This is a genomic window from Flavobacterium sp. UM26 (assembly GCF_057922445.1).
Genome location: NZ_JBVHCY010000004.1, coordinates 56,817 through 114,487, shown reverse-complemented (window position 1 = coordinate 114,487; position 57,671 = coordinate 56,817). Strand labels below are relative to the sequence as shown.

Annotated in this window: 51 protein-coding genes and 2 tRNA genes (2 of these 53 cut by a window edge); 31 read left to right on the top strand and 22 right to left on the bottom strand. The window is 35.4% G+C overall.

What is annotated here, in order from left to right:
• The 7 genes from mvaD to ACZ1AQ_RS06675 all read left to right on the top strand — a co-directional run.
• Window positions 1–163, top strand: partial view of a diphosphomevalonate decarboxylase gene (gene mvaD, locus ACZ1AQ_RS06705; protein ID WP_489632159.1) — the 3' end only. The gene continues 935 nt to the left of window position 1, outside the view; 163 of the gene's 1,098 nt are visible here — the last part of the coding sequence; the start codon falls outside the window, past its left edge; it ends in the stop codon at window positions 161–163.
• A 40-nt stretch (window positions 164–203) separates the two neighbouring features.
• On the top strand, window positions 204–1,142 hold the full coding sequence (locus tag ACZ1AQ_RS06700; RefSeq protein WP_489632158.1) for a mevalonate kinase family protein: 939 nt from the start codon (window positions 204–206) through the stop codon (window positions 1,140–1,142).
• Between the two features lie 23 nt (window positions 1,143–1,165).
• Window positions 1,166–2,119 carry a geranylgeranylglycerol-phosphate geranylgeranyltransferase gene (locus ACZ1AQ_RS06695; RefSeq protein ID WP_489632157.1) on the top strand — a complete coding sequence of 318 codons (954 nt, stop codon included), beginning with the start codon at window positions 1,166–1,168 and terminating at the stop codon, window positions 2,117–2,119.
• 241 nt (window positions 2,120–2,360) lie between these two features.
• Window positions 2,361–3,263 carry a pseudouridine synthase gene (locus tag ACZ1AQ_RS06690; RefSeq protein ID WP_489632156.1) on the top strand — a complete coding sequence of 301 codons (903 nt, stop codon included), beginning with the start codon at window positions 2,361–2,363 and terminating at the stop codon, window positions 3,261–3,263.
• Window positions 3,264–3,330: 67 nt separating this feature from the next.
• Window positions 3,331–3,693, top strand: coding sequence for a nuclear transport factor 2 family protein (locus ACZ1AQ_RS06685; RefSeq protein ID WP_489632155.1), 363 nt, complete (start codon window positions 3,331–3,333; stop codon window positions 3,691–3,693).
• Between the two features lie 49 nt (window positions 3,694–3,742).
• Window positions 3,743–5,503, top strand: a complete 1,761-nt coding sequence (locus ACZ1AQ_RS06680) for a DUF885 domain-containing protein (protein WP_489632154.1) — start codon at window positions 3,743–3,745, stop codon at window positions 5,501–5,503.
• A gap of 7 nt (window positions 5,504–5,510) precedes the next feature.
• Window positions 5,511–6,200, top strand: a complete 690-nt coding sequence (locus ACZ1AQ_RS06675; protein ID WP_489632153.1) for a hypothetical protein — start codon at window positions 5,511–5,513, stop codon at window positions 6,198–6,200.
• Between the two features lie 102 nt (window positions 6,201–6,302).
• Here ACZ1AQ_RS06675 and ACZ1AQ_RS06670 read toward each other — a convergent pair whose 3' ends face one another.
• Window positions 6,303–6,821 carry a hypothetical protein gene (locus ACZ1AQ_RS06670; protein WP_489632152.1) on the bottom strand — a complete coding sequence of 173 codons (519 nt, stop codon included), beginning with the start codon at window positions 6,819–6,821 and terminating at the stop codon, window positions 6,303–6,305.
• A 248-nt stretch (window positions 6,822–7,069) separates the two neighbouring features.
• Here ACZ1AQ_RS06670 and ACZ1AQ_RS06665 point away from each other — a divergent pair, with 248 nt between their 5' ends.
• Window positions 7,070–7,771 carry a hypothetical protein gene (locus ACZ1AQ_RS06665; protein ID WP_489632151.1) on the top strand — a complete coding sequence of 234 codons (702 nt, stop codon included), beginning with the start codon at window positions 7,070–7,072 and terminating at the stop codon, window positions 7,769–7,771.
• Window positions 7,772–7,810: 39 nt separating this feature from the next.
• Here the strand turns inward: ACZ1AQ_RS06665 and ACZ1AQ_RS06660 are convergent.
• A tRNA-Leu gene (locus ACZ1AQ_RS06660) sits at window positions 7,811–7,892 on the bottom strand.
• A 108-nt stretch (window positions 7,893–8,000) separates the two neighbouring features.
• Between ACZ1AQ_RS06660 and ACZ1AQ_RS06655 the strand changes: the two genes are divergently transcribed.
• The 5 genes from ACZ1AQ_RS06655 (at window position 8,001) to ACZ1AQ_RS06635 (ending at window position 13,002) form a co-directional block, all read left to right on the top strand.
• Window positions 8,001–9,389 (top strand): dipeptidase, encoded by a 1,389-nt coding sequence (locus ACZ1AQ_RS06655; protein WP_489632150.1) that lies wholly within the window; start codon window positions 8,001–8,003, stop codon window positions 9,387–9,389.
• A 263-nt stretch (window positions 9,390–9,652) separates the two neighbouring features.
• A complete protein-coding gene (locus ACZ1AQ_RS06650) occupies window positions 9,653–10,084 on the top strand; it encodes a toxin-antitoxin system YwqK family antitoxin (RefSeq protein ID WP_489632149.1) in 432 nt (143 codons plus the stop codon).
• A gap of 3 nt (window positions 10,085–10,087) precedes the next feature.
• The gene (locus ACZ1AQ_RS06645; protein WP_159687985.1) at window positions 10,088–10,462 is read left to right on the top strand and encodes a BlaI/MecI/CopY family transcriptional regulator; all 375 of its coding nucleotides are present in this window, start codon (window positions 10,088–10,090) and stop codon (window positions 10,460–10,462) included.
• Window positions 10,459–12,261 carry a M56 family metallopeptidase gene (locus ACZ1AQ_RS06640; protein ID WP_489632148.1) on the top strand — a complete coding sequence of 601 codons (1,803 nt, stop codon included), beginning with the start codon at window positions 10,459–10,461 and terminating at the stop codon, window positions 12,259–12,261. The genes ACZ1AQ_RS06645 and ACZ1AQ_RS06640 overlap by 4 nt, the downstream gene beginning before the upstream one ends.
• Window positions 12,262–12,294: 33 nt before the next feature.
• Entirely contained in the window at window positions 12,295–13,002 is a 708-nt protein-coding gene (locus tag ACZ1AQ_RS06635) for an energy transducer TonB (protein ID WP_489632147.1), read from the top strand.
• Between the two features lie 88 nt (window positions 13,003–13,090).
• Here the strand turns inward: ACZ1AQ_RS06635 and ACZ1AQ_RS06630 are convergent, their stop codons facing one another.
• Window positions 13,091–14,461 carry a saccharopine dehydrogenase family protein gene (locus tag ACZ1AQ_RS06630; protein ID WP_489632146.1) on the bottom strand — a complete coding sequence of 457 codons (1,371 nt, stop codon included), beginning with the start codon at window positions 14,459–14,461 and terminating at the stop codon, window positions 13,091–13,093.
• 153 nt (window positions 14,462–14,614) lie between these two features.
• Here ACZ1AQ_RS06630 and ACZ1AQ_RS06625 point away from each other — a divergent pair, with 153 nt between their 5' ends.
• A complete protein-coding gene (locus tag ACZ1AQ_RS06625) occupies window positions 14,615–15,010 on the top strand; it encodes a DUF423 domain-containing protein (protein ID WP_489632145.1) in 396 nt (131 codons plus the stop codon).
• Between the two features lie 70 nt (window positions 15,011–15,080).
• The gene (gene pckA / locus ACZ1AQ_RS06620; protein ID WP_489632144.1) at window positions 15,081–16,682 is read left to right on the top strand and encodes a phosphoenolpyruvate carboxykinase (ATP); all 1,602 of its coding nucleotides are present in this window, start codon (window positions 15,081–15,083) and stop codon (window positions 16,680–16,682) included.
• A 91-nt stretch (window positions 16,683–16,773) separates the two neighbouring features.
• Here the strand turns inward: pckA and ACZ1AQ_RS06615 are convergent, their stop codons facing one another.
• From ACZ1AQ_RS06615 to ACZ1AQ_RS06605, 3 genes are all read right to left on the bottom strand, one after another.
• A complete protein-coding gene (locus ACZ1AQ_RS06615) occupies window positions 16,774–17,826 on the bottom strand; it encodes a phytase (protein ID WP_489632143.1) in 1,053 nt (350 codons plus the stop codon).
• Window positions 17,827–17,829: 3 nt separating this feature from the next.
• Complete coding sequence (locus tag ACZ1AQ_RS06610) at window positions 17,830–18,813, bottom strand: metallophosphoesterase (protein WP_489632142.1); 984 nt, start codon at window positions 18,811–18,813, stop codon at window positions 17,830–17,832.
• A 70-nt stretch (window positions 18,814–18,883) separates the two neighbouring features.
• The gene (locus ACZ1AQ_RS06605; RefSeq protein WP_489632141.1) at window positions 18,884–21,700 is read right to left on the bottom strand and encodes a TonB-dependent receptor; all 2,817 of its coding nucleotides are present in this window, start codon (window positions 21,698–21,700) and stop codon (window positions 18,884–18,886) included.
• A gap of 267 nt (window positions 21,701–21,967) precedes the next feature.
• On the opposite strand from ACZ1AQ_RS06605, the gene ACZ1AQ_RS06600 reads away from it, so the two are divergent.
• Window positions 21,968–23,068, top strand: coding sequence for a DUF4407 domain-containing protein (locus tag ACZ1AQ_RS06600; protein ID WP_489632140.1), 1,101 nt, complete (start codon window positions 21,968–21,970; stop codon window positions 23,066–23,068).
• A 63-nt stretch (window positions 23,069–23,131) separates the two neighbouring features.
• Here ACZ1AQ_RS06600 and ACZ1AQ_RS06595 read toward each other — a convergent pair whose 3' ends face one another.
• Both ACZ1AQ_RS06595 and ACZ1AQ_RS06590 read right to left on the bottom strand, forming a co-directional pair.
• Window positions 23,132–24,334: an NAD(P)/FAD-dependent oxidoreductase gene (locus ACZ1AQ_RS06595; protein ID WP_489632139.1), complete on the bottom strand. Its 1,203-nt coding sequence runs from the start codon at window positions 24,332–24,334 to the stop codon at window positions 23,132–23,134.
• 141 nt (window positions 24,335–24,475) lie between these two features.
• Window positions 24,476–25,150: a PH domain-containing protein gene (locus ACZ1AQ_RS06590; RefSeq protein WP_489632138.1), complete on the bottom strand. Its 675-nt coding sequence runs from the start codon at window positions 25,148–25,150 to the stop codon at window positions 24,476–24,478.
• Window positions 25,151–25,413: 263 nt separating this feature from the next.
• Between ACZ1AQ_RS06590 and ACZ1AQ_RS06585 the strand changes: the two genes are divergently transcribed.
• The 9 genes from ACZ1AQ_RS06585 to ACZ1AQ_RS06545 all read left to right on the top strand — a co-directional run bounded on the left by ACZ1AQ_RS06585 (window position 25,414) and on the right by ACZ1AQ_RS06545 (window position 38,683).
• On the top strand, window positions 25,414–26,763 hold the full coding sequence (locus ACZ1AQ_RS06585) for a sigma-54-dependent transcriptional regulator (protein WP_489632137.1): 1,350 nt from the start codon (window positions 25,414–25,416) through the stop codon (window positions 26,761–26,763).
• Between the two features lie 5 nt (window positions 26,764–26,768).
• Window positions 26,769–27,908: an FIST signal transduction protein gene (locus tag ACZ1AQ_RS06580; protein ID WP_489632136.1), complete on the top strand. Its 1,140-nt coding sequence runs from the start codon at window positions 26,769–26,771 to the stop codon at window positions 27,906–27,908.
• Window positions 27,909–27,911: 3 nt separating this feature from the next.
• The gene (locus tag ACZ1AQ_RS06575; RefSeq protein ID WP_489632135.1) at window positions 27,912–31,730 is read left to right on the top strand and encodes a PAS domain-containing hybrid sensor histidine kinase/response regulator; all 3,819 of its coding nucleotides are present in this window, start codon (window positions 27,912–27,914) and stop codon (window positions 31,728–31,730) included.
• A gap of 126 nt (window positions 31,731–31,856) precedes the next feature.
• Window positions 31,857–32,291: a response regulator gene (locus tag ACZ1AQ_RS06570; RefSeq protein WP_489632134.1), complete on the top strand. Its 435-nt coding sequence runs from the start codon at window positions 31,857–31,859 to the stop codon at window positions 32,289–32,291.
• 18 nt (window positions 32,292–32,309) lie between these two features.
• Window positions 32,310–32,579: a hypothetical protein gene (locus ACZ1AQ_RS06565; RefSeq protein ID WP_489632133.1), complete on the top strand. Its 270-nt coding sequence runs from the start codon at window positions 32,310–32,312 to the stop codon at window positions 32,577–32,579.
• Window positions 32,580–33,084: 505 nt separating this feature from the next.
• Window positions 33,085–34,950: a hypothetical protein gene (locus ACZ1AQ_RS06560; protein ID WP_489632132.1), complete on the top strand. Its 1,866-nt coding sequence runs from the start codon at window positions 33,085–33,087 to the stop codon at window positions 34,948–34,950.
• A gap of 137 nt (window positions 34,951–35,087) precedes the next feature.
• Window positions 35,088–36,317 carry a glycosyltransferase family 4 protein gene (locus ACZ1AQ_RS06555; protein WP_489632131.1) on the top strand — a complete coding sequence of 410 codons (1,230 nt, stop codon included), beginning with the start codon at window positions 35,088–35,090 and terminating at the stop codon, window positions 36,315–36,317.
• A gap of 336 nt (window positions 36,318–36,653) precedes the next feature.
• Window positions 36,654–37,724 (top strand): glycosyltransferase family 4 protein, encoded by a 1,071-nt coding sequence (locus ACZ1AQ_RS06550; RefSeq protein WP_489632130.1) that lies wholly within the window; start codon window positions 36,654–36,656, stop codon window positions 37,722–37,724.
• Between the two features lie 380 nt (window positions 37,725–38,104).
• Window positions 38,105–38,683 carry an NUMOD4 domain-containing protein gene (locus ACZ1AQ_RS06545; RefSeq protein WP_489632129.1) on the top strand — a complete coding sequence of 193 codons (579 nt, stop codon included), beginning with the start codon at window positions 38,105–38,107 and terminating at the stop codon, window positions 38,681–38,683.
• Here ACZ1AQ_RS06545 and ACZ1AQ_RS06540 read toward each other — a convergent pair.
• The 7 genes from ACZ1AQ_RS06540 to ruvC all read right to left on the bottom strand — a co-directional run bounded on the left by ACZ1AQ_RS06540 (window position 38,680) and on the right by ruvC (window position 43,281).
• On the bottom strand, window positions 38,680–39,054 hold the full coding sequence (locus ACZ1AQ_RS06540; protein WP_489632128.1) for an MmcQ/YjbR family DNA-binding protein: 375 nt from the start codon (window positions 39,052–39,054) through the stop codon (window positions 38,680–38,682). The genes ACZ1AQ_RS06545 and ACZ1AQ_RS06540 overlap by 4 nt on opposite strands.
• Complete coding sequence (locus ACZ1AQ_RS06535; protein WP_489632127.1) at window positions 39,051–39,452, bottom strand: GNAT family N-acetyltransferase; 402 nt, start codon at window positions 39,450–39,452, stop codon at window positions 39,051–39,053. The genes ACZ1AQ_RS06540 and ACZ1AQ_RS06535 overlap by 4 nt, the downstream gene beginning before the upstream one ends.
• A complete protein-coding gene (locus tag ACZ1AQ_RS06530; RefSeq protein ID WP_489632126.1) occupies window positions 39,449–40,219 on the bottom strand; it encodes a cyclase family protein in 771 nt (256 codons plus the stop codon). Before ACZ1AQ_RS06530 ends, ACZ1AQ_RS06535 begins: the two co-directional genes overlap by 4 nt.
• 57 nt (window positions 40,220–40,276) lie before the next feature.
• The gene (locus ACZ1AQ_RS06525; protein WP_489632125.1) at window positions 40,277–40,654 is read right to left on the bottom strand and encodes a GxxExxY protein; all 378 of its coding nucleotides are present in this window, start codon (window positions 40,652–40,654) and stop codon (window positions 40,277–40,279) included.
• 238 nt (window positions 40,655–40,892) lie between these two features.
• Entirely contained in the window at window positions 40,893–42,062 is a 1,170-nt protein-coding gene (gene hemW, locus ACZ1AQ_RS06520) for a radical SAM family heme chaperone HemW (protein WP_489632124.1), read from the bottom strand.
• Window positions 42,063–42,207: 145 nt separating this feature from the next.
• Window positions 42,208–42,579 carry a four helix bundle protein gene (locus ACZ1AQ_RS06515; RefSeq protein ID WP_489632123.1) on the bottom strand — a complete coding sequence of 124 codons (372 nt, stop codon included), beginning with the start codon at window positions 42,577–42,579 and terminating at the stop codon, window positions 42,208–42,210.
• Between the two features lie 147 nt (window positions 42,580–42,726).
• A complete protein-coding gene (gene ruvC / locus ACZ1AQ_RS06510; RefSeq protein ID WP_489632122.1) occupies window positions 42,727–43,281 on the bottom strand; it encodes a crossover junction endodeoxyribonuclease RuvC in 555 nt (184 codons plus the stop codon).
• A gap of 101 nt (window positions 43,282–43,382) precedes the next feature.
• Between ruvC and ACZ1AQ_RS06505 the strand changes: the two genes are divergently transcribed.
• On the top strand, window positions 43,383–44,360 hold the full coding sequence (locus ACZ1AQ_RS06505) for a hypothetical protein (RefSeq protein ID WP_489632121.1): 978 nt from the start codon (window positions 43,383–43,385) through the stop codon (window positions 44,358–44,360).
• Entirely contained in the window at window positions 44,357–45,460 is a 1,104-nt protein-coding gene (locus tag ACZ1AQ_RS06500; RefSeq protein WP_489632120.1) for a glycosyltransferase family 2 protein, read from the top strand. Before ACZ1AQ_RS06505 ends, ACZ1AQ_RS06500 begins: the two co-directional genes overlap by 4 nt.
• A gap of 107 nt (window positions 45,461–45,567) precedes the next feature.
• On the opposite strand, the gene ACZ1AQ_RS06495 is transcribed toward ACZ1AQ_RS06500, so the two are convergent.
• Together ACZ1AQ_RS06495 and ACZ1AQ_RS06490 are read right to left on the bottom strand one after the other, a co-directional pair.
• The gene (locus ACZ1AQ_RS06495; protein WP_489632280.1) at window positions 45,568–46,011 is read right to left on the bottom strand and encodes a hypothetical protein; all 444 of its coding nucleotides are present in this window, start codon (window positions 46,009–46,011) and stop codon (window positions 45,568–45,570) included.
• 78 nt (window positions 46,012–46,089) lie between these two features.
• On the bottom strand, window positions 46,090–46,473 hold the full coding sequence (locus ACZ1AQ_RS06490) for a hypothetical protein (RefSeq protein ID WP_489632119.1): 384 nt from the start codon (window positions 46,471–46,473) through the stop codon (window positions 46,090–46,092).
• Between the two features lie 56 nt (window positions 46,474–46,529).
• Here ACZ1AQ_RS06490 and ACZ1AQ_RS06485 point away from each other — a divergent pair, with 56 nt between their 5' ends.
• Entirely contained in the window at window positions 46,530–47,030 is a 501-nt protein-coding gene (locus tag ACZ1AQ_RS06485; protein ID WP_489632118.1) for a DUF456 domain-containing protein, read from the top strand.
• Between the two features lie 225 nt (window positions 47,031–47,255).
• Here the strand turns inward: ACZ1AQ_RS06485 and ACZ1AQ_RS06480 are convergent.
• From ACZ1AQ_RS06480 to dnaE, 5 genes are all read right to left on the bottom strand, one after another.
• Window positions 47,256–47,329, bottom strand: a tRNA-Asp gene (locus tag ACZ1AQ_RS06480).
• 86 nt (window positions 47,330–47,415) lie between these two features.
• A complete protein-coding gene (locus ACZ1AQ_RS06475; RefSeq protein ID WP_489632117.1) occupies window positions 47,416–48,354 on the bottom strand; it encodes a DUF58 domain-containing protein in 939 nt (312 codons plus the stop codon).
• A 245-nt stretch (window positions 48,355–48,599) separates the two neighbouring features.
• A complete protein-coding gene (gene trxA / locus ACZ1AQ_RS06470) occupies window positions 48,600–48,917 on the bottom strand; it encodes a thioredoxin (RefSeq protein ID WP_489632116.1) in 318 nt (105 codons plus the stop codon).
• 208 nt (window positions 48,918–49,125) lie between these two features.
• Window positions 49,126–50,046, bottom strand: a complete 921-nt coding sequence (locus tag ACZ1AQ_RS06465; protein WP_489632115.1) for an outer membrane beta-barrel protein — start codon at window positions 50,044–50,046, stop codon at window positions 49,126–49,128.
• Window positions 50,047–50,221: 175 nt separating this feature from the next.
• A complete protein-coding gene (gene dnaE / locus ACZ1AQ_RS06460) occupies window positions 50,222–54,763 on the bottom strand; it encodes a DNA polymerase III subunit alpha (protein WP_489632114.1) in 4,542 nt (1,513 codons plus the stop codon).
• A 699-nt stretch (window positions 54,764–55,462) separates the two neighbouring features.
• Here dnaE and leuC point away from each other — a divergent pair.
• The 3 genes from leuC to leuD form a co-directional block, all read left to right on the top strand.
• A complete protein-coding gene (gene leuC, locus ACZ1AQ_RS06455) occupies window positions 55,463–56,857 on the top strand; it encodes a 3-isopropylmalate dehydratase large subunit (RefSeq protein WP_489632113.1) in 1,395 nt (464 codons plus the stop codon).
• Between the two features lie 37 nt (window positions 56,858–56,894).
• Complete coding sequence (locus ACZ1AQ_RS06450) at window positions 56,895–57,281, top strand: GxxExxY protein (protein WP_024980003.1); 387 nt, start codon at window positions 56,895–56,897, stop codon at window positions 57,279–57,281.
• A 189-nt stretch (window positions 57,282–57,470) separates the two neighbouring features.
• Window positions 57,471–57,671 carry the start of a 3-isopropylmalate dehydratase small subunit gene (gene leuD / locus ACZ1AQ_RS06445; RefSeq protein WP_489632112.1) on the top strand. 396 nt of this gene lie beyond the right edge of the window, so the window shows 201 of its 597 coding nt (coding positions 1–201); its start codon is at window positions 57,471–57,473; its stop codon lies beyond the right edge, outside the window.

The window sequence follows — 57,671 nt, the reverse complement described above, 5'->3', positions numbered from 1 at the left end:
TTGTTTTACCTTAGATGCAGGCGCAAATGTGCATGTTTTGTACCCTGAAAACGTAAAAGAATCTGTTTTACATTTTATTCAAAGTGAATTAGTTGGCTATTGTCAAAATGGTCAGTACCTTTGCGATGAAATAGGATTTGGCAGTCAACTAATCAAACAATAATAAAAATCCCTATATTTACCGTTAGGAAAGCAAAAAAGATATGAAAGGACCTTTATTTTACTCAAAAATATTACTTTTCGGAGAGTACGGAATCATTCAAGACTCGAAAGGATTATCAATTCCTTATAACTTTTACAACGGTGCTCTTAAAAAAGAGGAGCATCCTTCACCAGACGCGATAGCGTCAAATGGTCACTTGAAACGATTTGTATCCTATTTGGAGTCCTTACAAACAGAGCAACCGGATTTGGTTCAATTTGATATTGCGACTTTGCAAAAAGACGTAAACGAAGGGATGTTTTTTGATTCTAGCATTCCGCAAGGCTATGGTGTGGGAAGTAGTGGGGCTTTGGTAGCGGCTATTTATGACAAATACGCACAGCATAAAATCACGGTTTTAGAAAACTTAACCCGTGAGAAATTATTGGAATTAAAAACCATTTTTTCTCAAATGGAAAGCTTTTTCCATGGAAAAAGTTCTGGCTTAGACCCTTTGAATAGCTATTTGAGCATTCCGATTTTAATTAATTCTAAAGATAACATTGAAGCAACAGGCATTCCAACTCAAAGTTTTGACGGAAAAGGTGCTGTGTTTTTGCTAGATTCTGGCATTGTAGGAGAAACCGCTCCTATGGTAAACATATTCATGGAAAACTTAAAAGATCAAGGATTCCGAAACATGCTCAAAACACAGTTTGTTAAATATACCGATGCCTGTGTTGAAAATTTCTTGGGGGGCGACATCAAATCCTTATTTACCAATACTAAAAAATTATCTAAAGTAGTGTTGAGCCATTTTAAACCCATGATACCTGAGCAATTTCACGGGGTATGGCAACAAGGAATTGAAACCAACGACTACTACTTAAAACTTTGCGGCTCTGGAGGAGGCGGTTACATTCTTGGTTTTACACAAGATTTGGAGCGTGCTAAAGCAGCTTTAAAAGACTACAAACTTGAAGTAGTGTACCAATTCTAAAAAACTTTCATACGCCATTCAAGATGCAACGAGAGCAAAAGCTATTGTTATTAAAAATCGTTAGTTTGTTCTCTGTTATTCGAGGGTACAACATTCCTATAATTATCATTGCGCAGTATTTGTCGGCTATATTTATTATGGCGCCAGAGCAGCGCGCCTTGAGTATATTATTGGACTTCAACATCTTTATTTTAGTCTTTGCTTCAGCGATTGCGATAGCCTCAGGGTACATTATCAATAATTTTTACGACAGCCAAAAGGACTTAATCAACCGCCCGAACAAATCGATGTTGGACCGATTGGTGAGTCAGAAAACAAAACTTCAGGTGTATTTTACCTTGAACTTTATCGTGGCGTTGATGGCGCTATTCATTTCTTGGAGGGCTTTTTTGTTTTTTTCTTTTTACATTTTTTTGATTTGGCTGTATTCGCACAAGTTAAAGAAAATGGTATTTATCGGAAATGTATCGGCTGCTTTGCTGGCCGTTTGGCCGTTTTTTGCCATTCTTTTATACTATTACAAACCCACTTCGATTGAAGATTTGGAAAGTCACAAAGATCATTTTGCGGTTATCTTTGCTCACGCTTCTTTTTTGTTTTTATTGATTTTGATTCGGGAACTAATCAAAGATTTGGAAAATTTGAAAGGTGATTTGGCTAACAATTACCACACGATTCCTGTATTGTATGGTGAAAATTGGTCCAAAAGAATCAGTACAGGATTAACGGTTTTAACGTTGGTTCCGGTGTACATTTTGATTGAGTTGTATGACGTGGGTTATATGGATATTTACTTTTACAGTTCATTGATTGTCCTGCTGTTTTTTCTGCTTTTATTGAGGCAATCCAACCACAAAACACACTACATAAGATTGCACAACATCTTGAAGTTTTTGATTGTAGCGGGCGTTTTTTGTATTGTTTTAATCAATCCAAGTGTGCTTTGGCATGGTAAAAATTGGTTATTGACACAGTAATTTCTTTGATTCAAAACGTTCTTTTTTGCGGGATTTCCTAGCCCTGATGGGAACGGCATCCTTTACTGCCGGGGTTCGGCAGTAAAGATATAGTGGACAGCAGGAAACAGCTCCTAAAACAAATCTCCTTACTAAAAATACTACTTAACTACTAATATATTAGTTAGTTACCGTTTTCTAATTATCGAAAATCGTTTCACAAGGATATAAATAGTATCTTTGCACCAAATTATAGCATATTATGAATAAGAAGGAAGGCAACAACAAAAGAGGCGGAGCAAGACCTGCAGGTGCAAGACCCAACTCGAATAAGCCAAAACCTGCAATGCCTAAAAGAGCACAAGGCCCTAAAAAAGCTAAGCCAACTGCCAAAATAGAAGAGGCTAACAAAGTGGTTAAAAAACCGAATCAAGCCGCCAAAAGACTTAAAGAAAAAGACGAAATTCGTTTGAATAAATACATTTCGAACTCGGGCGTTTGTTCGAGACGTGATGCAGATATTTACATTCAATCTGGTAATGTAAAGGTAAATGGTGTTCCCGTAACCGAAATGGGATACTTAGTAAAACCAACCGATGTAGTAAATTTTGATGGAAAAGTTTTGACGCCAGAGAAGAAAGTGTACATCTTGTTGAACAAACCTAAAAACTTCACCACGGCGCTTGATGAAGGTCAGGAATACCGCAATGTATTGGAATTGGTAAAAGGTTCTACTACAGCCAAAATTGCACCGATTGGTAGAATGGACAAAAACACTACCGGTTTGTTGTTGTTTACCAATGACACCGATATGATTCGAAAATTCACTTTACCGAATCAGAAATCCTCCAAAATCTACCAAGTTTCTTTAGACAAAAACTTGAAATATGAGGATTTAGAGAAAATCAGCAAAGGTGTCATTCTTGATGGCCACCGCGTTTTTGTAGAAGAGGTGAGTTATATTGAAAATGAACCCAAAAGTGAAGTAGGTTTGAAATTACGCTCGGCGAATGTAAAAGTGGTGCGTTCTATCTTCGAACAATTCAATTATGATGTGTTACGCATCGATCGCGTTTCGTTTGCTGGCTTGACCAAGAAAAATTTGCCAAGAGGGAATTGGCGATTACTCACGGATCAAGAAATCATCAATTTGAAAAACATTTAACACAAAGAAATACTCCACCATCCCATTACAATCCAATTGCAATGGGATTTTTTAATTATAAAAATGTATGACTCCAGAAAAACTAAACGCTATAGCCTACAAATGGTTTGATTGTTTTAACAAGAAAGAATTAGAAAAACTACTTTCATTGTATGACGACGAAGCGGTACACTTTAGTCCAAAACTAAAAATACAACAACCTGAAACCCAAGGTTTGATTTCGGGTAAAGAGGCCTTACGATCTTGGTGGCAAGAAGCTTTTGAGAGACTTCCTAGTTTACACTATAAAGTAACATCACTCACCGCTAATGGCGATCGAGTATTTATGGAGTATATCCGAAAGGTAGAAAACGAGACCGATTTGTTAGTAGCCGAAGTGTTAGAAGTTAAAAATGAAAAAATTATTGCCTCGAGAGTGTATCACGGATAAGAATTTTAAAAAAATGAAGTAGCTTTACGATTGTTCTAAACTAATCAAAATGAAAAAAAACCTATTCCTACTAACTTTTACACTATCCGTACTTTTAATTAGCTGTAAAAAAGAAGCAAACACAACGGACTTCACCGCACTTACCAAAAGTTATTTTGATGATAAAAATGTGCTAAATCCACTGGGAGCTACTCAAAACGGTCAAAACGAATACAACGACCAATTGCAATTTGAAATGACCGATTCGTTCCGAAAAAAACAAGACGCTTTTTATACAAAATACGAAACGGCATTAAGCACGATAGACACACTGTCACTTTCCGAAGAAGAGCGCAACAGTTATGAAATCATGAAATGGGAAATTGCAATGGGCAAAGAAATGTTGCAATATCCTATCAATTTAATGCCTATCAATCAATTTGAAGGCACGCATTTAACCATCGGTCAAATGGCGGGTGGCACAGGAGCACAACCGTTCAAAACGGAAAAAGATTACACCAATTTCCTAAAAAGAATAGAATTGTATAGCCAATGGATAGACTCAGCTATGGTGTACATGAAAAAAGGCATCAAAGAAGGCGTGGTATTACCCAAAGCCTTAACCCTAAAAATGATTCCACAATTCGAAACCATGCCAACCAATAAAGTAGAAGATAATCTATTTTACTCTGCGGTAAAACTCATGCCCGCTTCGTTCTCGGCTAACACCAAAGCGGAAATAGCCAACAAATACAAAACGGTAATTACCACAAAACTGGTTCCACAATATCAAAAAATTACTGCTTTTTTGAAAACCGAATACCTCCCCGCTTCCAGATCTACAAGTGGCATAGGAAGTCTTGCCCTTGGGCAGAAATTGTATAGCAGTTATGCCAAACAATGGACTACTACCAACACCGCTCCAGAAGCCATTCACGAATTAGGACTGAAAGAAGTAGCTCGCATTCGAGGAGAAATGGAAAAAGTAAAAGTACAAGTAGGATTCAAAGGAAGCTTATTGGCCTTTTTTGACGAAGTGAGAAACAAAAAGGAGTTGATGCCTTTTACGCAACCTGAAGAAGTAATTGCTAATTTCAATCGCATTCATAAAATCATTGAACCGAAAGTCAATCAATTCTTTTCCTTACAACCCAAAACCAAATTTGAGGTAAGACGAACCGAAGCCTTTCGAGAAAAAACAGCTAGTGCCGAATACAATCAAGGCACAGCTGATGGTAGCCGTCCGGGAATTTTTTACGTACCTATACCAGACGTTAAAAACTACAATGTATATGGTGACGAAGATTTATTTTTACACGAAGCCATCCCAGGACATCATTTTCAGGTATCGTTACAACAAGAAAATGAAAATTTGCCTGATTTCAGAAAATTCAATTGGTTTGGTGCCTATGGCGAAGGCTGGGCCTTATATACCGAAAGTTTAGGTAAAGAATTAGGATTGTATCAAGATCCTTATCAATACTTCGGTATGCTGGGCAACGAAATGCATCGCGCCATCCGTTTGGTTGTAGATACGGGATTGCACAGCAAAGGCTGGACAAGAGAACAAGCTATTCAATATTCGCTAGAAAACGAAGCTGAGAGCGAAGCGAGTATCATTGCCGAAATAGAACGCTACATGGCCATTCCGGGACAAGCCCTTTCGTATAAAATGGGGCAACTCAAAATAAAAGAGCTTCGGGAAAAAGCCAAAACCAAAATGGGAAGCCAATTTGATATTAAAAAATACCATGAAAAAGTATTAGAATCCGGTTGCTTACCCTTGGCTTTATTAGAAACAAAAATTAATCATTGGATCGATAATAAATAAATTTATTATGAAAAAGAGGATTTTCACTTTTATTGGAATCATAATATCTGTGATTACTAATGCTCAGATTGAAGTACACAAAATTGACTTAACATCATCTGGAGCATTGTTCAGAAACCCAGACTTTAACAAATTAGAATTAAAAAAAATAGAGGGTTCTCCTTACCTAAACAAAGACTTTGTACTAGCTGAAATTTCTGGAGTTCCTCAAAAAATTCTAGTTAGATACAATATCCTAAACGATTTAATAGAAGTCCAATTCGATAATAAACAAAATTATAATTTAACGAAAGAAGAGCCTTATTCAACTATATCACCAATTAACCAATCAAATAAGATAAAACTTCTAAGATATATAAACAAAGAAGGGGAAATTTTTGGTTACCTAACCGAAATTTATGTTTCAGACAAGTTAGTGGTATACAGAAAAGACCAAGTTAAACTTCAAAAAGCAAAAGAAGCAATAAGCACATACCATGAAGCGAGTCCTGCGAAATTCATTAAACTAAACCCTGAGTTTTATTGGAATTTACACAACAACAAAATAACTCTCATACCCAAAAACAAAAAGAGTTTAATTGAATTATTCCCTAACAAAAAAGAGAATATAACAAACTTTATCAAAGAAAATAAAATTGATTTTGATGACGAGAAAGGGATAATAGAATTATCAAAATTTGTTCAAACAATTAAATAAACATTTACATACTTAAAGCTAAAAAAGGGATATTGAATTACTCAATATCCCTTTACTGGTTACTATAATTAACTACAAATCAGAAACCTATATGTCTATTATTTAATTTCTCTTGGAACGCATAAACAGATTACCAAAAAAAGAACGTTCCTTTATAGGAGAAGGGTCTGTTATATAATCTAAATTAGGAATACCCAATACTAGTCTTACACCTCTGGGTATAAAACCATATAAACCCTGAATTTGAGAATCTAAAAGTGGGTATAAATTCTTTGGAGGATTATTTTTAAGATTAAACAAAATCAACAACGCTACTACATTAAATATTGTCCTAGCACTTTCACTTTTGACACAAATTTCATTAGAAATCATTTCGGAAATTCTTTCTTTTTTGGTTGGAAAAAGATGCTCCAAATATGATTGCCCAGAGACAAATAAAGATTCATTTACATAAAAACAATTAAATTGATCTTCAATTGAAACCTCCAATTCTTTTAATGAAAGTAAAATCACCTCGATATTATCACTTCTCTTTATTCCAACTAATATCGTACAAATACAAACTTCAATAGTTTTTTTTAACTGCACATCCCTTTCGTCTAAACAACCTGACAATTTCAAAAACAAATCGTTTGAGATTAAATTTTTAAAATGATGTATCAGATTCGTCATTGACTCTTCAATTAAAAGCAGGGTTAATTGTAAAATTTGTTTAAAATAATCGATAAAGTGTGATATTTTATCGTTGAAGTGCTAAATGTAGTATTTTTTTATTTGAATAAAAAATAAAAAAATATAATTTATTAATCAAAATAATATGTAATATTGAGATACAGATTGAAGATATTAAAAAAACTAAATATGATTCTATGCAACCAAATATTCTATTTTTTTTACTTATAATTAGCAACTTTTCAGTTGCTCAAACTTTGGGTGGAACCGATCAAAACATTGCTCCAATCTACAATAATTTAAGTATAATACAAGCCAACAAAGATTATAGAGCTACCTTCTTTAAGGATATAGAGGGAACTCCCTATATATATAAAGACTTTGTGCCTTCAGAAATAGATGGAGTAAAATCAAAAATGAATTTACGGTATAATGCTTTTGACGATGTAGTCGAAGTAGAGAAAAAACCTAATGAAATATACACCATATCAAAAGAACCTACTTATGGCGTTATATATATGAATTATGATCGGAAAAAACTTAGATTAATTAACATTGAAGACAACAAAAATAATGAAGCTTGGATATATGCTTTTGAATTAATGAACAGTAACAATTTAGCTTTACTACGACGTGATAAAATTGACTTTAAAGAAGGCAAAGTAGCTAAAACCTCTTTTGAATTGAGCAGCAAACCGCACTTTACCTCTATTAGAAGCACCTATCTACTTGAGCTGAAAGACAAAAAAATTATTGAATTTCCTTCGACAAAATCAAAATTACTTGCTTTATATCCATCACATATCAACGAGATTAAATCCTATTTAAATGATAACAAGATTAATCTATCTGATGAGAGTGATATGATTAAAACCACTCATTTTTTGAGCTCACTTTAAAACATAAAAAAAGCTTCTCATTTGAGAAGCTTTTTTGTGTGCGGATAATAGGACTCGAACCTACACGCCTTGCGGCACCAGATCCTAAGTCTGGCACGTCTACCAATTTCGCCATATCCGCGTTGGTGGGTGCAAATATAAGCATAAGTTCCTATTTTCAAAGTAATTTTTACAAAAAATTATTATTCTATTTTTTGTACTTTTGAATTGATAAAAATTAATCATCCAAATGGAAAACAGAACAAGTTACGTTCAAGAAAATAAAGAACGCTTTATCAATGAGTTAATCGAATTATTAAAAATTCCTTCTGTTAGTGCCGATACCGCTTTTTCTCAAGATGTACTCGACACAGCAGATGCAGTAAAAGTAAGTTTAGAAAAAGCAGGCTGCGACAAAGTAGAAATTTGCGAAACGGACGGCTACCCTATTGTATACGGTGAAAAAATCATCGACCCCACTTTGCCAACTGTATTAGTGTATGGACATTATGATGTACAACCTGCTGATCCTGTTGAACTTTGGGATTCTCCGCCATTTGAACCCGTAATCAAACCCACAGCCATTCATCCAGAGGGAGCTATTTTTGCTCGCGGTGCCTGCGATGATAAAGGTCAAATGTACATGCACGTCAAAGCTTTTGAATACATGATTCAAAGCAATACTTTACCTTGTAACGTTAAATTCATGATTGAAGGTGAAGAAGAAGTAGGTAGCGTAAACTTAAAAACATTTGTAGAAAACAATACCGAGAAATTAAAAAATGATGTGATTTTAATTTCAGATACCGGAATGATTTCTAATCAGCAACCCTCCATCACCACAGGATTACGTGGATTAAGTTATGTAGAAGTAGAAGTGACTGGTCCGAACCGCGATTTACACTCAGGTTTGTACGGTGGTGCGGTGGCCAACCCCATCAATATCTTATCCAAAATGATTGCTTCGCTTCACGATGAGAACAATCACATCACCATTCCAGGTTTCTATGATAATGTTGAGGAATTATCTCTGGAAGAAAGAGCCGAAATGGGCAAAGCCCCTTTTAGCTTGGAAAACTACAAAAAAGCGCTTGACATTAACGATGTCTATGGCGAAACTGGCTATACTACGAATGAGCGTAATTCTATCCGTCCAACACTCGATGTGAATGGAATCTGGGGCGGCTACACTGGTGAAGGTGCTAAAACCGTGATTGCCAGCAAAGCCTATGCAAAAATTTCGATGCGTTTAGTACCTAATCAAGATTGGGAAGTGATTACCGATTTGTTCACCAAACATTTCATTAGTATTGCTCCAGCTGGCGTTAACGTAGTGGTTAAACCGCATCATGGTGGTCAAGGTTATGTAACTCCAATCGATAGCATTGGTTACCAAGCCGCCAACAAAGCCTACACCGAAACCTTTGGCGTTCCTGCCATTCCAGTTCGTTCCGGTGGAAGCATTCCTATCGTTGCATTATTCGAAAAAGAATTGAAAAGCAAAACGATTCTGATGGGATTTGGTTTAGACTCCGATGCGATTCATTCACCAAACGAACATTTCGGAATTTTCAATTACCTCAAAGGAATCGAAACCATTCCACTTTTCTATAAATATTTTGTAGAGTTGAGTAAATAAATACTCTTTTCATACCAACATCCGCTCCTTCATACTTGATTGAGCGGATGTTTTTTTTGGGCGTAACCCGCAGAAAAAGCGGGTCGGGTCATCCGCTATATCTTTTTGGGCCCTCGCCGAAAAAGCGAGTCCCAAAAAGGATGCCGCTCCTACCCCTTACGCAAAACCGTTTCTAAACCACTCATTTAAAAAAGTTAATCCTTTTGTTGCACATATTATTTTTTATTCTACATTTGTAGAGCAATATATTATTTTGTAGAGCAATGACAAAGCCAATCTTACTATTTGTACTATTTCTTTTATGTAGTTGCCAAGTACAACAAATCAATCAAAAGAAAGATAAAAAAATGCACGGCAAATGGATTGAAGAATATACTTTGGACACTATTCGATACCAATCTATTGGAAGATACAAAGAAGGAGAACCAGTTAAAAAATGGAAATACTATGCAAATGGCAAAATCATCAAAAAAGAAACCTATAAAAAAGAGTATTGTAAAGTGCGCTTTTACCACCCGAATGGAGCGCTTCAAGCCAAAGGAATTACACAGTTGATTGAAAAAGGGAAAGACATTCATTGGTTTTACTCCGGCCAATGGGAGTATTTCGACACCAAGAAAGATTTAATCATCACCCGTTTATACGATAAAGGAGAACTTATCTCAGAAAAAGAAATAAAAAACACAAAACAATAAACCATGCAACAACTAACCAACGCCGAAGAACAAGTGATGCAGCATTTGTGGCAACTCGAAAAAGCCTTTATGAAAGACCTACTCGAAGCCTACCCAGAACCAAAACCTGCAACAACTACTATTGCTACTTTATTAAAAAGGATGATTGACAAGCAGTTTGTAGCTTACAAAGAATATGGCAACTCTAGAGAGTATTACCCATTGATTGACAAAAACGATTATTTCTCGAAACATGTCAATGGATTAATTAGTAATTTCTTTAATAATTCAGCTTCTCAATTTGCTTCGTTTTTTACCAAAGAAACAAACCTAACAGCCAGAGAACTTGAGGAATTAAAAAAAATCATCGATAACGAAATCCAAAAAAAGAAATCATGATACAGTACTTGCTAACTTCAACTATTACTGCCACTATCCTATTGGTAGTATATCAGCTTTTTCTGGAAAAGGAAAAAATGCACCGTTTCAATCGCTTTTACTTGTTGCTTAGTTTGCTTTTTTCACTTCTAATTCCTTTTATTTCGATTGAGATTATTGAAGAAATCACGACTCCTGCGACTGCTCCAATTCCAATGAGCTTTTCAGGTGGAACTATGGTAATTGCAGAAGAAACTAATTATCTGGAACAAATACTATGGGGTATTTATGTCCTAGTAACTGCAATTCTATCATTTAGATTTATTCGCAATATTGTGACATTTTATCAATTAAGAAAGCATAACGCAACACTTACGTTTCAGAACGCGACTTTAGTATTGCTTCAAGAACCCGTGTTGCCGCATACATTTATGAATTCTATTTTCATCAATGAAGCGGAATACCAAGAACGTAAAATTGAAAAAGAATTGTTTGCACACGAAATGACACATGTCAATCAAAAGCACACCCTAGATGTTCTATTTATAGAATTGATAAAAACTATCTTTTGGTTCAATCCTTTGTTTATTTTGTACAAAAAAGCCATACAACTTAATCATGAATTCCTAGCCGATGAAAAAGTGGTGCAATCGTACCAAAACATTCCATTTTATCAATCGCTATTGTTATCCAAAGCGAGTTGTAACAAGCCTTTGTACCTAGCCAGTAATTTAAATTTTCAAGTCACCAAAAAACGCTTTCTTATGATGGGTCGGAATTCTTCGAAAAAAATAATACTTGGCAAACAGCTAGCACTATTGCCAATTTTTACGGCACTTTTCTGTTATTTCTGTATCGATAGTGTTGCACAAGTACAAGCAACAAAATCTACAAATACAAAATATACTACTGCAACAAGTAACGACAGAGATATTTACTACGCAGGTGTTTTAGTTAATGTTACTGACAAAAAAAGGAATATCAACTTCTCAAAAAAGTATGAAGCACTTACCTTAGAAGAAAAGAATAGATACCTACCTTTTGCTCCTAAAAAATATTCAAAAAAAATTCCGACAAAGGCAGAATTTGAAGATTTCAAAAACAGTAAAAAATATGCCATCTGGATTGACGGTATTCACGCCAACAATAGTCATTTAGAGGTCTACTCACCAGACAAAATCGCCTATTTTACAGGAAGTTTTGTTCATAAAAATGCTAGAAGCAAAAAATTTCCTCAGCCTTTTCAGTATAGTTTCTACACAGAGGCCTATTATGACAAACATTTAAAAAATGCGCATAAAAAGTTTTCTGGTAAAAGCATCGATATTGTTCTTAGTGACTCGAAAAAATTACCCGAAAATTCAAAACCAAATACAAAAGAAGAGTCATTAGTCAGCCCTAATAAAAACCTAGCAAATTTAAATCCCGGTCCAAAAACTGAGACTTTAGTCAATTTGCCACAAGAAAGTACAAAAGAAAGCAATCCACCACTATCGAATGATGTTGTATTTAATGTAGCAGGTATAACTGAAAAACCGGAATTCCCTGGAGGCATGGAGAAGTTTTACAAATTTGTTGGAAATAATTTTCAAGCTCCAACTGAACCTAATTTAAAAGGAAAAGTATATGTTATGTTCATTATCGAAAAAGATGGAAGCATTACTAATGTCAGCGTTTTGAGAGATATTGGACACGGGACCGGTGAAGAAGCCACGCGCGTAATCAAACTTTCTCCAAAATGGATTCCTGCTCAGAAAGACGGTGTACCAGTTCGTGTACAATATAGTTTACCCATCACTATTATGAGTTCTAATTCATAAAAACAATAAATATTTAACCAAAAAAAAGACATCATGAAAACACCACAATTTCAATTAAAAAAGAAACCCACTAGATGGTTTCGCTGCACGATGCTAGTTTTGGCATTAATCATAAATTCTTTTGCAAACGCTCAAGAAAAGCCATATCAAAAGCAAGAGAAGGGTTCGCTATTCGAAAACTATTATAATAACACCGTTTTTAAAATCAAAAATGAAAAAGGAGCCATTGTAGCCGAAAAAAAATACACTCAATTAACCCAAGCAGAAAAAAAGCTGGTGCCGAGTTTTTTAGGAGAAAGTAAGTCGATGCCAACAAAAGAAGAACTCGATGAAATATTTAAAAAAGGAGGACCTGCCGTGATTATCATAGATGCCTTTGACCCAAAAAAACTAAAAACTAAAAAGGGAGAAAATGTAGTATATCAAGTGAATGAAATCACCGAAGACCCCATTTTTCCAAACGGAATGGAAGCCTTCTATCAATATATGGGACAAAACCTCAAACTACCTAAAGAAGTAATCGAGAAAAACATCAAAGGGAGAATTTATCTAAGTTTTATAGTAGAAACTGATGGATCCATCAGCGAAATTACAACTTTAAGAGATGGCGTAGGTTATGGAACGAGCGAAGAAGTCATTAGAGTATTAAAAAATGCACCAAAATGGATTCCTGGAAAAATCAACAGTGAACCTGTTAGAGTCAAATATTCATTGCCTATTACAATAAACCCAAAAGCTTAAATTCATAAAAAAACCGCTTCTCTTCAAGTACAAGTTTAGAGAAGCGGTTAACAAATAAACTCAAAAAAAATTAAAATTAAAAAGAAAACTAATTGAAGACTTTATCTGGATTGTAGCCCATATATGGCATGGCTTGTTCATTAAAAACAACGCCGTATGATTCTAATTCTTTCAGTATGGGTTCGTAAACTTCTTTTTGGATAGGAAGTTGTACCCCTGTAGTTTGTATTTGACCATTAAGTATCAATATAGCCGCCATTGCAACCGGAAGCCCAACTGTTTTTGCCATAGCCGTGTACATTTGGTCATCGCCTATACAAACCATTTTGGAATCGATTTGAGAAGTTATACCATTCAATTCATAACCAAATTTGTGATACATCACTATCATATCTTTATCCTCGGGTTGTAAGGTCCAACTATCAGAAAGGATTTTTTCTAAAATTTGTGCTGGTGTCGCATTTTTTAAACCAACCTTCTTACTACGGCTGAATAAATCCAACTCAACTAGTTTATCCCACATAATATCGTCTTGGTCTATTTTTAGAATGTGTCGCATCTTTAGTTCAACCGAATCGGTAGGGTGATATGGCAAAAATGAATTCACAAACTGTCGATAGGTCATTTCTTCTGAGCCTTCCATTATGTAACTATCATCTGTCATTCCTAACTGCACAAACATATTCCATGCCTTTGAGAATCCTACTCTGCGAATAGTACCTCTATATAAAGTAAGCACATCGTCTAAACCGTAAACTGAACGATATTTTAAAGAATCCCGATTAGAGTAAGCTTCGAATCTGCCATAACCTTCGACTTCTAAAAATTCGGTTCTGCGAAATAAATTACAATACGGTATGTATTTGTAAGCGCCTTCTTGAATGAATTTGGCTGCACCTCCTTGACCTGCTAACACCACATTTCTTGGCGCCCATGTAAATTTGTAATTCCAAATATTGGTGTCTGATTCTGGAGCGACCAATCCACCACAAAAAGACTCGAAAAGAAGCATTTTCCCTCCTTTTTCTTTGATCTCATCGATAACTTTCATCGCACTCATATGATCGATTCCGGGATCTAAACCAATTTCGTTCATAAAAATGAGTCCTTTGGCTTTGGCTTCTGCATCCAAAGCTTGCATAGCTTCACTGATATAAGAAGCCGTAACCATGTGTTTATGAAACAAAATACAATCTTTCGCAACTTCGATGTGCAAATGCGCTGGTAACATAGAGATAACTATACTAGCTTTTTGAATCGCATCTTGTCTTTGTTGCGTATTAAATATATCTAAAGCTATTGGAGTCGCATTAGGGTGATTGTTGGTTTTTTTCTGAGCCAATTCAAGCGATAAATCTCCAATTATGAGATGTAATTGTTCTTTTTCAGACTTTCCCAATAGGTATTGAATCAACGACGAGGCTGATCTACCTGCTCCAATAATGAGTATAGTTCTCATAAAAATATAATTATTTAACACAAACATACTATTTTGTTGTATTCATAACAAATAGATTGTGTTAAAACATGAAAAATTTAAAAATAAAACAGAAATAACCCTTTTTGTTTGAAATGTAATAAATACTTTTGCAGTAGATTCTAATTAGGAACTATGAGCAAAAAAGTAATTTCAACTGCTGCCCTTTTAGGAATGATAGCTATCATTTTAGGAGCTTTTGGGGCACATGCCTTAAAAAAAGTACTTTCAACAGAGCAACTTGTTACCTTCGAAACAGGTGTTCGCTATCAAATGTACCATGCTTTATTCCTTCTATTCATTGGTTTGAATACATCGTTATCTGAAAAATCGCAAAAAATCATTTATTATCTAACTATATCAGGTGTTCTATTATTTTCGGGCTCCATTTATTTTTTAGCTACAAATTCATTAACCCCCTTCGATTTTAAAAAAATAGGATTCATTACTCCCATAGGAGGAGTTCTTCTCATTTCAGCCTGGGCTGTTTTATTATTTGACTTTTTAAAAAACACTAAAAAGAAAATTTAAAACAAAAAAGACTATTTAAAAATTAATTTATACTTTTACATCGAAACAAATAAAAACCAACTTCAATTTTATGGACACTAACACCCTTTTTACGAAATCGATTTCGTTAGAAAAATTAGGAATTGAGAATGCCAAAATTCAGTATCAATTAACTCCAGATGAATTACATGATTTAACCATTGCTTCTGGTCAAGGTATAGAAAACTCGACTGGAGCCTTAGCCATCAACACTGGAACTTTTACAGGTCGATCACCACAAGACCGTTTTATCGTAAAAGACAGTATTACCGAAGATAAAGTATGGTGGGGAAAAGTAAATATCCCTTTCGAGCCAGCTGCTTTCGATGCTTTATACAAAAAAGTGACGGCTCACTTATCTAACAAAGAAGTATTTGTAAGAGATGCTTATGTATGTGCTGATCCAAACTATAAATTGAATGTTCGCGTAGTAACTGAAACTCCTTGGGCAAACTTATTTTGCTACAATATGTTTTTACGACCAACTGAGCAAGAGTTAGAAAACTTTACTCCAGAATGGACTGTGGTTTGTGCGCCAAGTTTTGAGGCCAATCCAGCAGTTGACGGAACACGTCAGAGTAATTTTGCTATTTTAGATTTTACTAAAAAAATTGCACTTATCGGAGGCACAGGGTATACAGGAGAAATGAAAAAAGGAATTTTCTCTGCATTGAACTTTATCTTGCCTGTTTACAAAAATACATTACCAATGCACTGTAGTGCCAATGTGGGTAAAAATGGAGACACTGCAATCTTTTTTGGTCTTTCAGGAACAGGAAAAACAACTTTATCTGCCGATCCAGAAAGAAAACTAATTGGGGATGATGAACACGGTTGGACAAACGAAAATACTGTTTTCAACTTTGAAGGTGGTTGTTATGCCAAAGTCATTAATTTATCAGAAGAAAATGAACCCGATATTTTTAGAGCCATCACTAGAGGGGCTATTTTAGAGAATGTTGTGTTTAAAGCAGGCACTAACGAAGTGGATTTTGATGATGTTTCTATTACACAAAACACTCGAGTAAGTTACCCAATCACACATATTGATAATATTCAACCAGGGTCTATTGGTAAAAATCCAAAGAATATTTTCTTTTTAACGGCTGATTCTTTTGGAATTATTCCACCAATATCAAAACTAACTCCTGGCCAAGCTGCTTATCACTTTATATCTGGTTATACTGCAAAAGTAGCAGGAACAGAAGCAGGAGTAACAGAACCACAACCTAATTTTTCAGCATGTTTTGGTGCACCATTTATGCCATTGCATCCTACAAAATATGCCGAGATGTTAAGCAAAAAAATGAAAGACGCCAATGTTACCGTATGGTTGATCAACACAGGATGGACAGGTGGTGCTTATGGAACAGGAAGCCGAATGAAGTTAAAATACACTCGTGCTATGATTACTGCTGCATTGAATGGTGAATTGGATGCGGTTCCTTTTGTAAATCATGACGTATTTGGAATTGCCATTCCACAAGAATGTCCAAATGTTCCAGCCGAAATCTTAAATCCAAGAAATACTTGGGAAGACAAAGCATTATATGACGTAAAAGCAGTTGAACTAGCTCAAAAATTCAAAGCAAACTTTGAAAAATTTGAAGAATTTGCCAACGAAGAAATTCTAGCTGGTGCTCCAAAAGCATAAAAATTACCAAAACAAAACCAAAATAAACCAACCAAAACGAAAAGAGCTGTTCCGCAAAGAACAGCTCTTTTTTTATTACAAACAAAGACCGTTATTTTTTATGCTTATCGATAGCTTCTTGAATGATTTTCCAATCATAAAAATGAAACGTTTTTCCGTTGCTCATAGCTACAAATAATCCTTTATCGAATGGTTGACCGAGATTAATAGCTGTAACATCGGCACCATCGCATTCTATGGTAGAAGTTGGAATTTCTGCTAATAGTTGATAGTCATTAGGATTGCCATTACTTCCTTCTCTTGGATACACCATAAAGGAATTGGCTTGCTGATTAGAAACCAAAATGTAGCCCGTAGTAGCAGAAGATTTGTATATGGCCATTCCTTCATGATCGGATTTAAAATCTTTCTGTCCAAACAACGCTAATTCTTGATTGTCATTTAATGCAGGATCAGCTTTGTATTTTCTAATTCCAAATTGCTCATCGCAATAATAAACTGCTCCCAATTCGTTATCTACTGCAATGGCTTCGATTTCCTTTTTCCCACTGTAGGCTCCAAATTTACGCACCAAAGTAGCTTCTACTTTTGCATTCGAAGTTCCTTTCAATTCATATTGCCATAAATAAGAACCTGAAGGTCCTGATTTTCTGCCTACAATGGCAAAAACCGCTTTATCTGATGGACGTGTATAAATTGCAATTCCCATTGGGTCTCTTTCCAATTCCCCTTCAAAAACAGGAATACCACCGTTATCCAAAGGCTTCAAGTCGGGCAGGCTAAAAATGCGAATTTTATTCGTTTCACGTTCTGTTGTTACTGCAATATCAGTCACTACACCATCAATTTGTAAACCATAGGCAATATCCACATTATTAGGTCTCTTGATGGTTTCTGATTTTTTTATGATTTTGCCTTGTAAATTAAAAACATACAAACCACCATCAGTGTCTTTATCTGTACCAATAACAAGACTTTCTTGAGGATTTGTTGGATGAATCCAAATGGCTGGATCATCGGTATCATGCAAAACAGTTTCGGTTACTACTGTTGGTTTAAGTCCATCTTTTCGCAAAGGCGCTAATGAACTGGAACAAGATGTTACAAAAGCTGTAACCACTATCAAACTACTATATTTATTCATTTTTTACTTTTTTTTATCAATATTCGTTTTAAAAATCACATTGCCCTCGGCATCGACCACTTGCGCCACTAATTGGTCTTTGGTTACAGAAAAAGTCATAAATCCAGCTTTTTCAGCCCAAAACAAAGTCCCTTCACGAGTTCCAGAAGGTCTTACTTCGCAGGCAGCACCCGACAAAAACTGAGTAGTGTAACGATTTTTGGGTTTAATAATTTGCAAATCGTGTTCGTGTCCACAGAAATAAGCATCTACTTTATAAGTATCAAAAATAGTAGCAAATTTACTTTCAAAACTCTTAGTCTCTGGACTGTCTTTTCTTTTGCCTCCACTATATAAGGGATGATGTCCCACGACTATTTTCCATTTAACCACATCATCTTTCGTTTCCAACTCCCTAATTAGCCATTTTTTTTGTGCTGTGGTATCTTGCGCTATAAGATTATCGTACATATCCGTACCTTTTTTATAATAGCTGTCTATAAATGGCGAAGTATCCATAACCAAAAGTAAGAGTTTATTACCATCTTCTAATTCAATCATCTTCTTGTAATAGGTTGAAGGCAGATGCCAACGTCTACTTACATTGGAATAGTCAATTTGGGCTTTTAAACTGCCTCTGTAATCATGATTCCCTAAAGTAACATACCAATCGTTTTGCAAACTGTAATCCGTGTAAACCGATTCAAAAGAAGCCATCCACGAAAAATCCTGTGTGCTTCGAACACCATTGGGATAAAAATTATCTCCTACTGTAATCACAAATTTAGAATCGAGAGTAGCAGCCGCTTTTCCCATTTGGGAAGCTACTTCCTTTTGGTAAAACTGCCCGTAGCGGCCAAAATCTCCCATCAATAAAAAATTCAAGCTCTTAGCGGATGGTTGCAATTGAGACAAATAACCTCCGGTATAACCCGACAATTCTCTTTGGGCTGGCGTTTGCGCACAAAGCAATTGTGCTACAAACAAACAAAATAGTATTTTCTTCATTCCTCTAAATTAAAAAAAACAAACAGGAAAGACTTCCTGTTTGTTTAACAAAACACCTACTGACAACAAACTACAAGTCAAACTTCAAGCCGAAATTATATCGAGCTTGATAGTACTCGACTTGTTTGGTATTCGCAACCGCACCTTGATAATAACGCAATGGTTGGTTGGTCAAATTATTCGCTTCTGCAAAAATTCGCAATTTTGAAGTTATCTTAAATGAGGCATTAGCATCTAAGAAAAACTGTTTGTCATAATAACTATCATTGTATGCCTCAGAACCCAATTCGTCTAAATAATCTGAGGTGAAATTAGTAGAAATTCTAGCCGAAAAACGTTTGTTTTCCCAAGACAAAGAACCGTTAAACATATGAGGTGCAGTTCCTGGTAAGCTTATATTTTTACGTTCATTTCCATCTTCGTCAGCAATTCCTTTAGCTTCTGAATTGGTGTAAGTATAATTCAAGTAGATACCAAATCCTTTCAAGAAATCACCTGGTAAAAAGTCTAGCTGACGCTGAAAAGCCACTTCAAAACCAAAAACGTTTACTTTGTCTCCATTTTTTGGCTGAATAAATGACCAATTTTCACCTGTTGGAATTGGATTTGCCTGACCTGGAAAATCTTTTGCAAACTTCTCGGTGGTATATTGATTATCACTAAAATTATAAATGAAATCATCTAACTTTTTATAAAAAACTCCTCCTGAAATAATCCCAACAGATTTGAAGTAATTTTCTACCATCAAATCATAATTATTAGAAAATGTTACATCCAGGTTTGGATTTCCAGCAGCGATTTCTCTATCAGCAGCAATATTATTTACATAAGGCGCTAAGGCATAATAATCAGGTCTTGCCAAAGCTGTAGTCGCAGCCGCTCTAATAACTAAATCTTTGTTGGCTTTGTATTGTAAGGTTAAACTAGGCAAAAGATTTGTATACGAATTGGTATTATTGATTTGACCTTCTAAAGTTTCTTCGTCCAATACTCGATTTCCTGTATAATCGATTTTAGTATTTTCTACACGAAATCCTAGAACCATAGAAAGTTTATCATTAAAATCCTGGTCCCATCTTAAGTAAGTTGCATAAATTTTCTCTTTGGCATTGTAATTTACCGTCAAAAACTCGGCAGGATCTTCTTCTTTATCAAACAAAGAAGCATTGTTCAAATCTAATTTTCCTAAGTAAGCTGCCGAAGCAAATGTTCCAGGGATGTATTTGGCACCCGGATTGAATCCTTTTCCATCAAATGTAACCGTACTTACATCGGTCAAAAGTTCCATACCGCTATTCACTGGTTCGTACGCGAAAAAATTATTATCTCTCGATTTTTCTTTAATTCTTACTCTTAAACCCGCTCTAAGTCTTCCTTTTTGAGAAGGAACTACGGTAAACGGTACGCGAATATTAACTTTTGCTCCAAACTCACTTTCGCTAGTATCGTCTGTATTTTCGGTAACCGAATCAAATTTGAATTTAGCGATAGACTCACCTGAAGTAGTCAATAATGGAAATTTACTTTCAGAAAAATCTTGAGTCATATCCACTCCTTTTTGACGATACTCAATATATCGCTCACCTGGACGGTATTCTCTTGCTTTAGAATAGTTAGCAGACCAATCTAAATCTAGAGTGGAATGAATCAAATGCTCTCCCCTCAACGAATAGTTTTGTACTCGTTGATCTTCTAATCTTCGGTTTTCATTTCTACTATTGTCAACTCCACCTTTAGTTTGGCGTCTTACTCTTCCTTCATAACCAATAATTTTTTGGGTATCCACTGCATCATAAACCGCTTCGATATCGTCATAGGTAGTTCTGAATCGGTTTTCTTTATCATCTCTCCAATTGTAGATTGCGTTCGCAAAAATGGAATTATTATCGTCAAATTTATAATCTAAAGCCAAAGAAGAACTTCTCCTAATTCTTTGCACATCATATTTTCTAATTTCTGCAGCTTGAAGAAATTCATTACCGAATTCATCTTTTACCCATTCGTTTTCGATGTTATCCGATCCATAATCTACATTATTGTAAGAAGCACTTAAAACTGCTCCAAGTTTAGCATCAAAAAAACGATTACCATATACCAAACCAGCAGTGTAACTACCTTTTTCACGAATTGGCAAATACCCGCCCGCCAATGTTGCAGAAATACGCTCTTTATTTGGCGTTGCTCTCGTAATTAAATTCACAGAACCACCAATCGCATCAGCATCCATATCAGAAGTAAGGGTTTTGTTTACCTCGATAGTAGAAATCATATCCGATGGAATCAAATCCATTTGTACATTACGATTGTCTCCTTCGGCAGAAGGAATCCTGTCACCATTCAAACTCACTGAATTCAAAGATGGCGCCAAACCTCTAATGATAATGTTTCTAGCTTCACCTTGATCGTATTGCATCGTCACACCCGAAACTCTTTTTAAGGCATCACCTATATTAGCATCTGGAAAACGACCTACTTGGTCTGAGGAAATGATGTTACCAATGTTTTTATTGTTTTTTTGTTGGTTCAATGCCTTCGCTTGTCCTTTTAAGATATCACCAACCACCACTTCATTCAATTCTGTTCCAGCAGCTTTTAGACTAAAATCAATTACAGCATTCTTTCCTTCGCTAACTTGTACTTCATTGGTGATAGAAGTGTACCCCATATATTTAATTTGAAGACTATAATTTCCTGGAGATACATTTAAAAATTCATAACGCCCAGTGTAATCAGTAACCGCATATTTATTCATACCAACTATTTGTACCAAAGCTCCTGGCAAAGGCAACTTATCATCGACATCAACAACTTTTCCAGAAATCACCCCTTTTTGGGCATGAGAAAATAGAAAAGTAAAGAAAAAGAGCAACAGTAATTTTGTTTTCATACAAGTATTTAATGGTTAAAACGCAAAACTAAGCTGAATTATTTAACACAATTTTACGCAGGTTTTAACAATTTGTTACGGTTCAACCAAACTAGCTTACTTTCGTAACACAATCCTAACACAGCTATAACTTAGTTACAACATAGCCGTAACATTTGAAGGAAATACCCAAAAAAAGCATTTGCAACTAAAATACAATCAGTAATTTATCGTTTGAATCATTTTTGGCGTTAAATTTGTACTCATCAATCAAAAAATCAATCAATCATGTTACAATCCTTTTTTATTTTATGTTCAGGAGCTGACAAAAACCTGCTAGAAGGTTGCTCCCAAGGTGAAAAAACCAAATTTGTGGGTATTGGAGCCACCGTGTTTTTTACAGCTGTGATGGCTTTTTTGGCGAGTGCCTATGCCTTATTTACTGTTTTCGATAGTGTATATCCAGCAATCGCTTTTGGGCTAGTTTGGAGTTTACTTATTTTTAACTTGGACCGATTTATTGTATCGACCATTAGAAAAAGAGACAAGCTAAGTGCCGAATTTTTGCAAGCTACTCCCCGTATTTTATTGGCAATCATCATTGCGATTGTGATTTCAAAACCCTTAGAAATTAAAATCTTCGAAAAAGAAATCAACACGGTGCTTTTGAAAGAGAAAAATGCAATGGCTTTGAAGAACAAAAAAGAAGTCGCTGATTATTTCAAAACCGATTTGGATAAAAACAAAGCCGAAGTAGATAAGTTAAAACTAGAGATTTCTACTAAAGAGAAAGAAGTCAATACCCTTTATGAAACCTACATTGCTGAAGCCGAAGGAACGGCTGGCACCAAAAAACTAGGCAAAGGTCCTGTCTTTAAAGAAAAAATTGCCAAACACGATTTGTCTAAAAAAGAATTGGACACCTTACAAAAAAACAATTTAGCTAAAATTGCAGCTTTAGAAAAAGAAAACAAAAAACTGGAAGCCGATTTGGACAAAAAGGTAACGCAAACCCAACCTATTATTGATGGTTTTGACGGACTAATGGCGAGAATCAATGCTTTGAATAGTTTGCCTTGGTTGCCTTCTTTTTTTATTATGCTCCTGTTTTTGGCCATAGAAACTTCGCCAATTATTGCCAAATTATTATCTCCCAAAGGGGAATATGATTATAAACTAGAAGACCTCGAAACTGCGCTAAAAGCTACAATAGAACAAGACAAATACCAACGTACTCTTTTGGTACAAACCAGCGCCGGTATGCACGACAAAGTATATGCGGATATTGCCGAAGACAAAAGATTGTATGAGTTACAACGAAAAAATGCAACAGATTTATTGGAATTACAATCGAATACTTTTGTGGAAAAGCAAAAAAGCACTTTATAATCTTAGATACACACATAAAAAAACGTCCTTTCGGACGTTTTTTTTTATAAAACTAACAACGATTTAGGGTAAAAAGGCACAACCATTTTTGCTTTTCCAAAGAAAATATTTCTCTAAAATCACTTTATTAAAATCGAAAATAATGTTCGGAATCATAATGGCAAAAGTTCGTGGTTTAAACAAAGAAGTTGAAAAAATAATCACTTCTTTTTTTCCTGCATCCATAATACACAAACCAGGAATTCTACCCCATTCTTTTTTAACCAATTGGGTTTGACCTTTGGCAACGCGAACAATATTTTCAGCTACAATTTTTCCCGTTTCATCAGACGGATAACCTGTTTTAGGAGACCCAAAAGGAACGGATTTGGGTGTAAAAGGTAATTTCACATCGACTGCGATTCCTGCTGCCCAAATGTTCTTGTAATCACGATGACGATAATCGTCTCCTACAGGAATATAACCCGCTGGTGTAGCATGCAAATCAGGAGAATTGGTCACCAAATCTACTCCAATAAAAGGCGGCATCAACATAGTAAAATCACTAGGCAGTTCTTCATCGTTCGTTAAGATTACTTTGTTTTTTTGAACTTCTTTTACTCCTACCTCTGTTCTATAATGAATATTGAACATTTTCATAAATCCTTTTAGCATAGATTCGCCCATTGGCATACCATCTATCCCAAAATGTCCCAAATAATCTTCTGGTGTAATCCAGTACAAATCAACTTTTTCACGAATGTTTTCTTCTCTCAACCATTTTTCGATATTGAATAAAAACTCATACGCCGCTCCCATACAACCCGCATTTTGAGTAGCACCAATAACAATTGGTCCAGGATTCTTTTTGAATTCTTGTAGCGCTGTTCTAATTTTCATCGCTCCATTGGGTGTACCCACATAATGCGAAAACTCTTCAACTCCAGGAGCTATGTCATATTTTACTTTTGGCCCAGTGGCTATAACAAGATTATCGTAATGATATTCTCCTTTGTCTGTATATACAACTTGCGCTGTGGCATCAATTTTTGTGGCTTCTTCGTTTACAAAATCGATTCCCTTTTTGGACAATATTCCTTCTTTCTTAAAAGAAATATCCTTGATATCTCTTCTCCCAAAAGGAACCCAAATTAAAGAAGGGATGAATAAAAACAAGGGTGATTTATCTATTAAAATTACTTTGTGTTGGTCTTTCCCTTTTCGTTTTATTTCAAGTGCAGCAGTCATTCCAGCAAAACTTCCACCTATAATTACCGTTGTAGTCATAATGAATTGATTTAATATTACCCTACAAAATTAGTCTTCATGACGTTAGCGAACAGTAACTTATGTTACACAACAAAAAAGTCATAAAAAAACCCTGCTTTGAATAAACAAAACAGGGTGCCTCATTTTAATTCGATAAGATTACATCTGACTTAAGATTTCTTTCTTGAAGGCATCGTACTCGCCTTGCAGAATCAAACCATTGTCTAATAGCTTTTTATAGTTTTGTAATTTGGCAAACAATTCTTCTTGGTTCAAACCGGCACTAGAAACAGGCTCAGATTCGGTTACAAAACTAGCCTCGTGAGTGGTTGTTGCTGGCATAATCTCAGCAAAATTTGTTACTTCCTCAGTTTCTACTTCTTCAATAATTTCAGCTTCGGGAGTAATTACTGCATCGGCGATTGGTGTGGTTGCTCCATTTTTCAAACTATCTAATTGTTCTTTTGCATAAGTGTAAATTTTGCGAGCTTGAATTTTTGGAATGTAATCAATCGTTACTTGCAATTCTGTTTTGGTAGAGAAAGTAAACTCTGAACCTAAAATATTTTCTTTTACAAAAGCGCCATCTACCTCATCCCAAGTATAATCAATAAAATGCATTGAAAGTCCTAAGTTTTTTGGTTGGCAAATGATAATTCTTTTATTGGTCAAAACGATACTATCAGGCAAAACAGTCAAAGCTGGTTTTTTTTGTACGGCAATATAGCCTACCTCTTCGTTTTTCATTAAGATATCATTCAATTTAGCCGTTACTTTCTCGATTGCCTTTGGGTCTTGCTCTTCGTTCAAAAACTTTTTGATTTGTTCTTTCATTATACTACTTATGTTTCTAAAATAATTATTTTTTTGTTTATCAAAACCTTACGTCTGGTCTCACAAAAATATCTTAACAAAAGTAATGCCTAAATTGAATAACTCGTTTTTACAAACCATTACTTCATCAAAATATAATATTTATTAAAAGTAGTCGAAAGATTTTTTTAAAACAATGGTTGATGCGCAAAAAATAATCTTACAAAAAAATATCATAATGTATTAATTTTTACTAACTTAGATAGTAATTAGCCTCAAAAGACATGGAAGAATTAAAAATTTTCATCGTAGAAGACGACCCTTTCTTTGGAGAAACTTTAAAATATCATCTAAAGTTAAATCCTGATTTCAATGTTTTTTTATATGGGACAGGCAAAGAATGCCTAAATAATTTGCATTTAAAGCCAGCTATTATTTGTCTGGATTTTGGTTTACCAGATATAACGGGTGACATATTATTAAAACGAATCAAAGAAATCAACAACAGCATTCCAATAATAATTATTAGTGGACAAGAAGATATTGAGGTAGCTGTTGACTTTTTAAAATCTGGAGCAACAGATTATATTGTGAAAAGTAATCATACCAAAGATTTGCTTTGGAATTCTATTCTAAAAATAAAAGAAAACCAAAGTCTTGTTCAAGAAGTCGAAATTCTAAAAGAAAAGTTAGAACAAAAGTTTAGTTTCGAGAAAACCATTATAGGTCAGAGTAGTGCCATCAAAAATGTGTTCGTTAAGATAAATAAAGCCCTAAACAATAACATCAATGTTTCTATTACAGGCGAAACTGGAACTGGTAAAGAGGTCGTAGCCAACGCTATACACTATAATTCCGATCGAAAAAACAAGCCTTTCATTGCTGTAAACATGGCTGCAATCCCCAGAGAGTTAGTAGAAAGTGAATTTTTTGGCCATGAAAAAGGTGCCTTTACTGGTGCTAATGAAAGAAAGATAGGAAAGTTTGAACAAGCTGATGGGGGCACCATTTTCTTGGATGAAATAGCTGAATTGGATTTGAATCTTCAAAGCAAATTATTGCGTGTTTTACAAGAAAGAGAAGTCGTTCGTCTTGGTGGTACAACCAAAATAAAATTCAATGCACGACTCATCATTGCCACTCACAAAGACTTGGCACAAGAAGTTAAAAAAGGAAACTTCAGAGAAGACCTATACTACAGAATCATAGGATTGCCGATAGAACTTCCTCCCTTAAGAGAACGAGAAAATGACACCTTGCTCCTAGCCAAACATTTCATTGATTTGTTTGTAAAAGAAAACAAAATGCCTCCGATATCTTTAACTAACGATGCGAAAGACAAGCTTTTGAAATATGCTTTCCCCGGCAATATTCGAGAGTTAAAATCGGTAATCGATTTAGCCTGTGTAATGTGTGACGGCAATGAGATTTCGGGTGATGATTTGAGTTTTAATAGCATTAACTCGAGCGACTTGTTCCTCTCTCAAGAAAAAACATTAAAACAATACACCGAAGAAATTATTCTTCATTTTTTGAAAAAAAACAATAACGATGTCCTAAAAACCGCCAAAAAATTAGACATCGGAAAATCTACGATTTACAATTTGTTACAAACGGTAGAACTAAAAAAATAATCAATATGAAAGTAGCTTCTTTTTTATACCAACATCAAGATTTCACCAAAGAAATCAATGAGGAACAGCTATCCATAAAAGATGCCAATTTAGTTATTGGTTTTGGTGCCGGAGTTTTAGTTTCGGATGCATTTCATTACAATGCCATTCGAAAAAAATTTCCAAATGCTGTACTAGCAATAGCCTCATCTGCAGGAGAGATATTTGATAAAGAAGTTTTTGACCATACCATTTCACTAGTTGCCATGCAATTTGAAGACACAAAAATTGCTACGGCAGAGGTAAGTATAGAGGATTTTTCTACTAGTTTCGAAGCAGGCAAAGCTCTAGTAACCCAACTGCCCAAAGCTCAACTTAAACTCATCTTTGTACTCTCGGATGGCGGTAAAGTCAACGGCAGTGAACTTGTAAAAGGAATTAATGAAGCTACTGATAACAAAATTTTGGTCACAGGAGGATTGGCTGGAGACGGTACTAAATTTGAAAAAACTTACGTAGGATTAAACCAGGTTCCTACTTCTGGCAAAATAATAGCCATCGGATTTTATGGCGAAAAACTTCAAGTATCTCATGGTTCAATTGGCGGCTGGGAAAGTTTTGGCTTAGAACGCACCGTGACCAAGTCTGACAAAAACATCCTTTATGAAATTGACCATAAAAACGTATTGGATTTATACAAAACCTACTTAGGAAAATATGCAAATGATTTACCTGGTTCTGCCTTATTATTTCCTCTTTCTATAAAAGTAAATGAAAGCGAAGATGTTATTGTACGCACCATTTTATCTATAGACGAACAAAAACAATCGATGACTTTTGCTGGAGATTTGCCCATAGGTAGCAAGGTTCGTTTTATGAAAGCCAATTTTGACAGGCTTATCGATGCGGCAAGCGATGCAGCGAATCATTGTTTAAAAATGAATACTACATCCCCAAAAGTGGCTTTATTAATAAGTTGTGTGGGAAGAAAAGTAATCCTCAATAATCGAATAGACGAAGAGGTAGAGGCCGTTTCTGATATCTTTAACAATACTACTTTGTTAACTGGCTTTTATTCCTATGGCGAGATATCGCCACTTCACCCATTTTCGGATTGTGAATTGCACAATCAAACCATGACCATCACTTGTTTAAATGAACTCTGATTTATGGCTACTCTTCATAAACTTTTACAAAAGCAAATCAACAAACATCTGCCGTCTGATTGGGTAAATAATCCATCTATGGTGGCTTTTTTGAATGCCGTAAACGACTCCTATGCGGCTTATGAAAGAGACAGGGATTTAATGAATCACTCTTTTAGAGAAAGCGAAAAAGAGTACCATGAGATTCATCATAATCTCAAAAAAGAATACGAACTCAAGCAACAATCTATCTCGAACTTATATGATAGTTTGGAAGCTCTCGAAGACGATTATAAAAACATTAAAGACGATGACGCTGTAGATGATATTTTATTCATCTCAAAATACTTAAACCAACAAATCGAGAAAAGAAAGAATACCGAGAAAAATCTATACCGAAACGTTGAACTTCTAAAAACGCTTTTGGCCAACCTCCGATCAGGTATTTTGGTAGAGGATGAAAACCGAAAAATACTTTTTACTAATCAATTGTTTTGCAAAATGTTTTCAATTCCTGTCACTCCTGACCAAATGGTTGGTATCGACTGTACCAATTCGGCAGAGCAATCAAAACATTTATTTAAAGATCCAGAAGCATTTAGTGCAGGTATTACTAGTATTTTAAGGAACAAAGAGGTAGTTACCAATGAACTTTTAGAAACCGTAGATGGACACTATTATGAAAGAGATTATATTCCAATTTATATAGCCGATGAGTACAAAGGACATCTCTGGAAATACACGGATGTAACCCAACGCATCCAAAGTCAAAATCTGCTAGAACAAAGTGAAGAGCGTAGCCGAATTGTAATGAACTCTTCACTAAATGCCATCATAACTGTAGATGACAAAGGCAGAATCACTTTTTGGAATGAACAAGCACAAATTACATTTGGTTATACTCCCCAAGAAGTTATGGGGAAAATATTTACTGAATTCTTAATTCCTGAACGAAACAAGGCACTTTGGGAACATTCTATTTACCAATACTTAACTCAAGGTTTCAATGAATTTCTAAATAGAAATGTTGAACTTATAGGGGTTAAAAAATCTGGCAACGAATTCTTAGCTGAAATTTCAATTATACCAATTACTCAAAATGGAGAAACCTTTTTCTGTGCCTTCCTTCAGGACATATCCAAAAGAAAAGAAGCAGAGCACCAACTTTCAGAAAATTTAGTTTTGCTAAAAACACTCTTGGCCAACCTCCAATCAGGCATTATGGTTGAAGATATGGATCGCAAAATTGTATTCACCAATCAAATGTTTTGCGACATGCGCCACATTACCCTTTCACCCAATGAAATGATTGGAAAAGACTGCAGAGAGTTAATCAGTACAACCAAACTTCTTTTTAAAAATGAAGAACAATTTGTCAATCGAGTAAATGAAATTATTACAGCAAAAAAAATTGTGATTCGTGAATTGATTGAAACGAAAGACAATCTTTTTTACGAAAGAGATTACATTCCTATTATCATAGAACAAGAATATAAAGGACATCTCTGGAAATACACCGATGTTACAGAACGTATTCACAACCAAATGCTTTTGGAACAAAGTGAAGAACGAAACAGAAGCATTATGAATGCCTCTTTGAATGCCATTATCAATATTGACCATAAAGGAAGAATTACATTTTGGAACAACCAAGCCGAGGTTATTTTTGGATGGAAAAAAGAAGAAGTAATGGGCAAAACCCTCACCGAAACTATTATTCCTAAACAACACCATAAAGGGCATAACGAAGGCATGAAACATTATTTGGCAACAGGAGAGGGTCCCGTTTTAAATAAAAATATTGAGCTCCCCGCCATTAACCGACAAGGAGAAGAATTCCCAGTAGAGATAGCCATAATTCCTTTGAAACTAAACGGTGAATCCTTTTTTTGCTCTTTCATTCAAGATATATCCGAAAGAAAAAAAGCAGAAAACAAACTCAAATACCAAGAAGAAAAATACCGCAACATTATTTCTAATATGAACTTGGGTCTCATTGAGGTGGACAATGACGAAATTATACAATTTGCCAATCAGAGTTTTGCTTTGATGTCTGGCTATGAGATTGAAGATTTGCTAGGAAAAAATCCGTCGGAAATTTTTGTCTTTGGAGACAACTACGACACCATACAACACAAAAAGGAATTGCGTACCCAAGGCATTTCAGATGTGTATCAAATCCCTATAAAAGACAAAGAAGGCGATCTCAAATGGTGGGCTATCAGTGGTGCACCTAATTATGATGACGAAGGAAATCTAGTAGGTTCTGTGGGAATTCATCTCGATATCACCGAGCAAAAACAACTTGAAATAGAACTAAGCCAACAAAAACAAAAAGCTGAAGAAGCTTCTAAAGCCAAAGAAGTGTTCTTAGCCAATATGAGTCATGAAATCCGAACACCGCTCAATGCCATAATAGGATTCTTGAGGGAACTAGGTAAACAAGAACTCACCGATTTACAAAAAAAATATATAGACAACAGTACGATTGCTTCCCGCCATTTACTAGCTATACTCAACAACATTTTGGATATCTCAAAGATAGAAGCTGGCGAAATGGAACTCGAAAATGAAGATTTCTTTTTCGAAGAATCAATCGATAAAGTTATCAAAGTTTTACATCCATTGGCCAAACAAAAAGGATTAAGACTTTCAGCAAGTATTGATACAAAAGTCCATCCCGTATTGAAAGCCGACTCGTTAAGAATTGAACAAATTCTATTTAACTTAATTGGCAACTCCATAAAATTTACACACAAAGGTAGAATTGATTTGAAATGCGAAGTCATAGCAGACCAAGCCAATTTTCAAAGTATTCAAATCAAGGTTACAGATACTGGAATTGGAATGGACCAAAACTACATCGAAACCATTTTTAAAAAGTTTTCCCAAGAAGACAAGGCTGTTACAAGAAAATTTGGAGGAACTGGTTTAGGAATGGCCATAACCAAAGAATTAATTTCCTTAATGCATGGCGACATAAAAATAGAAAGTGAAAAAGGCATAGGCACCACTTTTCTTATTACACTCGCTTTAGAAAAAGGCAATCCCGACAAGGTAAAAGAACAACACAAAGAAGTCAATGTAAATATCGCTGGACTTTCTATTTTACTAGTAGAAGACAACAAAATGAATCGTATGGTAATTCAAAATTCTATGCATTATTTTAATTGTGCTGTAACCGAAGCCGAAAATGGTATTGAAGCCCTTGAACTATTGAAACGTCAAAGTTTTGATATTATCCTAATGGATATACAAATGCCAGAAATGGACGGAATTGAAGCGACCAAAATCATTCGAAACGAATATAAACTCAATACACCTATTATCGCATTGACCGCAAATGCTTTCAAATCAGAAATTGAAAACTGTAAAAATGCAGGTATGGATGACTATGTAACCAAACCATTTGATGAATTTGTTTTGATAGAAACCATAGCCAAACTCACTGTAAATCGTCCTAAAGACAGTTCCGCATATAAAGCAACAGACCGCGTTCCAATCATTTATAACCTGTCGATGTTAAGAAGTTTAAGCAGAGGAAATGATGAATTTGTTCAAAAAATGATTACCATATTTGTGGAGCAAACCTCTCAAATTTTGATTGACTTAGATAGTGCATTGCAAGAAAACAACCATACAAAAATCAACCGTTTGATACATAAAGTAAAACCAAGCGTTGAAAGTTTAGGGATAAGCAGTGCTTTGACAGATATTGCAACACTAGAAAAAACAATAAAAACAACTTCAAATCTTGAAGAAATAACCGCTTTACTTGAAAATATAAAACAGGTATTAACACTAGCCATTACTCAACTTCAAGAAAACGAATTAAAGACGTAGCACCTTTGGAATTGTTTTCCATTTTTTGGAACAAAAGAATACATTAAAAAGCATCAACCCCTTTATTTATATGGGTTGGTGCTTTTTGGCTTGAATTTGGCATAGCCGTTATAAAATTATTTTATTATGGAAAATCCAACCCAATTCAAATTTTTTATTGTAGACGATGATATCTTTTGTGCCAATATTTATGAACAGTATTTATCAAATCTCAACTATACCGATGTTACTTACTTTAGTAATGGTAAAGAGTGTCTAGACAACCTCGACCAAAATCCAGACATCATTTTTTTAGACTATAACATGGATGATTTGACTGGATTTGAAGTATTGAAAAAAATAAAACGATACAATTCTAACATTTATGTCGTAATGGTTTCTGGACAAGAAAATATCAAAATCGCGGTAGATGCTTTAAAACATGGTGCTTTTGATTATGTAACCAAAAACTCTTTTGTATGTGATAAAATGACACATATCATTCAAAAAATTAGCAAAGTAAAAACTGAAACCAACTATTCAAATCCAAAAATTTTCAAGCGACTTATGAGCTTTTTTTAACCACATTTTATTTACCACATGAAAACACTAATACAACTAGCACTATTACTGCTGTTTTTAAGCAGTTACAAAACAGACAATGCTTTGGAATGCAAAAACCAAAACAAAATAACTGCAACTGAATTCAAAGACAAAAACTCTTTTTCATGGATAGCAAAAACTAAGCAAGAATTTCTTTTAGACCAAAAAATGTATGACAACAACGAGATTTCAATTAAACTATGCGAAAATTTCACAGTAGAAATAGACGGAACAGCGGTAAGTATAAAAGGTCTATATAAAAAGTAAGGACTACAACTACTTCCTAAAAAACAATCTCAGGCTGTTTACAAAAACACTGAAAATCCTTTTACTATAGACAAAATAAAATTACTAGTACAAGTCGATTAGTCCTGTTTTGACTTAAAAAACTAAACTTCTGCTCATTAGATATAGTATTCTAATGAGCATTTTTATTTAGCTGTTTGTTCCTTTTTTACCGAACGTATATATCGTATCGTCCATTAAGCATTGTTATACTCACCAATAGCAAAACATAAATAGTACTATTTCTCATCTTGAAATGCTATGTGAATAATTTAACGTCTGCACTTTCTATTAATAATCTAAAAAATTCTTTGCTAATGACATGTTTCGATACATCGAGCTGTAATAAAATAATTTCCAAAAAGAGACTTTTTTCCAAATTATGGAAAAAAATCAACCCCAACAACACTCAAAAACCCCAGTAAAATCAAGGAATTCTTGTTTTGGCATAGTTTTCCAAATAGCTGTACTACAAAACACTATAAAGATGAAAACTATATTAAAATTAACTGGCTACGATTTCTCTCCAAAAAAATCAACTGGAAATGAACAAAGCATATTATTATCCTATATCGCTAACCCTGATGGTTCGCCAAAATGGATTTGGAACGCTGAAAATACCGAACCACTGTTCTTAAAATTTTACAATGTGGGGAATACAAATTCTTGGCTTTATGCCAAATTGATTCAAATTATTTTTGCTTTACAATTACAACGCTTTTTCTTCAAACAAAAAAAGTGGTTTTATAATGTAACCGAAAATCCACTTTTTGATTGCAAAAGCAATTGGGCCTTATTTACAGGTACAGTAGGTTCAGACCATAAAGCTGTTTTATACGCCAATAAAACTTTTTACAAAATTGCTGGTAACGAAAATGCTATAGAAAGCATAGCAAACGAATACAGAATTTTAAAAAACTTACAACTTTCAACAAGAGGATTTACGACTCCTTTGGTTCGATTGGTCAACGAAAACATCATTCAACTTTCTGACGTTTCTGATAATGGCAAAAGAGTTACCGAAATTACTGATACACATTTAAAAGTGTTGCGCGAAATGGCTTTGATCAAAAAACAAACCCTTGCTGTAGAAAATTGGACTTGGTATCGACAATTAGAATCTGATTTTTTGGATATTCAAGACACTAGAATTCCTCAAAACTTAGTTCGTAAAATAGAATTTCTTTTGAATTCGATTACCAAACAACAACGGGTAACTTTGGGGTTCTCTCAAGGAGATTTTACTCCTTGGAATCAATATGTACAAGGTGAGACTATCGCTTTGTATGATTGGGAATTGGCCAGAACTGACCGACCTTATGCCTTTGATTATTTTCATTTTGTTATTCAACAAGGAGTAATAATGGACAGAAAGAAATGGACTACCATTTATAAAGATCTTAAGGAACAATGTGTAGATAGCAAAGGAAATTGTCTTTTCGACCACGACCTAGATACTTTTAAACATCAACTCAAATGGTATTTATTGACCAATTGTATGCATTCTTTAAAAGTATTTGCTGAACAATCTGCATGGAATACATCAATAGATTGTCTATTGAACATATGGAATGAAGCTTTGGATTTGTTCTTTGAAGAAGAAAAAGCACCCAGAGAATTAGTGATTATGGAAGTTTTTGACAGCATTCAAAACAGCGAATATGGTGCTTTAAAATTCCCAGATTTTGCTCCCGAAAAGCTTAGTGAAACCTCTGATATTGATCTTGTCATCGAAAAAAAAGAAGCCAAAAAAATACTTCAACTCCTTACCAATCATCATTTGGTTAGCGATGTTTCTGTCGAAAAAAAAACGTTTATGTATGCCCTACAAGCGACCCTTATAGATGGTAGTATCTTGACCATAGATTTGTTTTGGCAACTAAAAATTCGAAATCTAGAGATTATGAATACACATGAGGTATATAAAAATAACCCCTTATCTCCCTTCGGAATCAAACAAGCACGAGCAATCGATGCAGCTAGATTTACAACATTATCTTATTTGCTCAATCGTGCCAAAGTACCAAGTCGTTATTTACATTATTTGCCTCTTCTAGAAAAGTCTCAAAATGTTTTGGATTTACAAATCATCTATTGCATCAAAACTAATTATCGCGATCAATCTAAACTATTACAGTTTATCAAAAATAACCCAAAAAATCAATCGCTTTTATATTGTATTAATATGGCATTCTATATTCTAGACTCCATAAAAAGCTTCATCAATACTAGTAGCTATGCCCCTAAACCTATTGAATTAAACCTTGAAAATACTTCAATAGTAAAACACTATTATACTGTTGGTAAAAACTGGAATTACCTTTCAAAAAATTATTTATTAAACAACCTGTAATTAGTCCTCAAGTAAAAAATATTGGTATAAATAAAACACCATTGGCCACACTAGTCGTGACTCATGTAGTGTAGACATACCTCTATTTTTTAAAAAGTAACGGTGAACCAGTCAAAAAAAATTAAAAAATAGAAATCATGTCTAACAAAACAATTTTAGCCACTTGTTATACCGTAAATCCCTATAAAGGTTCAAAAGATGGTATGGGGTGGAATTTTATCCTTGAAATAGCACGCGATCAAAAAGTAATTGCGATAACAAGAATATACAATCAAGCCTCTATAGAAAAGTATCTTAGTGAGCATACGCATCCATCCTTTGATCATATTACTTTCTTATATTTTGATTTACCCAATTGGATGCGATTCTGTGAAAATTGCAAATTGGGTTCTTGGTTCTATTACTACATGTGGCAGCGTGGCGTAGTGTCTTTTGTAAAAAAACAAACCCTCTCTTATGATGTTGTACACAATGTGAATTTTCATATCGATTGGATACCAAGTTTTTTATGGAAATTGAATAAACCGATGGTTTTGGGTCCCATCGGACATTCTCCGCGTATTCCAAAACAATACCTTAAACTTTATTCTCAAAAACAACAACTACTAACGGAACTTTCTTGGTTCACAAAAAAATCATTTTTAAAACATTCTCCTTCTATGAAAAAAGCAATAAAAAAGACATCCCATTTCTGGTGTATGAACCCTAGTGCTCCGGTTCATTTGGGATTAAAAGAAAACAATTTTTCGATATATCCATCAGTAGCTTCAGAAGATTTTTATATCGAAAAACCAAAGAAAAACAACTTGTTTCGGGTTTTAAGTGTTGGTCAATTTGTTCCCGCAAATGGTTTTGACTTAACCTTACATTCTTTTATAGGGTTTATAAAATCTTTACCACAATCAGAACAGAAATTATGCAAACTCACGCTTGTAGGAACAGGACCTGAAAAAGAATTATACCAAAAAATCATTCAAGAAAACCAAGCCCAGGATTTCGTGGAAATGATTGAACGGTTGGATCGTCAATCGTTGATAGAACAATACCAAGAGTCAACCGTATTTCTGTTCCCGTCTCATGAAGATTTTGGTATGGCCATTGCCGAAGCACTTTCGTTTGGTTTACCTATTATCTGCTTAGATAATGACAGTCTTGGGCATTACATTGACGATTCGTTTGGCATCATTGTTCCTGAACAAAGTTATGCAGATACAGTAATAGAATTAAAACAAGCGCTTTTAAAACTGTACAAAATCCCACATCTTACAAAAATAATGAGCCATCGAGCGCGAAAGCATTACGAAAACAATTTCAGTTGGGAAAGTAGAGGAACTCATTTAAAAAATATCTACAATCAAATTGCCTAGCGAGGTACTAAAACATAAGATACTGTAAACGGTTAAAAACGACTTTCAATTATTTACGCTATTGTTCACCATAATGTCATAAAAGCGCCCCATCTTCCTTCGATAGGTTATAGCTTCTTGTTAAAAAAAGGAAACTATTTTTTTCCATTTATGATTCTACAGTCCAAATTTTGGAATTTTTTCTGGCTCAAAAAAGATGAGACTCCCCGTGTTTACTAGACTTTTACATCTCTAGCATAATTCTTGGCATAGATAAAAAAGAAAGAAGGCATAACAAGCCAACACGAATAACTAAGAAAAAAACTATTTAGATAACATTAATAGCAAAATAACATTATGAAAATTATAGCCGTACATCTAGTTAACGATTTTAGCGAAAGTTCAAAGGTTTTGAAACAATTAGTAAAAGGTTGGACCAAAAACAAAATCAATACCGAGCTTTATATGGGCAGAGGTAAAAAAGGTTTTTTATCAAATACCCCTCAATCTACTACACATCAGTATTGGTATTCATCCGTTAAAAACCCTATTTTTAGATTGATATCTATTTTTGCTAGTCAAAGCATTCTGTTTTTTAAGCTTCTTTTTCATTTAAAAAAATCAGATATACTCTATATCAATACTGTATTACCTTTTGGAGCTGCAATTGCTGGAAAAATTAGAGGATGCAAAATCATGTACCACATACACGATACCAGCATGACTCCAAAAATCTTCAAACTTTTCCTTTTTGGGATAGTAAAATGGACAGCAAATGAAGTGGTTTACGTTTCTAATTTCTTAGCCAAACAAGAACCACTAAAAATTAAAAGCAATGTAATTTACAACGTGCTCGAAAAAGATTTTCTAAATCAATGTAAGGGTATTAAAACCACTCAAAAAGAAAACAAAATCATTCTTATGATTTGTTCTTTAAAAGCAAATAAAGGAGTTAGCGAATTTTTGCATCTAGCACATTTAAATAGAAATTATACGTTCAAATTGGTCTTAGATGCTACCCAAAAAGAAATCGATAATTATTTTAGATTAGAATTTCTTCCAGAAAATTTAACTATCTACCCAACTCCAGAAGACACACATGCTTTCTATAGAGAAGCTAGCATTGTACTGAATTTATCTGATGCCCGTTCATCTGTTGAGACTTTTGGCCTTACTATCCTTGAAGCTATGGCTTATGGATTACCAACTATAGTTCCTCCAGTTGGTGGTGTAGTTGAATTAGTAAAAGAAGGTGAAAATGGCTATTTGATTGATAGCAAAAATATTCCATTACTAAGCAAACGATTAAATGAACTTTTGCAAAACAAAACCCTCTATCAAAAAATGAGCGCAACAGCAAAAGAATACAGTCGCTTTTTCTGCGAAGAGTATTTTGAGAGTGAATCAACTAGAATTCTTCTTAATTAAAAATAAAAAAGAAACCTATTCCTAATACTCAAAAATCACCCTTTTGTCCCATTTACAATTGGTAAAATCCATTTCCGAAGCTATTAAATCTTATTGGTTTCATTTGTTGCTCCGAAGTAATTTAACCCTTAAAAAAGTTCACTTTATAAGTATTTGTTTAGGTTTCTTGAGATTGTATTTTGATTTAGTTCTCATTATTCTACAACAACCATATTACCCTTTACCCGTATGTGTTTGTGATGCAAGCTGTTAATTCATTCTTTAAACAATAAAAAACAAGAATACAAATTGATTATAAAAAAAAACAGCTCCTACTTTTTAATTTTTTAAAATCAGATAAATATTTAGCTATATTTGTTTCAAATCAATCTAAGCCACATATGATTCGATTATATCCAAACGAACAAATTAAAGAATTCGACGTACACGAATCCTTGCAATTGCGCTATGCAATTACCAGCCGAGGAAGGCTGATTAGTTTTAAAGACCGAATTGAAGATGGTCGCGAATTAAAAGGAAGCATGATAGATGGCTACCGTATCTTTCGTTACAAAATCAATTCTGGTGAAAAACCAGTCAACCGACATCTCTTTTTTTACAAACTTATTGCGGAGCATTTTATCCCAAAACAGTACGAAGATCAAGTTCACGTACTGCATTTAGATTATGTGCGTGATAACGACTCCCTTCGAAACTTGAAATGGGCGACGCGTGAAGAATTTTTGGAACACAACCGAAAAAGTCCACACGTGATTCAAGCAAGAAAAAATTTGCTGGAACACAACATCAAATCTGATGGTAGAAAATTAACGGTGACCAAAGTGATGCGCATTAAAAAAATGCTACAAAATCCCAACAGAAAAACTAGGATTAAAATGATTGCCAAACAATTTGGTGTCAGCGAAATGCAAATTTTCCGCATTAAATCTGGGGAAAACTGGGGACATATTGTTGTCTAATCAATAGGTAAAGCAGTAATCTCGGCCTGTATCTTTTTCGTAAGACTTTTAAAAACCAAGTCATACGAATGGTCGATTAATGCTTTGAGCATAGCATCTGGAACATCTTGATTAATCGCAACGGTGTTCCAATGTATTTTGCTCATATGATACCCTTCGTTGATGGAGTCGTAATTGGCACGCAATTCTAAAGCGCGCTCGGGATCACACTTAAGATTCACCGAGGGTTCTTGTTTTTCCCATTGTTTTAATGAGGATAAAGCAAACATTTTGCCTCCTACCTTGAATACTAATGTGTCCTCATCAAACGGGAAATGCTCTGTTACTGCTTTTTTTGACAAGCAGTACTCATAAAATGTTTCTAAATTCATAGTATTATTTTTTCCATCATCTTTTCGGGATGAGCTAAGGTTGTAAATCCAAATTTTTCATATAAAAAATGTGCATCTGTCGTGGCCAATCGCCAGATTTTCACTTGTTGTAATTGCGGCTCTTCTGTCATTGCTTGAATCAAAACAGAAGCATATCCATTACCTCGAAACTCCTCAGCGATAAAAACATCCATAACATAGGCAAAAACTACATAGTCAGTAATCACTCTGGCAAACCCAATTTGGGTATCATCCTTATAAATCCCAAAACACACCGAACTATCAATACATATTTGAACCTCTTCGATCGTTCGACCCGCCGCCCAATAAATATCCTTCAAAAAGTTTTGAATAAAAAGGACATCCAACTTTGTTTTATCGGTAGAAACGTGAATCATATTTGGTATAAAATAGGTTTACTCGGACTGGCATCGTTCTCAAAAGAAGCGATTTGCAAATTCAATACATAAGCACCATCTAGCACTTCATCGGGTACGTAAATCAATTCGGTTATGGTGCAATTTAGTCTCGCATCTGCATTAAGTTTATTCACATCTTTTACATTCCAAAACGCTTTGTGTGCTACTAATTTCCCTTCATCTTTCTCTTTGTCTACACTAGGCAAATCGATTAATAAGTGTTGGATACCGTTTTCACGAATAAAATGCGCTGCTTCTTCCGTTAGATACGGCGGATTGGTATTCGAATAGTTTTGGTGTTTTTTTCGTTTGAAATTGGGCAAAGTTCTAATTACTAAGGCTTCAAAAGGAATACCCGATTGTAATGTCACCTCGAGCGCAGTCGAGAGGCTATTCAATGAAATGACTAAATCTTCTCCTTGCATTTCTGGCACCACAGAAATCAATTCGGCTCGGAAGAAAAACTGTTGCAAACATTGATTCACACTGTAAAATTCACGTGTGATATGCCCCAAACATTCGGTATGCGTCCCGTGCCCGTGCGGATTGAAAAAGATGTTATTAAAATTGGTCGAGGAACTTCCTTCGGATACTTTCCCTACCCAATCCCCAAAAACCACGGGTTCAATGACAGGTTTTTCGATATACCAAGCAATAGGATTTTCGTCGGTGTTGGTCAAAGGAATCGAAATATCAATAGGTTTTGATAGGTCGATTGTATATTCGTTGTTGATGGTTGCTTTCATATTTTTAACCGCAAGGTTCGCAAAGTTTTACGCAAAGTTCGCAAAGTAATTATTTATCTAAAGATTATTTGCCACTCTTTTAATTCCGTTTTTGATTAATACAACATTAAAATTTATAAGTAAACCTAATTTGCAATTCGTTAATTTCAAATAAGTTAGTAATTGAGCAAAATGAACTTCATTTAAGGCGTCCACTGATTTTATTTCTAGTATTAATTTATCTTCAACTACTATATCTATGCGATACCCAACATCTAATTTAACTTCTTCATAAATCAAAGGCAATGGTTTCTGTTTTTGAACGGCTAATCCTGATTTTTTTAATTCATAGAACAAACATTCTTCATAAGCACTTTCCAAAAGTCCTGGCCCTAAAGCTTGATGGACATTTAATGCACAATCAAAAACAACTCTTGATAATTCGTTTTCAGTCATAATTTAGTTATTGTGATTTTTTAACCGCAAAGAACGCAAAGGGTTTCGCAAAGGTCGCTAAGCTTTGTCTTTGTTGTTTTTAAAATAAATGCAAGAAAAAATCTTAATCCTTCCGAACCTTGCGTAACCCTTTGCCTCCCTTGTGGTTAAGCTTATTCAAATTTAAATACATCTTCTATAATGTTATTTTACCAAAAAATCCTTGCGAACCTTGCGTAATCCTTTGCGAACCTTGTGGTTAAACCTCCAAATTTATATAAAATAAGTCTGACGCAATTCCATCTGTCAAGAATTTTCCTTTTGCGGTAGGTTTTAGAATGTTGTTTTCAACAGAAAGCAACTCATCCTTTATGAATTTATCAGATTGCTTGATTAAATAATCCAAATAGTCCAGACCAAATTCTCTTTCAATTCTGTCTAATGCAACGCCCCAAATGGTCCGCAATCCGGTCATAATGTATTCGTTATAACGGTCAGCCGTCGATAAAACCTCAACTTCTTTGGGCAATTGGTCTTGTTGCATGGCTTTCAAATACAAAGCATTATTCGCCACATTCCAACTTCTCGAAATCCCATCGTAACTGTGCGCCGATGGACCAATTCCGATGTATTTTTTCCCTAACCAATACGCCGAATTGTTCTTCGAGAAATAATTTTCTTTCCCAAAATTGGACAACTCATAATGAATAAAACCATTTTTCTCGAGGGTTTCGACTAGTATTTGGAAATGCGCTTCGGCTACTTCGTCTTTAGGCGCATCAATTTTACCCTTTTGAATGAGTGTATTCAAAGCGGTTTTTGGCTCTACCGTCAAGGCGTAACTCGAAATATGAGGCACACCAAAACGCAATGCAGTTTCGATATTTTGCTGCCATTGTTCGTTACTCATCCCTGGAATTCCATAAATCAAATCGATTGAAATGTTATCGAAATATTGTGTGGCGAGTTCCAAACATTTTTGAGCTTCTGCTGCATTGTGCGCGCGATTCATCATCGCTAAATCGGCTTCAAAAAACGACTGAATTCCGATGCTTAATCGGTTGATTCCTATTTTTGAAAGTTCGATTAAATACTCTTCCGACAAATCATCAGGATTCGCTTCAAGTGTGATTTCTGGATTTTGAGCAACTTTATAATTCTCATAAATTGTATCTATCTGCAATTTCAAATCTGCAATCTGCAATCTGCTCGGCGTTCCTCCTCCAAAATAAATAGTTTCCACTTCCGAGAATTCAGCATCATTTTTGTCACTTCGAGCGCAGTCGAGAAGCTCACTTTTACGCATTTGCAATTCTTTAGCAATAGCCAAAACCATCTCCTCTTTTTTCTTCATCGAAGTCGAAAAATGAAAATCACAATAGTGACACGCTTGTTTGCAAAAGGGAATGTGGATGTAGATGCCGCTCATAAATTAAGTGTTCAGTGGTCAGTATTTAGTAATCAGTAGTCAAAAAATAGTGGTCAGTATTTAGTAATCAGTGGTCAGAAAAAGTGGTTAGTATCCGGTAAATAATATTCCGTGAATAAACTGAATACTAAAAACTGAACACTGATTACTCTTTTTTTACTCCAAATTTTTCAGGATTTAGTATCATATAATTTATCAATCTTCCAACTTCTTTGGAACTTTCAGTTAAACTATTAAACGACTCTATTGTTATATACTTGCAAGCTAATGCATATTCAAGCCAACCTTGTGTCTCAGAATTTTCGGCATCAGCATCGGTCAATTTGCTATGAAAATACTTAGGATATTCTCTTTTTCTATAGGCTTCAGCAATTGTAATTGTTACGCTTCTCGAACTTCTTCTGATTTGATCTGTTAAAGAATAGGTTTCTTCTTTTGGAAAACTTTTCGATAATTCAAAAACGGCCATAGCAACCTCAAACCCTTTTTTATAACTTAATAAATCTTGAAATTTCATCTGTTTTATCTAACTAATTACCTTAAATGAACACTTAAAAACGAATCACTATTATTTTACATTACACCACCTGAACACTAAAACCTGAACACTGAACACCTTTTTTAGGTTATTAATACCTGATCACTAAAAACTGAACACTGAACACTACTTCTTTATCCTATCTTCATTACTCTTCACAAAAGCATCCCAACCTGAATAGCTTTTTTCACCGATTGTTTTTCCAGAATTGAAGAAATGACAAACCGCAGCCGCCAAACCATCAGTAGAGTCGAGGTTTTTGGGTAATTCTTTTAGTCCCAAAAGTTGTTGCAGCATTTTGGCTACTTGTTCTTTGCTGGCGTTTCCGTTGCCGGTGATGGCCATTTTTATTTTTTTGGGTTCGTATTCGGTTATGGGAATATCTCTGGAAAGTCCAGCAGCCATCGCCACACCTTGCGCGCGCCCTAACTTCAACATAGATTGTACGTTTTTACCAAAGAAAGGCGCTTCAATCGCGATTTCGTCGGGATGATGCGTTTCGATTAGCTCAATAGTGCGCTCGAAAATGACTTTCAATTTTTGGTAATGGTTGTCGTATTTGGATAAAATCAATTCATTGAGCTGAATAAATTCCATTTTCTTATTGATAACCCGAATCAATCCAAACCCCATAATGGTAGTTCCAGGATCGATGCCTAATATGATGCGTTCGTTTGACAATTTTTTAGTTTTAAGTTTACCCTTTCCAATACAAAGATTGTTGTTTCTTTGCAAAATAATATTACTCACAATAATTCCACGCCACGGCGGATTAAGGGCAGATGATTTCAATTCCACACAAAACTAAACAATTCCTTGTACTTCTAGTCAAACTTTCGATAGTTGGGGGAGCGTTTTATTTTATCTACAACCAACTCGCCAATAATGACCAACTCGATTGGGAGAAGTTTATCGTGTTGTTTCGCAAGAATCAATCCGTGGGAGGCATTCTTTTTATTCTCTCGTTTAGTGTCTTGAATCGCTATTTCGAAATTTTAAAATGGCAAAACTTAGTCCGTTTTCTGCATCCTATTTCGGTAGGCGAATCTACCAAACAAGTTTTGGCGGCTTTGACTGCGGGTTTGTTTACCCCAAACGGAGTAGGCGAATACGCTGGAAAAGCCATGTATTTCGACAAAAAATCAACCAAAAAAATCATCTTTTTGAACCTGATTTGCAACGGAATTCAAATGATTTTGAGTATTGTTTTTGGCATTTTCGGCTTGTTATACTTCAATGCTATTTTCGCCATTATCAAACCGAAAACCGTGCTTTTGCTCTTTGGTGGACTTGTATTAATCGTACTGATTGTATTTTTTTCAAAGAAAATCAACATCAAAGGGTATTCCATCGAAAAACTTATTAATAAAATCAACGAAATTCCAAAAGCAATTCATCAAAAAAACATACTGCTTGGAACCTGTCGCTACTTGGTATTCTCGCATCAATACTATTTTTTATTCTTGGCTTTTGATGTGGATTTACCCTATTTGACGTTAATGGCGGCGATTGCTTCGGTCTATTTTCTGGCTTCGTCTTTGCCTACTTTTCAGTTTTTGGATTTTGCGGTAAAAGGAAGTGTGGCGGTGTTTTTCTTTGGAATATTGGGCGTAAACGAATGGATTGTGGTTTTCATTTCGACTTTGATGTGGTTTTTGAATGTAGTACTGCCCGTAGCCATTGGAAGTTATTTTGTTTTGAAATTTAAAAGCCCTCTAACCTCCGAAGGAGGAAACATTAATCTTAAAGAAAAACAATGATTTTTGTTTTACTAGGCATAGCAATCGTTTATGTACTGACTATAAGTTGGCTGATTTATGGTTTTACTCAAGTCCCGTTGTTTAAAAAACAAGAGGTAACTCCAAAAACCACGTTCTCTATTTTAGTGCCTTTTCGGAATGAAGCTGAAAACTTGCCGATTTTATTAGAAAGCATTTCCAAACTGAAATATCCGAAGGATTTATTTGAAGTGCTATTGATTGATGATGCATCGGAAGAAAAATTCCAAATTTCAAATTTCAAATTTCAAATTACCCTAACCAACACTATTCGACAATCGAATTCGCCTAAAAAAGATGCCATTACCACGGGAGTTCCTTTGGCCAACAACGAGTGGATAGTCACCACCGATGCCGATTGTATTGTTCCCGAAAATTGGTTGCTCACGATGGATGCTTTTATTCAAAACCATACGGTCGAAATGATTGCTGGGGCGGTTACTTATGACTGCAAGCCTTCGTTTTTACATCATTTTCAGCAATTGGATTTGACAAGTTTACAAGGCGCCACTATTGGAAGTTTTGGGATTAACAAAGGTTTTATGTGCAATGGTGCTAATTTTGCTTATACAAAATCTCTTTTTCAAAAGTTGAATGGTTTTGAAGGCAATGACAAAATAGCCAGCGGCGATGATGTGTTTTTGCTGCAAAAAGCCATAGCGCAATATCCAGAAAAAGTACACTATTTAAAATCGAAGGACACCATTGTCCGAACACAACCTACGGATAGCTGGGAAGCCTTGTTTCATCAGCGCGTGCGTTGGGCTTCGAAAACTAGCTCCTATCAGAGTCGGTTTGGGATAGGATTAGGATTAGTCGTTTTTGCAGGCAATCTTAGTTTGATTTTGGGATTGGTATTGGGATTTTTGGGTTGGATTCCGTTTCTCTATGTCGCAATACTTTGGCTAGCGAAATTTATGGTCGATTCGGTTTTGCTCTACACCACCCATCGTTTTTTGAGTCCTTCCAAAATGCGCTATTGGACAAGCAGTAGCTTGCTCTATCCATTTTTTAGTACTAGTGTGGCTTTGTATGCTGTTTTTGGCTCTTACGAATGGAAAGGGAGACAATTTGAAAAATAATCGTTTGGCTTAGCTCGACTGCCCTAGCCCAGATGGGAACGGCATCCTATTGCTCCGGGGTTCGGAGCGACAGATATAATGGACAGCTGGAAATAGCTCCTAAAAAATTATTCTACTTTTAAAATTACCGGCAAGATAAATTGTGTTTTCACAGGAATTCCGCGTTTAATGGCGGGATTCACTTTAGGAAAACCGACTAAACGGGCGCGAAGAATACTATCGATTTTGATGGTATCGTAAGCCACAGAATCTTTGGGAAATTGGGGTTCAAATTGCAAAGTTGCATTAGGAAAAACCGTTACTTTTACTTCGATGGTATCTAGCTCTGGATACAGCGCCGCCAAAGTATCTACGCTTAATTTTTCTTGAATTAATTGTGTCAATCGCTCAAAAAAGCACTGTTGTTGTTGCTTCTTGTCGGTCAAACTTTCACAATCTACCAAAGAAGGATATTCGTCTACTTCTTTCCAATTAATGGATTTCAATTCTTTTTGCAGCAATTCCTTTTCAGAAGGAACTTGCTTCTCAAAGTATTGACAAGAGGCGAACATCAGCAGCAATAAATAGCAATAACTTTTACTCAAAGCAGTAGTTTGGATTGGACTAATTTTGGGATAAAAATACACTTATTATTTTTTATTTGGTTTGGATTGGAGATAATCTTCGTATCGTTCGGACATCCATTTCTTTTTATTCTCTTCGGCAATCGCTTTTTTATCGGGATATAGCGCTTTCAATCGGTCAGAAAACAAAGCAATTTGAACCGTATAGGTATAAAACTCTTCTCGAGACATCACTATATTTGGGTCTTCTTTTTTATTGAAAAATTCAAAAAACAACGTATCAAATTCTTTCAAGTTAAAATTTAATACTTTAGATTTATACTGAATTGACAGCTTTTCTTTTAATAAATCATCTTGTGTTTTCTCATTGGTAGTTTGTCCATGACAAAACAAAGAAAACAAAAGGCATACAATAAAGCCCATAAAAGTTGAAAAAAGCGCTTTTCCCATACTTGTAATATAAAACTCATTACTAATGCACTTTCAAAAGTACTAAAAATAAATTTATGGATACACTGCTTTTAATTGTTGGATTTTTATTTGTCGTTTTGGGTATTTTGGGTAGCTTTTTACCTCTATTACCCGGTCCTAGTTTAAGCTTTATAGGCTTATTTTTATTGTACTGCACTAATGCCATACCCATGAATTATTGGGTTTTGGGTGGCTGTTTCTTAGTTACGCTCCTTTTGACGATTTTAGATTACGTTATTCCAGCCAAGGGGACCAAAAAATTTGGAGGCAGTTCGTATGGAATTTGGGGAACGAATATTGGCCTTGTGGTTGGATTATTGGCTCCTATTCCTTTTGGATTCATTATTGGCCCTTTTGTGGGTGCATTTATTGGTGAGATGATGTACGACAACAAAGATCACAATCGTGCGCTAAAAGCCGCTACAGGTTCCTTTATTGGGTTTTTAGCTTCTAGTTTCCTAAAATTTATTGTGTGCGTGATGTACTTTGGGGTTTTCGTTTGGATCGTTTGGCAGTATAAAGACAAATTACTGTAAGCTTTGAAAAATTGAGACTCTTTGGAAGTATAGATCTAGGAAGGTTTTCAAAAACACAAAACACTCTAAAATCAAAAAAGCCGTTCGCCGAAGCGAAAAGCTTTTCATTGGTCTAACTACTAAACCGGCTACGAGTTACAAATTCGTAGCAAACAACACAACTAACTTTAGATACCGTATTTGGGCAAAAAAGCACTTCATTTCTGAAGTGCTTTCCCAATTTTGCGGTCTGGACGGGACTCGAACCCGCGACCCCATGCGTGACAGGCATGTATTCTAACCAACTGAACTACCAAACCTCTGCGTTATTGCGGTGGCAAAGATACAACAGATTTCTAGTTTTCCAAGCGTTTTTGAAAAAAAATTTCAATAAAAACAACCTCTATTACCCAAAGTTTTGTTTTTCAATCAAATAGGTAGTCAAAATTTTTTCAAAATTTTCACCCACACTCACCGGAATGTACTTAATCTTGTTCTGCGCACACGTCATTGCCACTTTTTCGAAGTATTCCTGCATCTTCTTCTCATAGGATTCTTTAATAGTATCTGCAAAAACAGCAATTTCTTCTCCAGATTCCAAATCTACGAACCGTCTTGGCGCTGAATCAAAGTCAAAATTCAACTCCGTTTTATAATCCATTACATGAAACAACACCACTTTATGCTTATTATGTTTCAAATGTTGTAAGGCTGCAAATAACTTCTCATCCGACGAACTCACCTCATCCGACTGAAACATGTCCGTAAAAAGCAAAATCATCGACCTACGATGCATTTTCTCTGCAATTTGATGCAAATACGTAACCGTATCGGTCGTTTTCTTTGGCTTTTGATTTTCGAGTAAATTTTCGAGTACATTCAACAGCATTCTATGATGACGGTCACTGCCTTTTTCAGGAGCATAATATTCATACGAATCCGAAAAAACACTCAAACCCACCGCATCGCGTTGCTTCTTCAAAATATTCATCAACACCGCCGAAGCCAAAACCGAGAAACCAATCTTGTTTTCATAAAAAAACTGGGAATCCTTAAGCTTCGGATAATGCATAGACGATGAATTATCAATAATGATATGACACCGCATGTTCGTTTCTTCCTCATACCGTTTAGTGTACAACCGATCCGTTTTGGCAAACAACTTCCAATCCATGTGCTTGGTACTTTCGCCAGTATTATACACCTTATGTTCCGAAAACTCTGCCGAAAAACCATGAAACGGACTTTTGTGCATGCCCGATATAAAGCCCTCTACGACTTGATTCGCCAGCAACTCCAAATGCTGAAACTTACTTATCTTATCTATTTGTGATTCCATCTTCATCTTTCAAATATATCAAAAATCAACATTAGATTCTCTTTTTGAAGCAGAAACAAAGGCATTTTCAACCATCATCGTTCCCGCTGTCCGCTATATCTGTGCCTCTGAACCCCAGAGTCACAGGATGCCGCTCCCATCGGGGCTAGAGAGAAACATTGTGCATTTTTGAAACAATAGAAACTCATTTTTAGGCACAAAAAAAAGGCTTGACTTTCGTCAAACCTTTTAATCAATATTACAAGTCTCGATTACAACAAAGCATCTAAACTATCAGCATACGTTTGTTTTGGAGCCACACCTACTTGTTTTCCCACAACTTCTCCATTATGAAAAACCAAAACTGTTGGAATGTTACGAACTCCGTATTTGGCAGCAAATTCTTGATTAGCATCTACATCTACTTTACCTACTACGACTTTCCCTTCGTATTCATTGCTTAATTCATCAATGATTGGCCCAACCATTCTACAAGGTCCACACCATGCTGCCCAAAAGTCAACTAAAACCGGTTTGTCTGATTTCAAAACTACTTCTTCAAAAGTAGCATCTGTTATTGCTAAAGCCATTTTCTATTTGTTTAAATGAACCCTCCTCTACGATTTGGGTATCGGTTGATATTTTTTTTAATAAGGCTCAAATTTAGGAATTAAAAATCAATCCCAAAGCATCTACAAATTAGTTTTGGCTATCATTCCATTGTTTGTGTTTATTTCCAAAAAAAAAGAGCTACTCTACTGAGCAACTCTCTTTAATCTTTATATTTCCTGAGTAAGATTACAAACTGTATTTCAAGCCCAATGTTAATCCTAAACCACTAATTCCAACATATGAACTCAATTCATTCAAAGGTTTAGTTGTATCAACTCCATTTGGATTAGTTGCGATGTTGTTCGAAGTAGTGGTTAATTTATCCACATAATTAGTATGGATTTGTGATTTTGTTCTAGTAGACAAAGCATTCGCTCCATTCACTGTAAATTCAGTAGTTTCTTTTGTTTTTCCGTGAACAGTAAAGTTACGGTATTCTAATTCAGCAAAAGCAGAGATGTTTTTACCTAATTTATAAGATGTACCAACAACTGCTGAAAAACCTAATGTAGGATTTGGTTTTACCACATCAACACTGTGAACAGCACCAAATACTGGAGCTCCAGTAGATGGATTAACTCCAACTGGAGCAACTGCATCTGTAGTAATTTCTAAATCACCATGAACCGGAACAAGAACACCTACCTTAGTGTAAGGTTCAAATCCTTTGTGCTCTCCCAAAAACAACACTAAAGAGGGTGCTAAATCAAATGCTGTAATTTGACCTACAGATTTAAAATTGTAAACACTACCAGTTGGAATAAATGGCACATCAGAGATTGTCTGAGCCATAGTTTTATCTTTACTAGAATAATAGTTTATTCCCATTTCAAAACCTAAACGCGCATTAAATCTGTATCCAGCAGTAATACCTGTTCTAAAACCTTCACCAAAAGACCCAGTTACGCTTTCTTCTGAAACTAATTTCCCTCCTTGATACACTTTGCGTAAAGCATCTTTTCCTCCAACAGTTGGAAATTCAGTAGCAGCAGTTTGCATAAAATAAGACCCGCCTACTTTAAAATACCAACTCTCGCTTTTTTCGGTTTGCGCCATCATAGCAGTAGCCATCAATACGAAACCAAATAAAAATAAATTCTTTTTCATAATAGTAATTTTGTTTAACGCTACAAACTTATAATAATTTAAGCCATTTCAAAGGGAGCAACAATCTTAGTGTGCTCGAAAACGTTTTCTTGACACGGTAATTAAGAAAATAATTTTATATCTATTTTTTTAATGTTAAATTAACATGAATATGCTATTTTTTTAACTCTTAAAATTAATTCAATTTGAAGTTGATTTGCATCTTTTCCAATTCAAACAACAACTCATTCGATATCTTTACCTTCAATTTTCTGCTAGGCATTGACAATTTCGTTACTACTTTAATTTCCTCGATTTCTTCTACTTTTGTTGTTACTGTTACTGGATTTTCAAGATTTTCGCCTTCTTCATTATCTATACTATCCACAAATTCCGTCTCTTCTACTTCTTCAGCCATAGCGTCTCGCTCTACCATTCGGCGCACACGTTCCAACTCCATCACCTCAAAAGTTACGGTATGTTCCCCTTTATTTTGCAAAAACAACTGATTGAGCTTGTAAATAAATTCAGCTTCTATATCTTTAATATTCAATAACAAGATTATTTTTTTAGCATACGCCTCCAACACATCTTGTAATTGTTTTACTTCTACAAACTGAATTCTAGGCTCGGCTCTTTTACCAGTTTCTTGATTGACCCAACCTTCTTTAACCAATATTTTGATATAAGTGAAATTGTTTTGAATAAAGAAATGGCGAAACTTCAAGTATTCTTCTCCAAAAATTCGAAACTCAAAATTTTCATCATACCCTTCGAGCGTAAACATCCCCCATCCTTTTCCGTTTTTCGCTACTCTATGTTGTACGTTATTGATAATTCCACCAAACGTCAAGTTTTTTCCAACATGCTGTTCCAAATTTTTAAGCGCTTCTAACCTAACATTACAGAAGTATTTCATCTCAAATTTATAATCATCCAATGGATGACCTGAAATATAGATACCAACAACCTCTTTCTCTTTTGCCAATTTCTCCATTGTGCTCCAATCTTCGCACGGCGGCACAACAGGTTCTGCAATTTGTACTTCGCTGGTTTCTCCAAACAAACTCACTTGGGAGGAATTCTCATTCTCTTGGTATTTGGAACCATAACGCATCGCTTTTTCATAAAAGGTAATACCATCTCCATCATCATGAAAATATTGCGCTCGCGTAGTACCTTCAAACGAATCGAATCCTCCTGCCAAAGCCAAATTTTCGATTGCTTTTTTATTGGCTGCTCTCAAATCGATGCGTTTGGCCAAATCAAAAATAGATTTGTATTTACCGTCTTTTCTGTTTTCTACAATTGTTGCTACCGCTCCAGAACCTACACCTTTGATAGCCCCCATTCCAAAACGAATGGCATATTCTTCATTTACAGTAAATTTATAATAAGACTCATTCACACAAGGACCTAATACTCGGAGTCCCATTCGCTTACATTCCTCCATAAAAAACGACACTTGCTTGATATCGTTCATGTTATTCGAAAGTACCGCAGCCATATATTCGGCTGGATAATGTGCTTTCAAATAAGCCGTTTGATAGGCAATCCAAGCATAACAAGTAGAGTGCGATTTATTAAAAGCATAACTCGCAAAAGCCTCCCAATCTTTCCATATTTTTTCCAAAATCGTAGCGTCATGACCTTTGGCAGCTGCTTGCTCCACAAACTTAGGCTTCATTTTGTCCAATACATCTTTTTGCTTTTTACCCATTGCCTTACGCAAAACGTCGGCCTCACCTTTGGTAAAACCAGCCAAAGATTGGGATAAAAGCATCACCTGCTCTTGGTATACCGTAATTCCGTAGGTTTCAGACAAATATTCAGCACAAGCCTCTAAATCGTATTTGATTTCTTCTTCACCATTTTTTCTTCGAACGAAAGACGGAATATACTCTAACGGTCCCGGACGATACAAGGCATTCATCGCAATCAAATCCCCAAAAACAGTAGGCTTCAAGTCCTTCATGTATTTTTGCATTCCGGGTGACTCGTATTGGAAAATCCCTACTGTTTCACCTCTTTGAAAGAGCTCATAAGTTTTAACATCATCAATAGGAAACGTATCGGGGTCGAGCTGAATTCCTGTTCGGTATTTGACCAACTTAACTGTGTCTTTAATCAACGTAAGGGTCTTCAACCCCAAGAAGTCCATTTTCAACAATCCTGCACTTTCAGCCACCGAGTTGTCGAACTGGGTAACATACAAATCCGAATCTTTAGCTGTTGTTACTGGAACATAATTGGTAATATCTGATGGCGTAATAATCACCCCACAAGCGTGAATACCCGTGTTGCGCATCGAACCTTCCAATATCTTGGCTTGTTGAATGGTTTCTCCAGCTAAATCTCCTCCATTGGCAATGGCAATCAATTCTTTTACACTATCAAACTCATCTGAACGCAACGCTTTTTTTACGTCCTCTTCTTTTTCTGAAATAAAACGTGCCAAATTCCATTTTGATGGCATCATCCCTGGAATTAACTTCGCAATTCTATCCGCTTCAAACAAAGGCAAATCCAGCACACGAGCAGTATCACGAATAGCCGACTTCGTAGCCATCTTACCATAAGTAATGATTTGCGCTACTTGATTCGCACCATATTTATTGATTACATAATCCATGACACGACCACGACCCTCGTCATCAAAATCGATATCAATATCGGGCATCGACACACGGTCCGGATTCAGGAAACGCTCAAAAAGCAAATCATATTTAATAGGGTCAATATTGGTAATTCCCAAACAATACGCTACCGCCGAACCCGCTGCCGAACCACGCCCAGGTCCAACAGAAACGTCCATTTTTCTGGCTTCGGCGATAAAATCTTGTACAATCAAGAAATAACCTGGATAACCTGAATTGGAAATGGTCAATAATTCAAAGTCCAATCGTTCTTGAATTGACTCCGTGATTTCACCATAACGTCGCTTTGCTCCTTCCATCGTAAGGTGTCGCAAATAGGCATTTTCTCCTCTTACCCCGCCATCAACTTCATCTTCTGGCACCACAAATTCTTGTGGAATATCGTATTTAGGTAACAGTACGTCACGGTACAAGGAATAAATTTCAACTTTATCTACAATTTCTTGAATGTTAATAATCGCATCAGGCAAATCGGCAAAGAGTTTTTTCATCTCCTCACCCGACTTATAATAATATTCCTGATTGGGCAATCCATAACGATAGCCTCGTCCTCTACCGATAGGTGTGGCTTGTTTTTCGCCATCTTTTACACACAACAAAATATCGTGCGCATTGGCATCTTCTTTATTTAAATAATAAGTATTGTTCGTGGCAATGAGTTTGACTTTGTGCTTCTGAGAAAATTCAATGAGTGTTTTATTCACCCTGTTTTCATCTTCTTGATTGTGGCGCATGATTTCGAGATACAAATCGTCTCCAAATTGTGCTTTCCACCAAAGCAAAGCTTCCTCAGCTTGATTTTCCCCTACATTCAGAATTTTACTCGGAATTTCTCCGTATAAATTTCCAGACAACACCATAATGTCTTCTTTATATTGCTCCACCACAGCGCGGTCAATTCTTGGGACATAATAAAAACCAGCCGTGTAAGCAATAGAAGCCATTTTGGCCAGATTGTGATAACCTTTTTTATTCTTCGCCAATAAAACTACCTGATAACCATTGTCTTTCTTGGTTTTATCCAAATGATTATCACAGATGTTGAATTCACAACCAACTATCGGTTTAATCTCGGTTTCGGTAGGCTCTTCTCCACTCTCCACCAATGCTTTGTTTTTTGCCGATGCCGATTTGTTGTGATTCATAACAGCGCTCACAAAATGAAAAGCCCCCATCATGTTTCCTGTATCCGTCATCGCTACTGCAGGAAACTTATTTTTGGCCGTAGCTGCCACCAAACCACCAATTGAAATGGTAGATTGCAAGACAGAAAACTGTGTATGATTGTGCAAATGTGCGAAAGCTGCTGCCGAAAAATCTTTCTTTTCTGTTTCGGTCAAAATTGGTGCATCAGTAACAACCCCAGAAGCTTTAAGTTGTTCTCGAATGGCATCAGAAGCCTTCTTGAGATTGATGTGCTTTAATCCAATTAGCGGAAAAGGCTCTGGATTTTTACTTTGAAATTCTTTAAAATAATTGGATTCTACTTCCAACTCTTCTTTGGTAAAAACTTCTTTTCTAATTAACTCCAAAAAACATCTTGTAGTCGCCTCAACGTCGGCCGTAGCGTTGTGTGCTTCTGCAAAAGGTTGGTCAAATAAATACTGATGCAACTCGGTAAGCGTTGGCAATTTGAATTTACCTCCTCGACCTCCAGGCAATTTTAGTAAGGAAGCCGTAACCTCAGTACACGTGTCTAGAATTGGCATTTCACCCATTGGCGACGCAACACCCAAACGATAGAACTCGCATCCCATAATATTGACATCAAAACCTACATTTTGGCCAACAATAAATTTGGCTTTGCCTAAAGCTATATTGAACTTCTCCAATACTTCCGCCAATGGAATTCCCTCTGCTTGCGCCAATTCGGTAGAAATTCCGTGGATTCGCTCGGCATCATAAGGAATATTAAATCCTTCTGGCTGCACCAAATAATCTTGATGCTCCACCAAATTCCCCATATCATCATGCAACTGCCAAGCGATTTGTATACATCTTGGCCAGTTATCTGTATCAGATAAAGGTGCGCCCCAACGCTTGGGTAATCCGGTAGTTTCGGTATCGAATATTAAGTACATAAGTTAAAATAACAAAGATTAAAATTCCAAAATCCAATTTTGAAACTCCTTAAAACATTGGTTTTATGGAATATAAAAAACAGTACAATACAAATTGGCGGAAATTCAAATTTAGTTTTTTTTTAAAGAAACTAGAGGCAAATTGTCTTTTTATTCCAATCTAAATCCAGGTTAAAATTTTAGCCCCAAAGCCAAAAAAATCTAGACCATTTTCATCAAAAAAACGCCAAATCTCATTTTTGGATGTCGTAGTTTTCAAGTAAAAAAAAAGTGTTTTAAAGAACTCATTTTATCAATTTTACTTCTAAATAGCAGCATTTTCATTAGATGCAAAAACAACAACTTGTTGACTATTTTTAATCAAAAAACAAGAATTAGATAAAAAAAACGTAGTGAAATCATTGAAAAAATGGTTTGTTTTAAAAATAACACAACAAAAACACCATTTCTAAAAAGGATTTTAATTTTAAAAAAAGATGTTTACTCTTTTCAAATGAATAGCAAAACCAATCCACCTTTTTCCTTAAAAATGAAAATTTTTAATTCTAATCTGCCGTAGAAAAAGAATTTGGGTATCGTATATAATGAAATTTCAAAATTGACACTTTTTATTCGTTTGCTACATTTGCCTTCCAAGTTATACTTTTTGGGTAGCAACCCAACAAAAAAGACCAATACACTTAAAAAAAATAGTTAACAATGAGTACTACATTATTCGACAAAGTATGGGATTCGCACGTGGTGCGCAAAATTGAGGATGGACCAGACGTGTTCTTTATTGACCGTCATTTCATTCACGAAGTGACTAGTCCCGTAGCTTTTTTAGGCTTAAAACAAAGAGGAGTAACCGTTTTGTACCCAGAACGTACTTTTGCTACTGCCGATCACAATACCCCTACTATAAACCAACATTTACCTGTTGAAGACCCTCTTTCGGCCAATCAGTTGAAAGCATTGGAGCAAAACTCTAATGAATACGGAATTAGCCACTGGGGATTGGGCAACAAAAAGAACGGGATTGTACACGTTGTAGGTCCTGAAAACGGAATCACATTACCGGGTTCAACTATTGTTTGTGGTGATTCGCATACCTCAACTCATGGTGCTTTTGGAGCTATTGCTTTCGGTATTGGTACTTCAGAAGTAGAAATGGTACTTTCTTCACAATGTATCATGCAGCCAAAACCTAAAAAAATGCGCATCAATGTAAAAGGTAGCTTACAAGTTGGAGTTACCCCTAAAGATGTAGCCTTATATATCATTTCTAAGCTATCTACTTCGGGAGCTACAGGGTATTTTGTAGAATATGCTGGAGAAGTTTTTGAAAATATGACTATGGAAGGTCGTATGACTGTCTGTAATTTGAGTATTGAAATGGGTGCTCGAGGCGGAATGATTGCGCCAGACCAAACAACTTTCGATTATTTAGAAGGTCGTCCCTATGCCCCAAAAGGAGAAGCTTGGGAAAAAGCAGTTGCCTATTGGAAAACCTTAAAAACAGATAGCGACGCTACTTTTGACGAAGAAGTGACTTTTGATGCTGCCGATATTGAACCTATGATTACCTACGGAACCAACCCCGGAATGGGATTAGGCATCTCAAAAAACATCCCCCAAGCCAATGCTGTAGCAGAAGGCGAAGAGACCTATGTAAAATCATTAGGTTATATGGGCTTTAATCAAGGAGAAGCTATGATAGGCAAACCTATTGACTACGTTTTCTTGGGAAGCTGTACCAATGGTAGAATTGAAGATTTTAGAGCCTTTGCTTCTATTGTTAAAGGAAGAAAAAAAGCAGATAACGTAACGGCTTGGTTAGTTCCTGGCTCACATGTGGTAGAAGCTCAAATCAAAGAAGAAGGTATTCTTGAGGTTTTGACCGAAGCTGGATTTGTATTGCGTCAACCTGGATGTTCGGCTTGTTTGGCGATGAATGATGACAAAGTTCCTGCCGGAAAATATGCCGTTAGTACCTCTAATAGAAATTTTGAAGGTCGACAAGGTCCTGGTTCAAGAACATTATTAGCTAGTCCATTTATGGCGGCAGCGGCGGCGGTTACAGGAAAACTGACAGACCCACGGGAATTGATGTAATTTTTTCACCGCAAGGACACTAAGGCGCTAAGAAAATATGGATATAAATAAATATGAAGAATTAGCTAAACAAATATTTATAGCTAGTCTTGAGGTTCACAAAATTATGGGGCCAGGTTTATTGGAATCGGTGTATGAAATGTGTCTTTTGAAAGAATTGCAGTTGAGGAAAATTTCAGCAGAAAGTCAAGTCGGTATTCCTTTACAATTTAAAGGTTTTGATTTATCAAAAGAATTTAGAATTGATATTTTAGTTGAAAACGAAATCATAATAGAATTAAAATCTGTAGATACACTATTACCAGTACATCAAGCACAGATAATATCATATCTAAAGTTAGCCGATAAAAGGATGGGATTTCTAATTAATTTTAACGTCCCAATAATCAAAAACGGCTTCAAAAGATTTGTAAATAACTATTAAAAAAAAATACCGCAATGACGGAAAGTCGCAAAAAATAGAATTCACAAACTACCCTTGCACCTTTGCTTCCTTGCTTTAACAAACAAATTAATATTATAGCATTGCGCCTTTGGGTCCTTGCGGTAAAAAAACAAATAAATAATTAATATAGCATCGTGCCTTTGCGCCTTTGCGGTTAAATTTAATACTATGGCATACGATAAATTCAACATCCTTACCAGTAGTGCTGTACCCCTTTCTATAGAGAATGTGGATACAGATCAAATCATCCCTGCTCGTTTCTTAAAAGCAACAGAGCGTGTTGGTTTTGGAGACAACCTATTCCGCGATTGGAGATACAATAGCGATGGGACTCCAAAGACTGATTTTGTATTGAACAACCCCACTTAT

What these genes read in the sequence shown, in the direction of transcription:
- pckA (WP_489632144.1), top strand. Translation starts at nt 15,081, where the DNA reads ATGGACACTAACACCCTTTTTACGAAATCGATTTCGTTAGAAAAATTA.
- ACZ1AQ_RS06505 (WP_489632121.1), top strand. Translation starts at nt 43,383, where the DNA reads ATGATTTCAATTCCACACAAAACTAAACAATTCCTTGTACTTCTAGTC.
- ACZ1AQ_RS06580 (WP_489632136.1), top strand. Translation starts at nt 26,769, where the DNA reads ATGAAAGTAGCTTCTTTTTTATACCAACATCAAGATTTCACCAAAGAA.
- ACZ1AQ_RS06685 (WP_489632155.1), top strand. Translation starts at nt 3,331, where the DNA reads ATGACTCCAGAAAAACTAAACGCTATAGCCTACAAATGGTTTGATTGT.
- ACZ1AQ_RS06615 (WP_489632143.1), bottom strand. Translation starts at nt 17,826, where the DNA reads ATGAATAAATATAGTAGTTTGATAGTGGTTACAGCTTTTGTAACATCT.
- ACZ1AQ_RS06640 (WP_489632148.1), top strand. Translation starts at nt 10,459, where the DNA reads ATGATACAGTACTTGCTAACTTCAACTATTACTGCCACTATCCTATTG.
- ACZ1AQ_RS06555 (WP_489632131.1), top strand. Translation starts at nt 35,088, where the DNA reads ATGTCTAACAAAACAATTTTAGCCACTTGTTATACCGTAAATCCCTAT.
- ACZ1AQ_RS06540 (WP_489632128.1), bottom strand. Translation starts at nt 39,054, where the DNA reads ATGAATTTAGAAACATTTTATGAGTACTGCTTGTCAAAAAAAGCAGTA.
- ACZ1AQ_RS06525 (WP_489632125.1), bottom strand. Translation starts at nt 40,654, where the DNA reads ATGACTGAAAACGAATTATCAAGAGTTGTTTTTGATTGTGCATTAAAT.
- ACZ1AQ_RS06575 (WP_489632135.1), top strand. Translation starts at nt 27,912, where the DNA reads ATGGCTACTCTTCATAAACTTTTACAAAAGCAAATCAACAAACATCTG.
- dnaE (WP_489632114.1), bottom strand. Translation starts at nt 54,763, where the DNA reads ATGTACTTAATATTCGATACCGAAACTACCGGATTACCCAAGCGTTGG.
- ACZ1AQ_RS06490 (WP_489632119.1), bottom strand. Translation starts at nt 46,473, where the DNA reads ATGGGAAAAGCGCTTTTTTCAACTTTTATGGGCTTTATTGTATGCCTT.
- ACZ1AQ_RS06485 (WP_489632118.1), top strand. Translation starts at nt 46,530, where the DNA reads ATGGATACACTGCTTTTAATTGTTGGATTTTTATTTGTCGTTTTGGGT.
- ACZ1AQ_RS06530 (WP_489632126.1), bottom strand. Translation starts at nt 40,219, where the DNA reads ATGAAAGCAACCATCAACAACGAATATACAATCGACCTATCAAAACCT.
- leuC (WP_489632113.1), top strand. Translation starts at nt 55,463, where the DNA reads ATGAGTACTACATTATTCGACAAAGTATGGGATTCGCACGTGGTGCGC.
- ACZ1AQ_RS06635 (WP_489632147.1), top strand. Translation starts at nt 12,295, where the DNA reads ATGAAAACACCACAATTTCAATTAAAAAAGAAACCCACTAGATGGTTT.
- ACZ1AQ_RS06695 (WP_489632157.1), top strand. Translation starts at nt 1,166, where the DNA reads ATGCAACGAGAGCAAAAGCTATTGTTATTAAAAATCGTTAGTTTGTTC.
- hemW (WP_489632124.1), bottom strand. Translation starts at nt 42,062, where the DNA reads ATGAGCGGCATCTACATCCACATTCCCTTTTGCAAACAAGCGTGTCAC.
- ACZ1AQ_RS06500 (WP_489632120.1), top strand. Translation starts at nt 44,357, where the DNA reads ATGATTTTTGTTTTACTAGGCATAGCAATCGTTTATGTACTGACTATA.
- ACZ1AQ_RS06550 (WP_489632130.1), top strand. Translation starts at nt 36,654, where the DNA reads ATGAAAATTATAGCCGTACATCTAGTTAACGATTTTAGCGAAAGTTCA.
- ACZ1AQ_RS06645 (WP_159687985.1), top strand. Translation starts at nt 10,088, where the DNA reads ATGCAACAACTAACCAACGCCGAAGAACAAGTGATGCAGCATTTGTGG.
- ACZ1AQ_RS06600 (WP_489632140.1), top strand. Translation starts at nt 21,968, where the DNA reads ATGTTACAATCCTTTTTTATTTTATGTTCAGGAGCTGACAAAAACCTG.
- ACZ1AQ_RS06570 (WP_489632134.1), top strand. Translation starts at nt 31,857, where the DNA reads ATGGAAAATCCAACCCAATTCAAATTTTTTATTGTAGACGATGATATC.
- trxA (WP_489632116.1), bottom strand. Translation starts at nt 48,917, where the DNA reads ATGGCTTTAGCAATAACAGATGCTACTTTTGAAGAAGTAGTTTTGAAA.
- ACZ1AQ_RS06475 (WP_489632117.1), bottom strand. Translation starts at nt 48,354, where the DNA reads ATGAAGATGGAATCACAAATAGATAAGATAAGTAAGTTTCAGCATTTG.
- ACZ1AQ_RS06655 (WP_489632150.1), top strand. Translation starts at nt 8,001, where the DNA reads ATGGAAAACAGAACAAGTTACGTTCAAGAAAATAAAGAACGCTTTATC.
- ACZ1AQ_RS06535 (WP_489632127.1), bottom strand. Translation starts at nt 39,452, where the DNA reads ATGATTCACGTTTCTACCGATAAAACAAAGTTGGATGTCCTTTTTATT.
- ACZ1AQ_RS06610 (WP_489632142.1), bottom strand. Translation starts at nt 18,813, where the DNA reads ATGAAGAAAATACTATTTTGTTTGTTTGTAGCACAATTGCTTTGTGCG.
- ACZ1AQ_RS06495 (WP_489632280.1), bottom strand. Translation starts at nt 46,011, where the DNA reads ATGTTCGCCTCTTGTCAATACTTTGAGAAGCAAGTTCCTTCTGAAAAG.
- ACZ1AQ_RS06690 (WP_489632156.1), top strand. Translation starts at nt 2,361, where the DNA reads ATGAATAAGAAGGAAGGCAACAACAAAAGAGGCGGAGCAAGACCTGCA.
- ACZ1AQ_RS06650 (WP_489632149.1), top strand. Translation starts at nt 9,653, where the DNA reads ATGACAAAGCCAATCTTACTATTTGTACTATTTCTTTTATGTAGTTGC.
- ACZ1AQ_RS06585 (WP_489632137.1), top strand. Translation starts at nt 25,414, where the DNA reads ATGGAAGAATTAAAAATTTTCATCGTAGAAGACGACCCTTTCTTTGGA.
- ACZ1AQ_RS06465 (WP_489632115.1), bottom strand. Translation starts at nt 50,046, where the DNA reads ATGAAAAAGAATTTATTTTTATTTGGTTTCGTATTGATGGCTACTGCT.
- ACZ1AQ_RS06590 (WP_489632138.1), bottom strand. Translation starts at nt 25,150, where the DNA reads ATGAAAGAACAAATCAAAAAGTTTTTGAACGAAGAGCAAGACCCAAAG.
- ACZ1AQ_RS06680 (WP_489632154.1), top strand. Translation starts at nt 3,743, where the DNA reads ATGAAAAAAAACCTATTCCTACTAACTTTTACACTATCCGTACTTTTA.
- ACZ1AQ_RS06545 (WP_489632129.1), top strand. Translation starts at nt 38,105, where the DNA reads ATGATTCGATTATATCCAAACGAACAAATTAAAGAATTCGACGTACAC.
- ACZ1AQ_RS06700 (WP_489632158.1), top strand. Translation starts at nt 204, where the DNA reads ATGAAAGGACCTTTATTTTACTCAAAAATATTACTTTTCGGAGAGTAC.
- ACZ1AQ_RS06630 (WP_489632146.1), bottom strand. Translation starts at nt 14,461, where the DNA reads ATGAGAACTATACTCATTATTGGAGCAGGTAGATCAGCCTCGTCGTTG.
- ACZ1AQ_RS06560 (WP_489632132.1), top strand. Translation starts at nt 33,085, where the DNA reads ATGAAAACTATATTAAAATTAACTGGCTACGATTTCTCTCCAAAAAAA.
- ACZ1AQ_RS06595 (WP_489632139.1), bottom strand. Translation starts at nt 24,334, where the DNA reads ATGACTACAACGGTAATTATAGGTGGAAGTTTTGCTGGAATGACTGCT.
- ACZ1AQ_RS06675 (WP_489632153.1), top strand. Translation starts at nt 5,511, where the DNA reads ATGAAAAAGAGGATTTTCACTTTTATTGGAATCATAATATCTGTGATT.
- ACZ1AQ_RS06565 (WP_489632133.1), top strand. Translation starts at nt 32,310, where the DNA reads ATGAAAACACTAATACAACTAGCACTATTACTGCTGTTTTTAAGCAGT.
- ACZ1AQ_RS06450 (WP_024980003.1), top strand. Translation starts at nt 56,895, where the DNA reads ATGGATATAAATAAATATGAAGAATTAGCTAAACAAATATTTATAGCT.
- ACZ1AQ_RS06605 (WP_489632141.1), bottom strand. Translation starts at nt 21,700, where the DNA reads ATGAAAACAAAATTACTGTTGCTCTTTTTCTTTACTTTTCTATTTTCT.
- ACZ1AQ_RS06625 (WP_489632145.1), top strand. Translation starts at nt 14,615, where the DNA reads ATGAGCAAAAAAGTAATTTCAACTGCTGCCCTTTTAGGAATGATAGCT.
- ACZ1AQ_RS06665 (WP_489632151.1), top strand. Translation starts at nt 7,070, where the DNA reads ATGCAACCAAATATTCTATTTTTTTTACTTATAATTAGCAACTTTTCA.
- ACZ1AQ_RS06515 (WP_489632123.1), bottom strand. Translation starts at nt 42,579, where the DNA reads ATGAAATTTCAAGATTTATTAAGTTATAAAAAAGGGTTTGAGGTTGCT.